The organism is Haloarcula sp. Atlit-7R (assembly GCF_003666065.1).
Lineage (GTDB): Archaea > Halobacteriota > Halobacteria > Halobacteriales > Haloarculaceae > Haloarcula > Haloarcula taiwanensis.
Window position 1 is genome coordinate 113,711 of sequence record NZ_QXIK01000007.1, and the last position, 56,535, is coordinate 170,245.

The 56,535-nt window shown below is 60.5% G+C and carries 54 protein-coding genes, 1 rRNA gene and 1 pseudogene (1 of these 56 running past the window's edge); 28 read left to right on the top strand and 28 right to left on the bottom strand.

Annotation, left to right across the window (positions count from 1 at the left end):
* Both D3D01_RS25015 and D3D01_RS15025 read right to left on the bottom strand, forming a co-directional pair.
* A pseudogene (locus D3D01_RS25015) lies at positions 1-18 on the bottom strand (SWIM zinc finger domain-containing protein) (it extends 784 nt beyond the left edge of the window).
* A 22-nt stretch (positions 19-40) separates the two neighbouring features.
* A complete protein-coding gene (locus tag D3D01_RS15025) occupies positions 41-2,401 on the bottom strand; it encodes a DEAD/DEAH box helicase (protein ID WP_121512729.1) in 2,361 nt (786 codons plus the stop codon).
* A gap of 84 nt (positions 2,402-2,485) precedes the next feature.
* Here D3D01_RS15025 and D3D01_RS15030 point away from each other — a divergent pair, with 84 nt between their 5' ends.
* Together D3D01_RS15030 and D3D01_RS15040 are read left to right on the top strand one after the other, a co-directional pair.
* Positions 2,486-3,457 carry a DUF2800 domain-containing protein gene (locus D3D01_RS15030; protein ID WP_121512730.1) on the top strand — a complete coding sequence of 324 codons (972 nt, stop codon included), beginning with the start codon at positions 2,486-2,488 and terminating at the stop codon, positions 3,455-3,457.
* A 963-nt stretch (positions 3,458-4,420) separates the two neighbouring features.
* Positions 4,421-4,864 carry a MaoC family dehydratase gene (locus D3D01_RS15040; RefSeq protein WP_101351867.1) on the top strand — a complete coding sequence of 148 codons (444 nt, stop codon included), beginning with the start codon at positions 4,421-4,423 and terminating at the stop codon, positions 4,862-4,864.
* Here D3D01_RS15040 and D3D01_RS15045 read toward each other — a convergent pair.
* From D3D01_RS15045 to D3D01_RS15065, 5 genes are all read right to left on the bottom strand, one after another.
* Entirely contained in the window at positions 4,815-5,753 is a 939-nt protein-coding gene (locus D3D01_RS15045) for a class I SAM-dependent methyltransferase (RefSeq protein ID WP_121512731.1), read from the bottom strand. The genes D3D01_RS15040 and D3D01_RS15045 overlap by 50 nt on opposite strands.
* Positions 5,750-6,817, bottom strand: coding sequence for a glycosyltransferase family 4 protein (locus D3D01_RS15050; protein ID WP_121512732.1), 1,068 nt, complete (start codon positions 6,815-6,817; stop codon positions 5,750-5,752). The genes D3D01_RS15045 and D3D01_RS15050 overlap by 4 nt, the downstream gene beginning before the upstream one ends.
* Positions 6,814-7,191: a 6-carboxytetrahydropterin synthase gene (locus D3D01_RS15055; protein WP_101351864.1), complete on the bottom strand. Its 378-nt coding sequence runs from the start codon at positions 7,189-7,191 to the stop codon at positions 6,814-6,816. Before D3D01_RS15055 ends, D3D01_RS15050 begins: the two co-directional genes overlap by 4 nt.
* 39 nt (positions 7,192-7,230) lie before the next feature.
* The gene (locus tag D3D01_RS15060) at positions 7,231-8,211 is read right to left on the bottom strand and encodes a zinc-binding alcohol dehydrogenase (protein WP_101351863.1); all 981 of its coding nucleotides are present in this window, start codon (positions 8,209-8,211) and stop codon (positions 7,231-7,233) included.
* 131 nt (positions 8,212-8,342) lie between these two features.
* A complete protein-coding gene (locus D3D01_RS15065; RefSeq protein WP_121512794.1) occupies positions 8,343-9,212 on the bottom strand; it encodes a hypothetical protein in 870 nt (289 codons plus the stop codon).
* A gap of 89 nt (positions 9,213-9,301) precedes the next feature.
* Here D3D01_RS15065 and D3D01_RS15070 point away from each other — a divergent pair, with 89 nt between their 5' ends.
* From D3D01_RS15070 to D3D01_RS15085, 4 genes are read left to right on the top strand one after another with little or no spacing between them, the layout of a single operon-like run.
* On the top strand, positions 9,302-11,272 hold the full coding sequence (locus tag D3D01_RS15070) for an aldo/keto reductase (protein WP_121512733.1): 1,971 nt from the start codon (positions 9,302-9,304) through the stop codon (positions 11,270-11,272).
* 49 nt (positions 11,273-11,321) lie between these two features.
* A complete protein-coding gene (locus tag D3D01_RS15075; protein ID WP_121512734.1) occupies positions 11,322-11,705 on the top strand; it encodes a hypothetical protein in 384 nt (127 codons plus the stop codon).
* A 45-nt stretch (positions 11,706-11,750) separates the two neighbouring features.
* Complete coding sequence (locus D3D01_RS15080) at positions 11,751-12,524, top strand: CDP-alcohol phosphatidyltransferase family protein (RefSeq protein ID WP_121512735.1); 774 nt, start codon at positions 11,751-11,753, stop codon at positions 12,522-12,524.
* 25 nt (positions 12,525-12,549) lie between these two features.
* The gene (locus D3D01_RS15085; protein ID WP_101351859.1) at positions 12,550-13,029 is read left to right on the top strand and encodes a metal-dependent hydrolase; all 480 of its coding nucleotides are present in this window, start codon (positions 12,550-12,552) and stop codon (positions 13,027-13,029) included.
* 479 nt (positions 13,030-13,508) lie between these two features.
* Here the strand turns inward: D3D01_RS15085 and D3D01_RS15090 are convergent, their stop codons facing one another.
* Complete coding sequence (locus D3D01_RS15090; protein ID WP_121512736.1) at positions 13,509-13,961, bottom strand: pyridoxamine 5'-phosphate oxidase family protein; 453 nt, start codon at positions 13,959-13,961, stop codon at positions 13,509-13,511.
* Positions 13,962-14,153: 192 nt separating this feature from the next.
* Between D3D01_RS15090 and D3D01_RS15095 the strand changes: the two genes are divergently transcribed.
* The gene (locus D3D01_RS15095; RefSeq protein ID WP_101351939.1) at positions 14,154-14,378 is read left to right on the top strand and encodes a hypothetical protein; all 225 of its coding nucleotides are present in this window, start codon (positions 14,154-14,156) and stop codon (positions 14,376-14,378) included.
* Between the two features lie 35 nt (positions 14,379-14,413).
* On the opposite strand, the gene D3D01_RS15100 is transcribed toward D3D01_RS15095, so the two are convergent.
* Entirely contained in the window at positions 14,414-14,845 is a 432-nt protein-coding gene (locus tag D3D01_RS15100) for a DCC1-like thiol-disulfide oxidoreductase family protein (RefSeq protein WP_101351857.1), read from the bottom strand.
* Between the two features lie 209 nt (positions 14,846-15,054).
* Here D3D01_RS15100 and D3D01_RS15105 point away from each other — a divergent pair, with 209 nt between their 5' ends.
* Positions 15,055-16,353, top strand: coding sequence for a DUF6498-containing protein (locus D3D01_RS15105; protein ID WP_121512737.1), 1,299 nt, complete (start codon positions 15,055-15,057; stop codon positions 16,351-16,353).
* Positions 16,354-16,381: 28 nt separating this feature from the next.
* Here the strand turns inward: D3D01_RS15105 and D3D01_RS24565 are convergent, their stop codons facing one another.
* Together D3D01_RS24565 and D3D01_RS15115 are read right to left on the bottom strand one after the other, a co-directional pair.
* Entirely contained in the window at positions 16,382-17,008 is a 627-nt protein-coding gene (locus tag D3D01_RS24565; protein ID WP_233563398.1) for a hypothetical protein, read from the bottom strand.
* Positions 17,009-17,014: 6 nt separating this feature from the next.
* Positions 17,015-18,205, bottom strand: a complete 1,191-nt coding sequence (locus tag D3D01_RS15115) for a PQQ-binding-like beta-propeller repeat protein (protein WP_121512796.1) — start codon at positions 18,203-18,205, stop codon at positions 17,015-17,017.
* A gap of 230 nt (positions 18,206-18,435) precedes the next feature.
* Between D3D01_RS15115 and D3D01_RS15120 the strand changes: the two genes are divergently transcribed.
* Both D3D01_RS15120 and D3D01_RS15125 read left to right on the top strand, forming a co-directional pair.
* Positions 18,436-18,648 (top strand): hypothetical protein, encoded by a 213-nt coding sequence (locus D3D01_RS15120; protein ID WP_121512738.1) that lies wholly within the window; start codon positions 18,436-18,438, stop codon positions 18,646-18,648.
* Positions 18,649-18,711: 63 nt separating this feature from the next.
* Positions 18,712-18,975: an MTH865 family protein gene (locus tag D3D01_RS15125; RefSeq protein WP_101351854.1), complete on the top strand. Its 264-nt coding sequence runs from the start codon at positions 18,712-18,714 to the stop codon at positions 18,973-18,975.
* Between the two features lie 108 nt (positions 18,976-19,083).
* Here the strand turns inward: D3D01_RS15125 and D3D01_RS15130 are convergent, their stop codons facing one another.
* The gene (locus tag D3D01_RS15130) at positions 19,084-19,281 is read right to left on the bottom strand and encodes a heavy-metal-associated domain-containing protein (RefSeq protein ID WP_121512739.1); all 198 of its coding nucleotides are present in this window, start codon (positions 19,279-19,281) and stop codon (positions 19,084-19,086) included.
* 189 nt (positions 19,282-19,470) lie between these two features.
* On the opposite strand from D3D01_RS15130, the gene D3D01_RS15135 reads away from it, so the two are divergent.
* Positions 19,471-21,384, top strand: a complete 1,914-nt coding sequence (locus D3D01_RS15135; protein ID WP_101351852.1) for a methyl-accepting chemotaxis protein — start codon at positions 19,471-19,473, stop codon at positions 21,382-21,384.
* Positions 21,385-21,458: 74 nt separating this feature from the next.
* Here D3D01_RS15135 and D3D01_RS15140 read toward each other — a convergent pair whose 3' ends face one another.
* Positions 21,459-21,893 (bottom strand): universal stress protein, encoded by a 435-nt coding sequence (locus D3D01_RS15140; RefSeq protein ID WP_101351851.1) that lies wholly within the window; start codon positions 21,891-21,893, stop codon positions 21,459-21,461.
* A 119-nt stretch (positions 21,894-22,012) separates the two neighbouring features.
* The gene (locus tag D3D01_RS15145; protein WP_121512740.1) at positions 22,013-23,368 is read right to left on the bottom strand and encodes a sulfatase; all 1,356 of its coding nucleotides are present in this window, start codon (positions 23,366-23,368) and stop codon (positions 22,013-22,015) included.
* Between the two features lie 320 nt (positions 23,369-23,688).
* Here D3D01_RS15145 and D3D01_RS15150 point away from each other — a divergent pair, with 320 nt between their 5' ends.
* Entirely contained in the window at positions 23,689-24,087 is a 399-nt protein-coding gene (locus tag D3D01_RS15150) for a transcriptional regulator (protein ID WP_101351849.1), read from the top strand.
* A gap of 58 nt (positions 24,088-24,145) precedes the next feature.
* Here D3D01_RS15150 and D3D01_RS15155 read toward each other — a convergent pair whose 3' ends face one another.
* Both D3D01_RS15155 and D3D01_RS15160 read right to left on the bottom strand, forming a co-directional pair.
* Complete coding sequence (locus D3D01_RS15155; protein WP_121512741.1) at positions 24,146-25,213, bottom strand: NAD(P)/FAD-dependent oxidoreductase; 1,068 nt, start codon at positions 25,211-25,213, stop codon at positions 24,146-24,148.
* Positions 25,214-25,331: 118 nt separating this feature from the next.
* On the bottom strand, positions 25,332-26,006 hold the full coding sequence (locus tag D3D01_RS15160; protein WP_121512742.1) for a ribonuclease HI family protein: 675 nt from the start codon (positions 26,004-26,006) through the stop codon (positions 25,332-25,334).
* Between the two features lie 158 nt (positions 26,007-26,164).
* On the opposite strand from D3D01_RS15160, the gene D3D01_RS15165 reads away from it, so the two are divergent.
* On the top strand, positions 26,165-27,373 hold the full coding sequence (locus D3D01_RS15165) for a PQQ-dependent sugar dehydrogenase (protein WP_121512743.1): 1,209 nt from the start codon (positions 26,165-26,167) through the stop codon (positions 27,371-27,373).
* A gap of 130 nt (positions 27,374-27,503) precedes the next feature.
* The gene (locus tag D3D01_RS24150) at positions 27,504-27,677 is read left to right on the top strand and encodes a hypothetical protein (RefSeq protein WP_199722341.1); all 174 of its coding nucleotides are present in this window, start codon (positions 27,504-27,506) and stop codon (positions 27,675-27,677) included.
* A gap of 100 nt (positions 27,678-27,777) precedes the next feature.
* Here the strand turns inward: D3D01_RS24150 and D3D01_RS15170 are convergent, their stop codons facing one another.
* Positions 27,778-28,476 carry an SDR family NAD(P)-dependent oxidoreductase gene (locus tag D3D01_RS15170; RefSeq protein ID WP_121512797.1) on the bottom strand — a complete coding sequence of 233 codons (699 nt, stop codon included), beginning with the start codon at positions 28,474-28,476 and terminating at the stop codon, positions 27,778-27,780.
* 333 nt (positions 28,477-28,809) lie between these two features.
* Here D3D01_RS15170 and D3D01_RS15175 point away from each other — a divergent pair, with 333 nt between their 5' ends.
* Together D3D01_RS15175 and D3D01_RS15180 are read left to right on the top strand one after the other, a co-directional pair.
* Positions 28,810-30,240: an APC family permease gene (locus D3D01_RS15175; RefSeq protein WP_101351844.1), complete on the top strand. Its 1,431-nt coding sequence runs from the start codon at positions 28,810-28,812 to the stop codon at positions 30,238-30,240.
* Between the two features lie 2 nt (positions 30,241-30,242).
* Positions 30,243-30,977, top strand: a complete 735-nt coding sequence (locus tag D3D01_RS15180; RefSeq protein WP_121512744.1) for a universal stress protein — start codon at positions 30,243-30,245, stop codon at positions 30,975-30,977.
* A gap of 61 nt (positions 30,978-31,038) precedes the next feature.
* Here the strand turns inward: D3D01_RS15180 and D3D01_RS15185 are convergent, their stop codons facing one another.
* Together D3D01_RS15185 and fmdA are read right to left on the bottom strand one after the other, a co-directional pair.
* Positions 31,039-32,709, bottom strand: a complete 1,671-nt coding sequence (locus D3D01_RS15185; RefSeq protein WP_233563400.1) for a TCP-1/cpn60 chaperonin family protein — start codon at positions 32,707-32,709, stop codon at positions 31,039-31,041.
* Entirely contained in the window at positions 32,684-33,958 is a 1,275-nt protein-coding gene (fmdA, locus tag D3D01_RS15190) for a formamidase (RefSeq protein ID WP_121512746.1), read from the bottom strand. Before fmdA ends, D3D01_RS15185 begins: the two co-directional genes overlap by 26 nt.
* 441 nt (positions 33,959-34,399) lie before the next feature.
* On the opposite strand from fmdA, the gene D3D01_RS15195 reads away from it, so the two are divergent.
* The 3 genes from D3D01_RS15195 to D3D01_RS15205 are packed head-to-tail and all read left to right on the top strand — an operon-like array spanning position 34,400 to position 36,268.
* Entirely contained in the window at positions 34,400-35,077 is a 678-nt protein-coding gene (locus D3D01_RS15195; RefSeq protein ID WP_101351840.1) for an SCO family protein, read from the top strand.
* On the top strand, positions 35,074-35,601 hold the full coding sequence (locus D3D01_RS15200; RefSeq protein WP_121512747.1) for a TlpA disulfide reductase family protein: 528 nt from the start codon (positions 35,074-35,076) through the stop codon (positions 35,599-35,601). Before D3D01_RS15195 ends, D3D01_RS15200 begins: the two co-directional genes overlap by 4 nt.
* A gap of 1 nt (position 35,602) precedes the next feature.
* Positions 35,603-36,268 carry a cytochrome c biogenesis CcdA family protein gene (locus tag D3D01_RS15205; protein WP_101351838.1) on the top strand — a complete coding sequence of 222 codons (666 nt, stop codon included), beginning with the start codon at positions 35,603-35,605 and terminating at the stop codon, positions 36,266-36,268.
* Positions 36,269-36,455: 187 nt separating this feature from the next.
* Here the strand turns inward: D3D01_RS15205 and rrf are convergent.
* The 3 genes from rrf to D3D01_RS23735 form a co-directional block, all read right to left on the bottom strand.
* Positions 36,456-36,578: ribosomal RNA gene (gene rrf, locus D3D01_RS15210) — 5S ribosomal RNA — on the bottom strand.
* A 414-nt stretch (positions 36,579-36,992) separates the two neighbouring features.
* On the bottom strand, positions 36,993-38,318 hold the full coding sequence (locus D3D01_RS15215) for a hypothetical protein (RefSeq protein WP_121512748.1): 1,326 nt from the start codon (positions 38,316-38,318) through the stop codon (positions 36,993-36,995).
* Between the two features lie 215 nt (positions 38,319-38,533).
* On the bottom strand, positions 38,534-38,689 hold the full coding sequence (locus D3D01_RS23735; protein WP_158600471.1) for a hypothetical protein: 156 nt from the start codon (positions 38,687-38,689) through the stop codon (positions 38,534-38,536).
* 80 nt (positions 38,690-38,769) lie between these two features.
* On the opposite strand from D3D01_RS23735, the gene D3D01_RS15220 reads away from it, so the two are divergent.
* The 4 genes from D3D01_RS15220 to D3D01_RS15235 all read left to right on the top strand — a co-directional run bounded on the left by D3D01_RS15220 (position 38,770) and on the right by D3D01_RS15235 (position 42,676).
* Positions 38,770-39,516: an ABC transporter ATP-binding protein gene (locus D3D01_RS15220; RefSeq protein WP_121512749.1), complete on the top strand. Its 747-nt coding sequence runs from the start codon at positions 38,770-38,772 to the stop codon at positions 39,514-39,516.
* Positions 39,513-40,946 (top strand): hypothetical protein, encoded by a 1,434-nt coding sequence (locus tag D3D01_RS15225; RefSeq protein WP_121512750.1) that lies wholly within the window; start codon positions 39,513-39,515, stop codon positions 40,944-40,946. Before D3D01_RS15220 ends, D3D01_RS15225 begins: the two co-directional genes overlap by 4 nt.
* A gap of 163 nt (positions 40,947-41,109) precedes the next feature.
* Positions 41,110-41,928: a hypothetical protein gene (locus tag D3D01_RS15230; protein ID WP_121512751.1), complete on the top strand. Its 819-nt coding sequence runs from the start codon at positions 41,110-41,112 to the stop codon at positions 41,926-41,928.
* A 196-nt stretch (positions 41,929-42,124) separates the two neighbouring features.
* On the top strand, positions 42,125-42,676 hold the full coding sequence (locus D3D01_RS15235; RefSeq protein ID WP_121512752.1) for a hypothetical protein: 552 nt from the start codon (positions 42,125-42,127) through the stop codon (positions 42,674-42,676).
* Between the two features lie 6 nt (positions 42,677-42,682).
* Here the strand turns inward: D3D01_RS15235 and D3D01_RS15240 are convergent, their stop codons facing one another.
* Positions 42,683-43,186, bottom strand: a complete 504-nt coding sequence (locus tag D3D01_RS15240) for a GbsR/MarR family transcriptional regulator (protein ID WP_121512753.1) — start codon at positions 43,184-43,186, stop codon at positions 42,683-42,685.
* Between the two features lie 143 nt (positions 43,187-43,329).
* On the opposite strand from D3D01_RS15240, the gene D3D01_RS15245 reads away from it, so the two are divergent.
* Both D3D01_RS15245 and D3D01_RS15250 read left to right on the top strand, forming a co-directional pair.
* Entirely contained in the window at positions 43,330-43,683 is a 354-nt protein-coding gene (locus D3D01_RS15245; protein ID WP_101351831.1) for a transcriptional regulator, read from the top strand.
* 119 nt (positions 43,684-43,802) lie between these two features.
* The gene (locus D3D01_RS15250; RefSeq protein ID WP_121512754.1) at positions 43,803-44,678 is read left to right on the top strand and encodes a fructosamine kinase family protein; all 876 of its coding nucleotides are present in this window, start codon (positions 43,803-43,805) and stop codon (positions 44,676-44,678) included.
* A gap of 42 nt (positions 44,679-44,720) precedes the next feature.
* Here the strand turns inward: D3D01_RS15250 and D3D01_RS15255 are convergent, their stop codons facing one another.
* From D3D01_RS15255 to D3D01_RS15270, 4 genes are all read right to left on the bottom strand, one after another.
* Positions 44,721-46,100 carry a sugar porter family MFS transporter gene (locus tag D3D01_RS15255; RefSeq protein WP_101351829.1) on the bottom strand — a complete coding sequence of 460 codons (1,380 nt, stop codon included), beginning with the start codon at positions 46,098-46,100 and terminating at the stop codon, positions 44,721-44,723.
* 149 nt (positions 46,101-46,249) lie between these two features.
* The gene (locus D3D01_RS15260) at positions 46,250-47,455 is read right to left on the bottom strand and encodes an ABC transporter substrate-binding protein (RefSeq protein WP_121512755.1); all 1,206 of its coding nucleotides are present in this window, start codon (positions 47,453-47,455) and stop codon (positions 46,250-46,252) included.
* Complete coding sequence (locus D3D01_RS15265) at positions 47,452-48,633, bottom strand: ABC transporter substrate-binding protein (protein ID WP_121512756.1); 1,182 nt, start codon at positions 48,631-48,633, stop codon at positions 47,452-47,454. The genes D3D01_RS15260 and D3D01_RS15265 overlap by 4 nt, the downstream gene beginning before the upstream one ends.
* Positions 48,630-49,670, bottom strand: a complete 1,041-nt coding sequence (locus D3D01_RS15270; RefSeq protein WP_233563408.1) for an ABC transporter substrate-binding protein — start codon at positions 49,668-49,670, stop codon at positions 48,630-48,632. The genes D3D01_RS15265 and D3D01_RS15270 overlap by 4 nt, the downstream gene beginning before the upstream one ends.
* Before the next feature lie 589 nt (positions 49,671-50,259).
* Here D3D01_RS15270 and D3D01_RS15275 point away from each other — a divergent pair.
* From D3D01_RS15275 to D3D01_RS15285, 3 genes are all read left to right on the top strand, one after another.
* Complete coding sequence (locus D3D01_RS15275; protein WP_121512758.1) at positions 50,260-50,733, top strand: Lrp/AsnC family transcriptional regulator; 474 nt, start codon at positions 50,260-50,262, stop codon at positions 50,731-50,733.
* A 433-nt stretch (positions 50,734-51,166) separates the two neighbouring features.
* Positions 51,167-52,654 (top strand): proton-conducting transporter membrane subunit, encoded by a 1,488-nt coding sequence (locus D3D01_RS15280; RefSeq protein ID WP_101351826.1) that lies wholly within the window; start codon positions 51,167-51,169, stop codon positions 52,652-52,654.
* Positions 52,644-55,049, top strand: a complete 2,406-nt coding sequence (locus D3D01_RS15285; protein WP_121512759.1) for a DUF2309 domain-containing protein — start codon at positions 52,644-52,646, stop codon at positions 55,047-55,049. The genes D3D01_RS15280 and D3D01_RS15285 overlap by 11 nt, the downstream gene beginning before the upstream one ends.
* Positions 55,050-55,275: 226 nt before the next feature.
* On the opposite strand, the gene D3D01_RS15290 is transcribed toward D3D01_RS15285, so the two are convergent.
* On the bottom strand, positions 55,276-56,280 hold the full coding sequence (locus tag D3D01_RS15290; RefSeq protein WP_121512760.1) for a HEAT repeat domain-containing protein: 1,005 nt from the start codon (positions 56,278-56,280) through the stop codon (positions 55,276-55,278).
* Between the last annotated feature and the right edge of the window lie 255 nt (positions 56,281-56,535).

Genomic DNA, 56,535 nt, shown 5'->3' on the forward strand with positions numbered 1-56,535 from the left:
TTCCTCGTCGACGTTCATGTCCCATCGTTCACAGTCGGGTCTAATTTGTGTTCGGTTCGACAGTATCGTCCTGCCGGTTCGGGTCGGCAAGCGCCATCGTGAGTGTCACCGCGAGGCGTTTATCGAGTGGTTCGTTCGCCCGGCCGCAGTGGGGGGACTGGATACAGGCTGGACAGCCGTCCGCACAGCCACAGTCGGCGAGCAATCCCCACGTGTGCTGGAGGAGGTCTTCGATCTGGTCGTATCCGTTCCGTGCCAGTCCAACACCACCGTGGTAGCCGTCGTAGATGAACAGGGCACTCGTCTCGGTCTGTGGATGGTCAGTCGTCGAGACACTCCCGACGTCACGCCGGTCACACAGGATAACGAGGGGGAATGTCGCAACGAGCGCATGCTGGACGGCGTGGAGACCGCCCTCGAAGGAGCCGGACATTGTCTGCATGAGTCCTTCGAGGCCCGGCGGGAGTGTTAGGTACAGCGCACGGGTCGACAGCGTCGTCTCGGGTAAGTCGAGTGATTCGTCGCTGATAATCTCGCCCGTTCGGTGGTCACGCCGCTGGAAGCCCGTGACCTGTTTTCGGCGAGTTACGTCCGCGAAGTGGACGGTGACATCTTCGCGTGTCGCCAGTGGCTTGGTAGTGATGTCTTCCTCGATTGTCATTGACTCTTCGAACTGGACGCGGGTTTGATAGTCGCTTTCTGTCGGCGCAAGCCACGCTACATCACGGTCGAGGTCAAGCGATTGCACCTCGTAGCTCTGGCCTTGGTGATGGTAGATTGCACCCGGATGAACGTCACGAAGTGCAGCGTCGAGAGGCAATTCCCCGAGTTCGTTGGACTGGCCGCCCCGAGCCTTGAGGATGACAGTGCGGTCGGTGATCGTGCGGAGCCCTCGTTCGTAGGGATTGACCGTCCGGCCGCTGGCCGTGCGTCGCCATTCGAGTCCATCGGCTGTCTGTCGGCGAGTCAGTTCGCCGTCGTCGGTGAGCGCACTGACAATGTCGGGAAACGCCGGGCCGAAATACCGCTCATCGGCGGTTCGAAGCGGTCGTTCGATGGCTGCCGCGTGGGCGTGCAGTCGAAGGAGATGTGGGTTCGACGGGTTAGTGACGGCGCGTTCCGGGGTTCCTTCGAACAGCTCGCCGGGGTGGTTGATGACGTACTGGTCGAGTTGGTCTTCGCTGGCGACAAGGGCGACGAGACTTGGGTCGGTCCCACGCCCGGCCCGACCGGCCCGCTGGAACGTCGACATTTGCGTGCCCGGGTAGCCGTCCAACAGCACAGCGTCGAGACTCCCGATATCGACGCCTAGTTCGAGTGCACTGGTGCTCCAGACGCCTGTACATTCGTCGTTGTGAAGTGCCGTCTCGATAGCCCCACGCCGATCATCGCGTAAACCTGCATGGTACGCTGTAACACTCTCTGTGAGGTCGCCCTTGCCCCGCTCGGCGAGGGTGTCACTGCTGATAGTCGCATACCGTTCTGCAGTCTGTCTGGCGCGCGTAAACGCCACCGTCTGGTAGCCGCGCTGGACGAGATCGACGAACAAACGCATGGTTTCCCCGTGATGGGAGCGACGTTGGCCGGCCCCCATAGGAGCGTCTCCATCGTCGTATTTCGGTGGTTGCCAGAATAGCCACTGGGTCGGCCCAGTCTCACTGGTGTCCTGATCAACGAGGGCGAATGAGTCGATGGGCTGGCCAGTAATCGTCGCCGCGTGCTCTCGGGGATTGCCAATCGTCGCCGAACAACAGACGAACTGTGGGCTCCCGTCGAACCGCTCACAGAGTCGCGTGAGTCGGCGAAGCACAAGCCCGACGTGACTGCCGAAGACCCCGCGATACTCGTGGACTTCGTCAACGACCACGAGGTCAAGTGACTCAAAAAAGGACCGCCAGAGATCCTCAGCGTGACTGAGCAGGCCACAGTGGAGCATATCTGGGGTCGTCAACACGAGTGACGGGTCGTCGTCACGAGCCTGCTGACGCTCCGCCGAGGAGAGCGATCCTGTATACTGGGTGACGGCAATATCTTCGAACGGGGCGGCAAACGCAGACAGCGTCGCTTCTTGATCGTTGATCAGTGCGACCTGTGGGCCGATATACAGCGTGCGTCCATCGTGGTCGCGGGCCCGCTCTATGGCTGGAACAGTGTACGTGAGGCTCTTGCCGCTCGCTGTCGGCGTCGCCAAGACGACGTTCTGGCCCTGACGGATTGCCTCAATGGCATCGGCTTGGTGTGCGTAGAGTTCGTCGATACCTCGGTCGGCGAGCTGTGCGGTGACCTCAGGATTTATCTCACATGACCGTGTTTCGGGGTGCCGGGCAGCGACCGACCGCTGGAACTGTATCTGGTCGTGATAGTAGTCCCGACGCCGAACCCAGTCGACGAACTCGTCCACTATAGCCTACTACGTACGCAATCGCATATAGTGATATAGACTCGTGTCCTGAACACTTTACCCAAAGCCACCGTACTCCTTCCTATGCCATTCAGCGTCAGTTGGCACACGCTCATTGACGAACTCGATGACCTCTCCGAAGGGGCTGAACTCATTACGCCGCTGTCTCACGACCGATTTCGCATCACAGACGTACAGGAGCATCGTGTCATCATTACGTTCGACGAGTCCGGTGAGCGTCACCCACTCCAGCGCGAGCAGTTCGAGACACTTTACCGGCGGATTCAAGATTCGAATGGCGAGTTCGAGCTCGACCGCCTGCCGGCCGATGCCGATCCGTATCCGGCAGTCCTGAGCCTACATCCGCGCTTCGAAATCGACGGCGATAGAGGGGTCATTGTCGAAACAGAGGGCCAGACAGAGACACAACTCGTTGACGGTTCGACGCCTCCTGATGAAAGTGACCGCATCGAACCCGATGGACTGGATGTCTACTCCGATGCCTTGCTCCTCATCGACGCGCTGGAACGGCATGACGTAACCGACCTCAGTGACCTTGAGACGGACGCCTTGGTGAACATCTATACACTCTGTTCGGATGTCCAGCGGAACGCAAACGAGTTCCGGCAGGATGTGGCCGACGTGTTACTTGACCGTCTGCATCACGACCAACCGGTCCACGGCCAGTACGGGTCGGTCCAACGAACATCACGCCGGAACCGCTCGCTCAAAGACGAGGACGACGTGCTCGATTTACTGGAAGACGCTGGGATCGAACGCGAGCGCGTGATGAGCCTCGATTCGAGTAAGGTGGCTGAGGCCTTGGATGTGACTGAACTAGCTGAGTCGGATCTCTACGACGTCTCCGAAAGCGAGTACGTCCGAAAAGCCGAAGTTGATGACGATGTCAAGGAATCACGTCTCCAAGGGCTGAAAGACCGACTGGCGGCAAGTGACGATGCAGAATCAGACGACCTCCGACAGGAAATCGAAGCCCTCGAAGAGCGTATTGACGACCTCACCAGTTTCAGTACTGGAACACAGATGCAGGGATAGCTTCGATAGGTGTTTCAACCTTTGGGGCGCTGTTCGGGTGCTAGAGGGACTTTAGCGCCTAATATTGGCAATATTAACCCTAAGTAAACTATTCTAATATATAAAAACATGCCTAATATCTGGCCCTTGGCTTCCTTCCGTCCACGTGAGAGTGGCTTGCAGTTCCTCAACGGAAATCTCGTCGAGATGATGCACTGTCACTCACGACATTTTTGAGCAAAAAGTTCTAGCAGTGACAATCGTCGCTGACAGCGACCGGACGCAACTGAGAATTTGCGACAGACGGGAACTCCGAATACCGCACCGAAGTAGAGTAGCTCACTGCCCAGCAAACCCTCTCTCCGCCTGTTCGGCAGATCCACGGGCAGAGAATGCCCGCAGTAACAGGTCGTGTTTGAACGCTACTGTCCCAGCGTGGGAATCCCCGCTTCAGCGCGGGAGGCTCTCAAGCAGGACGAGACGGCACATTCGTTCAGGGACGCGATGGAGTTACTCCCTCGTCAATCGTTATCCTGTCGTTTTGAACCTGGATGAAGATGGTTTGTTCAGGCTCATCAGAGACTGTGACAGCAGCGGTGGACTCCTGCTGTCTGTCGAGAACAGCCTTGACTTTGTAGCAGCCATTCCGTAGTAAGTTGACCGAACAACCCGACTGGCCCGACAGAAGCTGATAGTGTGCTGTATGACAACATTCTCCGTCATCGTATATCTCTATGTGGACATCACGCTTGGTGTCAGAGGCATTTCTGATGTGGAGGTCTTCGTGTGCTAAGCGCCACTCTTCACTGGTCGCCGAGAGGAGTGTACGACTGCTGGAGGGCATGTCGACATTGTATCTATGTTACAACCACAATATATATCTTATCTACATGTACCTCGCGCCATCTGTTCACACGCACAAACTCGGACTTTGCTAGTGCCGTCCACGTCGGATTTTTATTTGTGCATCATCTCCATAGTCATATGCAGTTTTACGAGGATATTTCGGTCGGTGACGTGCGAGAATCGGACGGATACACAGTGTCGAAATCTGAGATTGTGGACTTCGGCGAGAAGTACGATCCACAGCCGTTCCACACTGACGAGGAGGCAGCGAAGGACTCAGTATTCGGTGGGCTAGTCGCGTCTGGGTGGCAGACTGCCGCAATCTGTATGCGTCTTAACGTCGAGACCAGCGAGGACATCGCAACACAGGCTGGCGTCGGCGTCGACAATCTCCGCTGGCATCTACCGCTCCAACCCGGTGATACGCTCCGATTACGAACCGAAATCATCGACAAGCGACCCTCCGACAGTGATCCGAGTCGAGGATATCTCACCACTCGCCACGAAGGGCGCAATCAGGACGACGAACTGGTTATTTCATACGAGGCGACGGCCACGATTCGCCGGAAGACCGACGGGTGACGGCACGGCCCAGGAAGTCCAATTGGTGTGTGTGATACAGCAACTCAGCAGCAGCGACCTGCTCACGCCGGCCGGCCAGCCAGTCGGCGAGTCCCTCGAAGTCGCGACCGGCCACCTCGCCGACTGCATCCTCGATAGTGTCGAGAATGTATCGGAGGAAGTAGGCTTCGTCGGCCGGATAACTCCCGTCGATAGGTCGGACAACCCAGTCCGACCCGGCAACAGCTGAAAGCGCTGTGCCGTCGAGGCGCTGGAGGCGACCGAGCACGTCGCTGCCGGCGCGGCTGTCACCGCCCTGCTTCCCGTCCATGTGCTCGTGATAGAGTCGTTCGACCGTCCGGTCGGCCGGATGGCTCGGCTGGAAGCGGGTTGCCCCGTCGAATGTGAGCGGGAAGTAATACAGGCCACCCGGTGCGAGCGGATCGAGCAATGTCGGCAGCTCCCGCCGGTCGAGAATATCGAGCAGGGCTGCCCCAACGAGGAGGTCGTATTCGCCGTCAGTACCCGTCGCATGCGCCACAGCATCGGCTTGCACCGCCTCAATCTCGACTCGCCGGTTTTCGCTGTCCAAGACGAGCGGCCCGTCTCTCACAGATATCTGCCGGTCAGCGGCCCAGTTCCGGATGTGGTCTGGCAAGCGAGCCACGTTCTCCGACTGTAGATCGACTGCGGTGTAGTGGACTTCGCCGGCAGGAAGCACGTCCCAGTCGAGGAAGCGGGTGAGCATCGTGCCGATACCAGCCCCGATTTCGAGGATGCGTAGCGGCCCGTCGCTGTCGGTCGCCCGGTCAGCCAACTGCTCGCGGAGCAGCTTGACCAGCCGGCGGTCCAGCGCGCGGTCGTCGACTGTCCGTTTTGCCCGGAGATATCGCTGGAACGATTTCATCATGCTGGTCCCTCCGCAGGCTGAACGATAGCAGACAGCAGGCCGCGTACCCGTCCGACCGTCTCTTCCCAGTCCGGGTGTGCCTCGTAGCTCTGTCTCGCGGCCCACCCCATCTCGGCCAGGCGGTCGCGGTCGGTGGCGAACCGCTCCAGCTCACGAGCGACGGCTGCAGAGTCGTCCGGGTCGACGAGTGCCCCCGTTTCGCCGTCGGTTACGATGTCTACCGCCCCGCCAGCCCGGGTGGCCAGCGCCGGGAGACCAAAGCTCATCCCCTCCAGATAGACGATGCCGAACCCCTCGTACCGGGATGGCACCGCCAAGACGTGGCTCGACCGGAGCGTGCGCTTTAGTTCGTCGTCCGCCAGTCGGCCCGTGAACGCTACGCGGTCATCCAGACCGTGTTCCCGGATACGGTCTCGGACTGCATCGACGTGCCCGTCGTCGACGGCCCGACCGACCACCGTGATGTCGATGTCGGCGGCAGCGTCCGCCACACCCTCGACGAGCGTATCCAACCCCTTTCGAGGCGTGATGTTTCCGACGAAAACCACTCGCAGCGGCTCGGTAGTGGCCCGCTCCGCAACCGTGGCCCGGTCGATGTCCGGGGCGAAGCGGTCGCCGGCCGGCGGTGCGACGACGGTGTCGGCGGGGTTGACGCCGAGGTCCGAAACGACACGTCGGGTCGTGACGCTGTTACAGACGACACCGTGGACCGTCCCGAGGTAGCGACGCTCTACCGCGCGATACAGCGGGGCGAGTCGGCTCGGCTCGCTTGCCCGCAGGTGGTGGACGATGCTGACAACCGGGTATGGGAGGGTGCGGTTCGTGTGAACAAGCGATGGATGAGCGAGTTCGTCCTGTAACATGATGTCGACATCTACGTCCAGTTGTCGTCGGAGCTTGCGCGACCCGTTGTCGAGCAACCCACGGTGGTAGTTCCGCCAGGGAAGCTGGATACATTCGACGGTGTCGCCGGCCGCTCGAAGTCCCTTGACGAGTTTTCTATCGTATCGAAACCCGCCCGACTGCTCGTCGAGGCTCCCGTACAGGGTCAGGCCGACTCTCATACGGCGGCGTCGTAACTCGCAGCGGCGTCTTCGTCCTCCCAGACGGTGACCGATAGTTCAGTGACCGTCTCGTCGGTGACACGCGCGATGACGCGTTCGAAGATGACACGGGCAAACCGTTCCACGCTGGGATTATACTCCTCGAACTCTGGGAGGTCGTTGAGCAGTGTGTCCTGATACCGGTCAGCGAGTGACGACAAGGCTGTCTCGGCATTGTCGATGTCGACGATGTAGTCGAACTCGTTGAGCTCGGGGCCGCGGAAACACAGTTCCACCCGGTAGTGATGTGAATGCGGGTCTCCCTCTGGGCCCGGGTCCGGGACAGTGAGGTAGTGCTGTGCCACGAACTCGGTCCGGACCGTCGTCGCGTACATGCCCGAACAGACGGCCGGGACACACCTAAATCACGGGTGTCAGTTGTACGTCAACACCACCTGCACGGCGTCGTCTGGCCGGTTCGCCAGCAGTTGATATGCCTCGCCTGCACGCTCGATGTCGATTTCGTGTGTCAACAGCGCCGAGAGGTCAGTATCGCTCAGCCACGACCGGACAACGTCCAGTCGGCGGTCCTTGTCCCAGCGGTCGGCGTGGTCCGGATCGATTCGGCTCACCTGACTGCTGCGTACGCGGATGTGGCTCCGATGGAAGTGGTGTCCGAGGTCCAGTGACACACCCTTCGAGCCGTACCACGACCCGACGATGACCTGACCCGCGTAGCCAGTGGCGTCGATAGCCCTGTCGAGGGCGGGTGGGTTTCCCGAGAGTTCGAACGTGATGTCGGCGTCAACATCACCGAGATTTCCGGGGGTGACCGAGCGGTCTGCCCCGAGCGCTTCCGAGAGCCGACGACGGCTTGCACAGGGGTCGACTGTCACAAGTGACGCCAACGGAAAATCAGCCAGAAGTCCAGTGGTCAACAGTCCGACCGGCCCCTGGCCGAAGACGACCACCCGAGCGCCGATGCGCGGTCGAGCGTCCATCACGAAGTTAACGGCCGCCTCGACGTTCGGCATGAACACCGCCTGTTCCGGGGGTAACGTCGTGGGAATGAGCGACGACGGCTCGGCGAGAAAGTGGCTCTCGTGTGGATTAAACGCGAACACACGACGGTCGAGCCAGTTGTCGTCGACTTCAGCACCGATGGCGGTGACACGGCCGACTGCGGCGTAGCCGTACTGCAGTGGATACGAAAACGTCCCATCTAAGGCGTCGATTGTCTCGTCGGTCGCAAGTTCCGAATCGACCTCACCGCGGTACACTAACAGCTCCGTTCCGGGACTGATTCCTGAGAGTTCTGTTCGGACGCGGACCTGTGATGGTCCGGGGTCAGGCACTGCCTCCTCGTCGACCCTGACTGATTCCGCGCCGGTAAAGTACAGCGTTCTGGCGGACATTACACTGTCTCTTGGAAACGTGGATGGCCGGTGCCGATGTTTCGATGCCAACTCTTCCGGACGTGGCGACGGCTCCGGGAAGACACGTCTCCTATCCAGGCCTTCTCTGACTAAAAAGTATCTCCGATTGACTACAAATACCCCAGTGACTTCAGCCGGCAGCTGTCGCTCTCGGAACCATAGACGCGCGACACTGGAAGCGGTTCGGGCGGACGCAGATCGGGCTCTCGCCCCCCGCCGTCGACGCCGTCGGTCTCGGCCCACGGCACCGCCAGTAAGGCAGGGACCGGCGTGTACATCGGATGGCCGTACAGCCCCCACTCCCCGAAGAGATTACCGTGATCGGCGGTGACGGCGAGGTGACCGTCGACGTTTTCGGCCAGTGCTTCTACTTCGCGGAGGACGTATCGGAGGTTCGCCTCGTATGCGTCCCAGACGCGGCCCGGCGAAATATCGCCACGGCGGAGCGCAACCCACGGATTTGCCGTGTTGCTGTGGTGGCCAGTGCGGGCCAGACCGCCGTCGCTGTCAAGCGGGTCGGGGACAAACGGGTGGTGTGGTTGCATGTAGTGGACGACCAGCCGCTCGGGGTTCAGCCGCCGGGCCAGTGCGATTGCCCGGTCGGTTACGGCTTCAGCCGGGACGGTGTTCAGATCCTCGTCCCACGCGTACTTCCAGACCTCGTCCAGTACGGCGAAGGCGTCGGCATCGAGGTACCTGTCGGTCCACGTATTGCCGGTGACCATGACGGTGTGAGCTGTCTCTGGATGCCCGGGGAACGTGTTTTCGAGCCACTCCGAGGACGAACTCCCGACAGAGCGGACCGTCGAAACAGCGTTGAACAACTCGGTATCGGAGGCAACCGTCTGCAACAGGTCCGCGCGACAGGCGTCGAGGACGATGAGCACGTCCCAGTTGCGTTCATAGATGGTCGTTCCGTACGGAATCCGCTGGCCCAGCGCCTGCAACGTTCGCAAGTACGCCGTGCCTAGCCGGCTCATCCCCGGTTCTGTCACGTCCGCTATTCGGTGGCGGCGACTAAAGTCCCACCGGCGGTATGATATATATGCGAGGACGCCTCCATTGGAGTGTGCAGTGTCTGTTCGTCGGTGCGGGCAGTATCGCGGCGGAGTACGCGGCCGAGCTGGCAGATAGCCCACTCTCGCTGGCGGGGGTCTGCGACCTCGACGGAGACCGGGCTGCGTCACTCGCCGGCGCGCACGGCTGTCCAGCGTTTACCGACCTCGATACCGCGCTCAGCGGCGTTGACGCGCCGCTGGTGGTGAACCTGACGAACCACGCCGCCCACGCACCGGTGACCCGAACGGCGCTGGAAGCAGGGCGACACGTTTACTCGCAGAAGCCGCTGGCGCTGGAAGAGACGGTGGCCGCGGAGCTACTGTCGCTAGCCGGTGATAAGGACTTGGCACTGGGCTGTGCCCCGGGGACGCCTGACGCGCTGTCGCAGCGTCGTGCTGGACGATTGCTCGCCGACGGTCGCATGGGGCCCGTTCAGCTGGGGTATGCCCACGCCCACGTCGGCCGTGTGACCGAATGGCACGACCGCCCCGATTCGTTTCTCTCTATCGGGCCGCTGTACGACGGCGGCGTCTACCCGCTCGCGCTGCTGGTCTCGTGGTTCGGCCCCGTCAAATCTGTTCAGTCCGCGACTGCACTCGATAGCTGGCCTGACCGGGAGCCAAAGCGGCCATCGGTCCCGAGCCATGTCGAGGCGATGCTTTCCTTTGCCGGCGGATTGACAGTCCGGCTGACCGCGAGCTTCTACGCGCCACACCGGAGCCGGGAGTTCTACGGACTCGAACTTCACGGCGACGACGGGTCAGTATACCTCCGTGGGACCGGCGCAATGGCCGACAGCCCCGAAGCCGTTCGCTACGGCCGATCTGGTCGCGAATACATCGACGCTCCCGCCCAGCACCCTACGCAACCGTACCGCTATCTCGACCCTGTGGAGTCGCTTGCGGCCAGTGTCAACCGTGGGTCTCCGTCCCGGAAGACTGGTCGCCGTGGTGCCCACATCGTCGCGGTCTGTAATGCGATTGAGACGGCTGCGGAGACGGGTGAGCCGGAAGTCGTGTCCGGACATGGGGTGTCGGCCGCCCCGCCGCCAGCGCCGACCGTCACTCCAGACAGCGCCCGAAGCAGTGGACGGGCGGGGGCGATTCGGCTACCCCCCGTCGGCTTTGGCTGTTCCCGCTACCGTGACGGAACGTACGTCGAGCGCGCGGACTCCATCGCGACGGCCCTCGACGCTGGCTATCGACTGCTCGACAGCGCCGAACTATACGGCAATGAACACCGTATCGGCCGCATTCTCGCCGCCCCGGGCGCACCCGACCGGCGTCGGGTGTTCCTGCTCGGGAAAGTCTGGCGCACGAACCACCGCCGGGAGCACATGGTGACGGCCTGTCGGGGCAGTCTCAACGAGCTCGGTGTCGACGCCTTCGACTGCTACGCGCTCCACTGGCCCGAGGCGTGGGCGCACCGCGGACCACTGGAACGCCTGGCCGAGAAACCGGTCGCGCGTCAGGAAACGTTGACCTTCCCCGAGGATGATGGGGGCGACATCGAGACGGACTCGATTCCGCTCCAGCACGCTTGGGAGAATCTGGAGGCACTCCACGAACGGGGCTGGGCGCGCACGCTCGGCCTCTGTAACGTCTCACAGACGCAACTGGAGACCGTTATCGAAACTGGGACTATCAGGCCGGCACTCGTCCAAATCGAACGCCATCCGTACCAGCCACGGACAGACATCGTCGAGTACTGCCACGAGCGCGGCATCAGAGTCGTGGCCCACTCGCCGCTGTCGGCTCCCGGATTGCTCGACGAGCCTGTCCTGACGGATATCGCAGAGGAGTACGGCCTTTCCTCGGCCGGTGTGGTGCTGGCGTGGAACGTCACACAGGGGGTCATTCCGATTCCGTCCAGTACGACACCGTCTCATATCGTCGAAAACCTCGTCGCAGCTGGGAAGCGACTCGACACAGAGACGTCTGCCCGCATCGAGGCACTCCAGCAGCCGGATTTCGAGCGGTGAGCGGTGCAATTGGCAGTATGATTATGTGACTGAAACCCGAATCCAAAACATGACCGCGACGGAAACACAGGGACGTTCACTTGACGTAGCTTCGCTGGACAGCCGACACTGGCTCGGTATCGTGGCGGCACTGGTCTCGGCGGCGGTACACCTCCTGCTCGGTATCAGGCTGGCCCCGTCCGGTCTGGGTATCAGCTTCATCCTCGCGGGGCTTGGGTTTCTGGGCGGTGTCGCGCTGGTCGGTCTGGGCATTCGCCGTCGCCTCGTCTACGCCGCCGGTGTCCCGTTCACGGCCGTCCAGATCCTGCTGTGGTACTACGTCAATTTCGCCGCCGGACCGAAATCATTCCCGGCTGATGTCGGGACACTGGGTGCGGTCGACAAGGTCGCACAGCTTGTCCTGCTGGCAGTCCTCGTTGCGCTGTTGCGATGAGCTGTGCTACTGTGACGGCAGACAGACGGTACCGGGGAGGTGTCGATGGCCGAGCAACACGGTGACGGCGTAATCCCTGTCGAACTTTCGGTGATCGGCGGGTTCGTTATCGCCGGGATTGTCGGCGTGCTGTTCCCCGCAGACGCGATGACCCACTGGCTGTTCCACCCGGCGGTCGTCGCAGGCTGTTGCTGGGCCGGACAGCTCTGGTACGTCGGCCGAACGGTCAGTGTCACGCCAGCTACCGGTAACCCCTGGCGCTACACCTTTGGGATTGCAAACACGGTAACGCTACTTCGCGGTGGGCTTTATGCTGTCGTCGCTGGCTTTCTCGTGGTGCCGATGACGACCGAACTCGTCTGGGTCCCGGCGGTCTGCTACGGCGCTGGGGTTGTGCTCGATAGGCTCGATGGCACCGTCGCCCGAACCGTCGGCGAACAGACCCAGCTGGGCACGCGGTTAGACATGGCCTTCGACACGTTCGGGTTCGTGGTTGCACCGCTTGTCGCAGTTCTCTGGGGTCAGCTCCCCGCTCTGTATCTCTCACTGTCGGCTGCTCGCTACGTCTACGTCGGCGGGATTCGCTGGCGGCGATACCGCAACCGACCCGTCTTTGAGCGGCCTGACAGCGATCTCGGGAAGTATCTCGCCGGCGTCCAAATGGTGTTTATTACCGCCTCGCTCGTCCCTACTGCGCCGACGGGACTGGTCTTCAGGCTCACGCCGGTCGTCATTGCACCGTCGCTGATGGTGTTCCTCCGTGACTTCCTCGTCGCTAGCGGTCGACTTCCCCGTGAGTGGTTCGACCGGCAGCGTTGATACGTCTCTGTCCCTACCTCTTCGTATGCTCTTCCCGACACACCTGCTCGCGGCCGCGCTTCTGGGACGACTGTCGCGGTTGTCGCCGCTGTGGCTTGTGGTCGGGACCGCACTTCCGGACGTGGTAGACAAGCCGCTAGCATCGGTCGGTGTCACGCCGCTGTATCACTCTATCGGCCACTCTGTACTGCTCGTGGTCGTGGCGCTCCCGCTGGCTTTCTCAGGCCGGACCGGACTGTCGGCGGCAGTTGGCTGGGCGCTACATCTCCTCCTCGATACTGTCCACGTCGTTCTCAACGGCCGCCCCGGCGACGCGGTCTTTCTGTTTTGGCCTGGTGTCACTCCCACGGACCCACTGGCGCTCCCACCGGGGTCGTTCTTCGTGTACTACCTCTGGAGTCCATCATTTTTCCTCGAAGTCGCGCTCTGGTTCACAACCGCTGGCCTGCTCGCCAGACACGCGATAAGAGAGGGCCGTGCTGGCTCCCAAAATCGGCTCGATTGAACCTTTCAGAGCTGTGGCGACTATAATACGGTGGCCCAGCCCCTGAAACGCTGCTCTATGGTGACTATCGACACAGTCCGACTGAATCAGTACACGATGACACACCAATTCAACTGGGCGGGTCCCGGTCGGCGGCACCCCGTCGCGTCTTAGCTTTCTACGCAGTCCGTACAGCGGCTTGCGCCGGGTAGCGAGGACCGACCACACTCTGTACACGCATCGAAGCCCGCGCTCGGGTTCTCCCGTGGGACTGAGAGCGTGTTCAGTGCTTTCCGCAATCGCTTCTTCATGTCATGACGTATTGCCATCGATTATTTTAATATTTGGGGTAAAAACGACAGAGATACTCTAGTACCTATAGAGCTGGCGATATAATTTACCGACTATGGCACATATCTGCGTATTTGTATACGTACAACTTATCCATTTCCACGCTATCTCTTGCCTGTCCAGTCAATACAGGGCCGAGTGAGACCCAGTCACTGCTGTCCGACAGCGCGGCCTGACCGTTCTCGGATTTCTAATGCCCACACATTGGGATTTTCCTGCAGTTCGTACTCTGAGAGCAGATTTGACTGATACGCGTTAGCAGCGAGTGACTCACGTGCGGTGTCCCACTCGGCGATTTCGATGCGGTTGAGCGGTCCAGCGACGATTACACTCCGCCATGCACCGGCTGGACCGATGTCGAAGGTGGTAAAGCTCGCCACATCAGTCTGCTCCGCATACGTCTCTTTTCGGAGTTCGGTGGTTGCGCCCAGAAACACGAAGTAAAGGGTGTCCTCACCGTCGTACCCGAAGGATAGCGGTACGCCGTATGGCACTCCCTCGGCAGCCATCGACAGCACACCAACTCCGCTCTCGGCTAGCACCTCATCGATGACCGAATCTTTCACCTCTCCGCCCAGTAGGGGTTGGAACTCTGACGCCATGGCCAGAATGTGTTATTGAGGCTGAATTAATGCTGGAGAGGATTCTCAGGAACTCGGAATTGGGTTTTGAGTGCCGAACACGGGGAAATCAGGAGCACGGACCACCAGCATAACAAATAACAACCAACACCGACCGCTGCCATCTGCTACCCGATTGCGAGAGTTTGTTACCCGGCAGTCCGAATGGGTGACATGGCCATTGACCCACTGACAAACGATGACGTTCTGGCGGTCCTCAAAGACTGTGACGCGACTGCGGTCCCGACAGCACACATCTCTGCCCGCCTTTCGGCCCCGAAACCGTACGTCACGACACACCTCCAGCAACTGGCTCTGAAAGGCCTGGTGGGGTTCAACACACACAGGGGAGTTCGCCGCTGGCGGCTTACGACCGCTGCGAGAACGCCACGTGAGTAAGACACAGTAGCCCCTGGTGTCTGGTCGCGACTATCTCACGCGTCGGCGCGGATGTCCCGGTCAACGGCGTCTTCCGCAAGTGTGTCGAACCAGTCCCTGGCACCGTCTGTCAGCCGGTACCGCTCGTGGACATCATCCGGTTCTCTCCCGCGCCCACTCGCCAGCCCAACGACGTGCGCGATTCTCTCATAGTTCTCTCTGACGAGCGAGCCGACGAGATCGGGAAGTCCGGCGCGACCGGCGAGCTCTTCGGCGGCTGCCCGCCCCGCGTACACCCGTCTGGTCGGCCGGTCGACCAGTACCATCGCAAACGGCGGCTCGTCAAACTGGGCCGTCAGAAACGACTGGGCTGACTCGTCGTACCACGAGATCGCGCCGATATCGTCGACCTGTTCGAGGGCTTTCGCGGCCACCGAACAGTACGGACACTCGCCGTCGTAGATGAGTACGGAGCTAAAACGGGCCATGTCTATTCTATGGGTCCTTGCCCCATATATCGTTGGATTGGGAGGGGGTGCGTAGTGTCAGCGGTCAGTTCGGACAGCGACGTGTCAGCCGTTGGTGCCAAGACCTGCCCCGACATAAGTTGATGTCGTGCACTGACTCCCGATCGTTGCTGGCGAGGGTGGCTGTGTAATCAGTTCGTTCAAACGTCAGTAGCTATCAGCACGGCATAATGCCCTCCACCAGACGGGTTCTCCGGACAGAGGATAGCCGTCGGACAGAGCTACTCGGCACCATCGCCTCGAATTCGCTCCCGATTGTTGGTGTTGCGTTCCTTGACTGGAGTGCAGCTGCACTGCTGTTTCTGTACTGGTTTGAGCTTGGCGTCGACTCGGTCTGGGCACTCGTTCGGGCAGTGTTCGCTGGCCGCCCGCCGACTATCGAGACTGGCACCCTACTTATCGGGCCACTGGCGGAACGACAGTTCGCCCTCTCTATCCCGCGAACCGATCTGCGGGTCTATCTCACGACGGTACTCGCGCTTCCAGTGACCGTTCTCGTCCTGGCAGGAGTCTGGGTATTTACTGGGGCCCTGCTCATCGGTCCACTGCCGGAGCCCAGCACAGAGACGGTATCTGGTGTACTGCTGGCAACGGTCGGTATTTTCGTTCTGACGGGTGTGACAACGGTACGGAACTACTTCTACAACGGCGCGTACCGGAAACACAACTCGACGACGGCCTTTCGTGGCCTGTTACCGCGAATGGTAACTGTCTTTTTCGGGGGCATACTCACTCTGATGCTCATAACAGCGGCCACAGAGGGGCCTGAAGCAGAACTCGGCAGTCTTGACCCGACTGTCGTCGGACTGCCGATGGTACTCATGGTCGTCTGTTTCAAATTCACATCTGACCTCTTGGGTGTCTACAGCGACCGTCTCGCCGTCTATTTCAAGTCGTACGATCAGGACTACGGCTGGCAAACGGCCCCATCGAAAGCACGATCTATCGACGAGACGCTCGCTGAGGCATCTGAACGCCTTCGCCCAGTTCGCTGGGGACGGGTCATCGGCGGCCCCCTCCGGTTCCCACATCACCCGGGAAGCGTGTTTCTCTGCGCCATAGGACTCCTCGTTGCGGTCCTGTTTGCAATTGGGGGTGCGTGGGACATCGTTGCCGTGATTGTTGTCACAAGCGTTAGCATCCCGGTTCTCCTGTTATGTCTCGATCAGCTATTGCGATACGGGGCCATCGAATACCGAATCGACGCTGACAACGGTACGCTCATGGCATACGACCATCTGTTTGGCACGGCACTCTGGCGCATCGAATCGTGGGACGAACAGCGCCTCCGCGTGGAGAAGACGCCTCTCGATTCGCTGTTCGGCACAGAGACGGTTACTATCGAACACGCTGGGGGCGAATACATACTGCCACATCTCTCTGATGCCGCCCCAGTTGTAGCGGTGTTTGACCGACAACCCGAGCGTTCAGAGCAGCTATTTCCCGGTCGGGCCAGCCTATTCGGATAAGTCGTCTGAGTGGCCTGTGAAGAGGCCGTTAGCTATCCGCTGAAGCGTTGTTGTCGGTCCACAGGTCATGGCCGACGACAAGCGCCATCCCGCTCGTCGGTACGACCAACAGCAGCCTGCCAGTGGCTGAGAAGCCAACGCCCGCCACCGACAGACCGAGGACTGCGGCGGCGAGTACTGGTGGGCCAGTGAGTGCGGCACCGAGCCGAGAGCTTTCCGCCCGGAGGTAGCCAGCCCCCCAGCCGCTGAGGCCTATGATTATGAGCGGGATTGCAAGCGCCCAAATGAGGAAGGCGGTGAGTTCACTCCCGATGTCGTTTGTGCCGGCTGTGGTGGACAACAGCGTCCCGAGCAAACAGGCCCCGGTCCCGAAGAGCGCCGCGAGTGCGAACGCGCCTTGCAGGCGTGACATTGAGCTCCTGTCACGCCTGAACAATGCGCCCAGACCGACGAACACCAGCGCGTTCGCGCTTATGATGAGTCCGGGTCTGAGCGTTCGCTGCACCCAGATTGCGCTGAACGTCGGTGGATTGAACACATACGAGTCTCCCGGCCGCGGAGTCGGCCAGAGTTCAAGCGGGACTGCGGTGATGAGCAGACAGACTGCACTCAGACCGAGGAGCGAACCAGCGATTCGATATACGCGACGCGACATAGCAGGTCACTCACCCCCAAGAGCCACGACAGTTCCATCCGGAGAGACGCCCACGACTCCGCCGTCGAGTACTGCCAGTGAGACAGCCCGGTACTCGACAGGATACTGCCACACTGCCTCACCAAAGCGCGTGGTGAACGCGGTGAGACCATTCTCGCGCTGGAACGTAAACACAGCATCAGCAGCCGCGGCAGTCACTGCGCCACCAAGGTTGATTTCCGAGCACCACCGGGGCGTCGGTGCGCCGTCATCGACGCGGTCGAAGGCGAACGTCGCACTGGAGGACTCACCGGGACGCTCAATTGCATACACGCTCTCTGGCGTCACGACCGGGAACTCAAGTGACCGCCTGTCGTCGAGCCGCCACTGCTCTGTTCCATCCGTGAGCGAACGGCCGAGCAGGTCACCGTACGTATCGCTCACATAGACCGTCCCATCGGACACAACAGGATATCCAGCAGGTCGATCTTCGTGTCGCCACTGGACCGCACCGGTTGCTGCGTCTACCGCCACTATCTGCTCACCGGCGGTAACGACGGTGCCGTCGGCCACGGCCAGCCTCGTTCCATCGACGTTTGCCGTCCACTGCCGGTGCCCGTCGTCGATAGCAAATCTCGCTACCCCAGCAGTCGTGGGAACGAACAGTCCATCATCAGTCACTGTCGGAACGCCTGCTCCCGCTGTGTCAGTGTTTCGCCACACAACAGCGCCGTCCGAAACGTCGAGCGCCGTGACACCGTCCGCCGTCGCAAGAAAGACACAGTCGTTGGCCATCACTGGCGGCGCTGCGCCGTCTCCAAAGTCGACCGCTGACGGAACTGTCGCCGGTGTGAGCGCACGCCGCCACTGTTCCGATCCGTCACGGAGCGACAGCGCGACGATGTCGGTCGAAGTCGCCAGCACGACAGTTCCGTCGGCGACGACGACCGCGCTTGCACTCGTGTCGTCACCGCCAGTAGTGGCTGCAGAAACATTTGCGTGCCATCTTACTGCCGGTGTCGTTGTTTCAAGCTGGACTGGTGCATAGCCCGTGTTTGCTGCATCGAACCGCGGTAAGGGCCACGACCCGTCGGGCAGCGTCTCGAAGCCGGGGTTGTCGATACCCGGTTCCACGGTATGCGATGGCTCTGGCACGCCGTCGTCGGGGCACGTCGACGAACAGCCAGCGACGCCGGCGACCGTTCCGGTGGCGACCACTCGGAGAAATGTCCGCCGCGATGTGGAGGGCATCAACTGCTCGTTCCGGTAGCTGCATGAAAAATGTTAATATGATATTTTTATAGACTGGTAATTTCGACCTGAATAACTATAACGGTTCACCCGTCCTCAGGCCAGTGGTCTGAGCGAAAGCGATTTTCTATGTATTCGACAGCTTATGCGGTGGGAAATCCAGCAAAGCTTAGTAAATCGTTCCCAATAGCGCTTCCATGGCGGAAACGACACTCGCTACGATAGACGAACTACTGGAGGGCACGCTGGATGACGTGGACGACCCCGACATCCGATACAAACTCAGAAGTGCGCGACAACTTCTGCAAGTCGTTCAACAGCGGCAGGATATCATGGATGAAGCTATCGACACTGCGATTGAAGATGAAGAGGTCCTGCAAAACCTCCGGGATCTCGGTTATACTGAGTAACGACACTGCACACCTGTTGGCACAGAACAAGTCTTTTGTCTCTCTCTCATCCAAGTCTCTGGCATGACAGCAGATACTGCCGAGCAACTCAGAGCTGAATTAGAGGCGGTCTTCACGAACGCAGACTATCCCGTCGAAGAACCGATGGAACTGGTGCCGGCCCTGCCGGACGGCCCGAGTACGACATTCGAGGCCGGTGACGTACGCGTCGGGGTGATGGACTTCGGCGCAGAGTACGCCGAGTATCAAGAGTATCCCTACGAGACGGCGGAGGCTCTCATCGATGACCTGATGACCGGGTTTCGGGAAGAAGGACTGTTCGACTGAGCCGGCCGTTTTTCACACCGCCTGACTGCGTGATGGGGATTTGCGACGCAGCAGTAGCAACCAAGCTGTATTGATAACAGTTGCCAGAGCGTTTGCGACGGCACTGCCTCAGACCTTTGCGTCGTACCCCGCGTCCTCCACAGCGGCGATGAGTTGCTCTGTGCTGATATCGCCGTCGACAGACACCTGTCCGGCGTCGCTGTCGGCGTCAGCGCCTTCCACTCCAGCGAGCGCTTCGATAGCCTCTTCGACGGCCTGCTCACAGTGACCGCAACTCATTCCTTCAACGGCCAACGTCGTGGACATAACGATTACAACGACGAATGCACGGAACTTTTCCGTTACGGATTGGTTAGCAAATGATCAACAGGTAGTCTCTCATGATTCACATATAATAACCAACAATAGTGAGTGTCTGTACGCTATCCGGGGTGAGACCATCAAATTTGATAATCTCATACATAGTACTATGATTTCTGAGCGTTTTCTGAGGGCATGGCTAATGGTAACTTGACAAGCATTGGGAACATCGGGGAGCAGGGCACCGCCGGCGGCGATGGTGGTTTTCTCTCGACCATCCCGGATGGGAGTTCAATTCCCGACGAGACGTGGCAGCGCCGCCACAAGTATTTCGTTCTCACAGTTCTTGCGCACATTCCGTTCCTGCTGGCGCTGGGACTTGTCGAGACGACGCAGAGTCCGATCATCGGCGCAACCATCCCCGCTGTGCCGACCGGACGGGTGTTGCTTCAGATCGGAATTATCGCTGGATTTGCTTTCGCTGCCGCTCTTCCACAACTCAGCCGCCGAGTGCGAACCGTGCTCGCGGTCACAGCCCTCGCGTTCTGTACCGGTACGCTCGTGCACTTCAGCGGCGGGTACATTGAGGCGCACTTCCACTTCTTCATCGCAATCGGGATCGCCGCGGTCTATGAAGACTGGATTCCGTTCGGCATTGGCATCGCGTACGTCGTCGCGAGTCACATCATCTTCGGCATCATCGACCCTACGTCGGTCTACAACCACACGGCAGCGCAACTGAACCCCATCGCCTGGGGCGCTGTCCACGGTGGGTTCGCCGCAATGCTGGCTCTCGCGCTGACGATTCATCTGAGTTCCATCGAGAAGTCTCGACAGAAGGCACAGACGGAGATTGAGCGCGCCCGCAAACGGGCCAACAAGATCGATAACCTCGAAGAAGAGCGGGCCGAAATCGAACAGCAGCGCGAGGAAGCGCAACGCCTCAGAGACGAAGCTGAGCAGGAGCGTGAAGAGGTCGCTGCGCTCAACAGCCATCTCGAACTGAAGGCCCAGACGTACAAGGATGCGATGGAAGAAGTAGCAGACGGCGACTTCACAACGCGCGTCGATGCAGACAGTATGAACGAGTCGATGGCTGAAATCGGCATCGCGTTCAACGGCATGGCGGACGAACTCGAAGCGACGCTCGGCGAGATTCAGTCGTTCGCAGCTGCCGTCGATAGGCAGGTCACGGAGTCTGATTCAGCACTGCAGGAGGTCGCAACGGCGAGCGATGGTGTAAGCGGTTCTATCCAACAGATAGCTGCCGGCGCTGATGAACAGCGGGGAATGGTCGAAGAGGCGAGCGCCGAGGTCTCGAACTTTTCAGCGGCGGTCGAAGAGATTGCCGCATCGGCTGATGAAGTCGCGCAGACCTCTACCGAGACCGCAACAATCGCGACTGATGGGCAGTCGCTCGCCGAAGACACGTTAACTGATGCCCAAGACGTCAAGGCCTCGATCGATGAAACGGTGAAAACAGTGACCGAACTCGACGACCAGATGACGGAGATTGCGACGATAGTGGACTTCATCTCCGACATTGCGGAACAGACGAACATGCTGGCGCTGAACGCGAACATCGAAGCGGCCCGCGCGGGGAACTCCGGCACAGGAGATGCAGGCGACGGCTTCGCTGTTGTGGCTGATGAGGTCAAGACACTGGCCGACGAGACACAGGAATCTGCAGGCGATATTCGAACCCGAATCGAAAACATCCAGGACCAGACCGGCACTGTTGTCGGTCAGGTCGAACGGGCGAGTGAGCTGGTCGAAAAAGAGATCGAAGCCGTCGAGCGGTCCGTTACCGCGTTCGAGCGGGTTGCTGAGAACGCGGCGGAAACTGATACCGGTGTCCAAGAAATCAGTGACACGACTGATAGCCAGGCGGCGACCAGTGAGGGTGTTGTGTCGATGATTGATGAGGTGGCGGAAATCAGTGTCGAGTCTGCGGATGAAACGGAATCCGTGTCCGCGACGGTCGAAGAACAAACTGCCGCTATCACCGAAGTGAGCGACCGGATGGAGTCGCTGTCTGAGCAGGCCCAACAGCTCGAAACGCTGGTCGGGTCGTTCAGCGTCAGAACTGACGCTGCTCAGGCACAGTAACCAGAGTTGACCCAACTTTCCAGTTTCCGTCTGCACCAACTACCACCGTCTGTGGTCACCGACGAAACGTGCGCTTACTCTGACTCGGAGACGTCAACGGTCAGGACTGGCACGGACGACTTTGTGACGACCTTCTGTGCGGTGCTCCCGAGCATATTCTTTTCGTATTCGTCTGCCTGCGTTCCCATCGTGATCAGGTCAATGTCGGCGTCCGCAACATACGACACAATGCGGTCCGCTGGTTTGCCCCGCTGAATCGCTGTCGAGACTTCGATTCCGTCCTGTTCCAGCGTCTCTCGGACGGCCGATGTGGCCGCCTCGCCCTCCGCTCGCATGTTCTCCAGCACTTCGTCCTGCATCTCGTCGGCCATCGACAGGAACGCCCGGTCGTCGATGACATACAGCGCGTGGACGGTAACATCCCGTCCGTCGGCAATATCTACTGTGTGTTCCAGTACCTGTTTCATTGACGCACTTCCATCCGTTGGAACGAGAATATCGCTATACATCGTTCGTACAAATCAAGTTGTCACAAACATCCCTTTCGATTCTATCCAGACGTCCGAACTACAGTCGCAGTATCGCGAGCGCTGGTGCTGTTGTTCGGCCCGGTCCCGTTTGCACCCAGTCACAGATAGCCGAGTCGCTCCAACCGTGACTTGACGTCTATGTCGTCAAAGCCATCGACGTCGTATTCGGCCATTTCGTCTTCCCCGGCAGCGAGTTCGGTGATGTCGAGTGTCTCACTGTGGTCTGCGGAGTCAGCGACAACGTCGGCCGGCGGGCTGTCGATAGGGGTCCCGTCGCTGGGCTCGGACCGCCGACCACGCACGACTGCTTCGTACTCGTCATCCCCCCACGCTGCGCGCTTGTAGACGGTGTCGCCGGGGCCGTCTTGATACACGAGCGACGCAGACTGTCGGAAGCGGTCCGGTTCGTCAGTGTACTGTTCTGCGTACTCCGCTGTCTGCCCGGTCGGTGGTGCCTGATATGCAGTCGTCTGCCCGTTGGGTGCGACGAACAAGCCGGAGTCGTCCGCTTCGCCGTCGAAGGCAGCCAGCACGGCGTCGGGAAACCGCGCCAGCGTCGCCAGAGACTCGATTCGACGCCCCTCTGTCTGCCCCGGTCCGCTGACGACCAGTGGGACGTGAAACAGTTCCTCCTGTGTGCCCATGCCGTGCATAACGGCCGGTGGCTCAGTTGCTGCCTGTGGCGGTTCTCCGAACCCATCGCCGTGGTCCGACGTGATGACGACGAGCGTATCGTCCAGAACGCCACGCGCCTCTAGATCACCGACGACCTGCTCCAGAATGGCGTCGGTCTGCCGGATCGCCCCGTCGTACAGCGGTTCAAGTAGTTGTCCGACCGCCGCCGGGAGTTGCTCCCCGTAGACGCTCCACTCCCACTTGATAGGGAGTTCGTCGTGCACTGCCCAGTAAAACTCTGTGCCCCACGTATCGTAGGCGTCACGCGTCGCGTACGGCATGTGCGCATCCATCAGATTCAGACACGCAGCCCAGGGCTCCGGTTGTTCCTCAGTCCACTCCGTCAGCCTGTCAGCGTACCAGAACCCGTCGACACCGTTGCGGGTTTCGGACGGGTCGTCAACGTCTGTCGAATCAGGGCGCTCTGTAACGACGGTCTCGAAGCTGTCGCTGAGTCCGGACGGATGAACCGTAAGATACGGGTTCTCGGTGAAGACACCGGTCTCGTAGCCTTCGTCGTGGAGGAAATCAAAGATGGTCTGGCCGGGTTCCAGCCGTTCGGTTATCCGGAGTTTGTGGCCCTCGGACGGAACACCGGTGAACAGGCTCGTATGGGCCGGCAGCGACCAGCTCGCGGTCGTCCGTGCCTGCGTGTACACCGTCGCCTCACGAGCGAACTCTTCGAGGAAGGGCGTGGTCCTGCGTCGATGACCCAACAGCGAGGTGTTCGCCGCGCGTACGCAGTCGAGAACGACGAGTAACACGTTTGGCCGACCCATTGTCAGGCTTTAGAAGGTAGCCACGGCAAAAGTATGTTCTGTAATCGGGATTCTTACTGTCGTACTGGTGAGCCGTATCGACGCGTCCGTGGCATCGGCCCGCCGTCCAGAACCGGGTGCGTCCACGCCACCCGGCGGGACTGGTTGCGTACCAGTGAGCACGTGGTTCAGTTCTTCCCGCGTCAGCAACCGTCACCGCTACTCATACTGTTCGACGGGGTTTTATCGTCAAATAGGCGACGAATAAATAATCAACAGACAGTGTCCCAGACCCCCGCGGGGGTATATTTTATATGGGTCGACAGTCTGATGAGTAATACGTGGTCAAGTCAACGGTCCGGTTCCCCGAAGCGGTGATGGACTGCGTCGAGGAGATGGTCGAAGAGGGTGTCTTCTCGAACAAGTCCGAGTTTCAGCGCTTCGCCGTCGAGTACGTCCTTTCGGAGATCGAGGACTACGAACCCGAGATGGTTGATTTCGACGAACTCCAGAAAGAGGTCTTCCAGCACCAGCCGGTTTCCAGTCGGGCCGAGATGTCGCCGGAGATCAACGAGAACTTCTACGAGAACGCAGCGCGCGTCCGCCAGTTCGCGATTCGCGGCGACATCGAGACGGCAGAGGAGTACATCGACACTGCCTACCCCGTTACTGACCCTCGCTGCTTGCTCCTCGACGACTTGCTTGAATCCTATCGACAGCACGAAACCGACGACGAATAGGGTCCGGACCTGATACTCCGTTGCCTCGCCGTATTTGATTGCGGTGTTCTCCGGAGCGTCAGTCGTCGTCAGCGCGGGCCCCCGGCGGTTTCTCCGAGCGTGGCCCGGCGGCGTGGCCCTCGTGGGCCAGCGCCGTCGCGAACAGTTCCTCGGAGACAGCAGGCACCTCTGTCTCTTCGACTGCGCCCTCGGACTCGATGTCGTCGACTGAACGCGGGTACTTCCTGAGGTCTTTGTGGATAGCGATCCCCGCATCCGCCCCCTCGCCCATTGCGACCGGGATCTGGTTGTGGCCCGGCGTCAGGTCGCCGACGGCGTAGACCCCGGAAACACTGGTCGCGCCGTGGTCGTCGACAGCGACCGTCCCGTCATCGTTTCTCTCGAGCCCCAGTTCATCGGCCAGCTCCGCGTGGTAGTCCGACCCCAGCATCGGGAAGCCACCCTTGTACTCTCGAACGCTTCCGTCTTCGAATTCGTAGGCCGATAGCCAGCCGTTGTCGTCAGTTTGCTTCCCGGACAGCTCCGTCTCAACGATCTCGACCGGATGATTGTCGAGCATCGTCTGCGTCTCGTCGCTCCACTCGGGTTCCTCGCCACGAGTCAGGATGTCCACGTCGTCGGTGTAGTTCAGCATAATCATCGCGACGTGAGCCGCGGACTCGCCGGTGCCCATGACGAACACCGGTTCGCCGACGAACATGAACGCGTCACAGTGGAGACACCAGTGCAGTCCCTTCCCGGTCCGTGGCAGCGGCGGGTCCGGCCGCTCGTCGGCGAACCCGGTCGCCAGCACGACGCGCTTGACCACCAGTTCGTCGTCGCTCGTCGTCACGGTGAAACCGTCCTCCTCAGCGAGTGCGTCTACCGACTCGACAAAGCCCCGCTGGTAGGTGCCGCCGTAGTCCTGGACCTGCTCGCGGGCCGTCTCCAGGAACTCGTTGCCCGAAACGTCCTCGGTGACGCCAATGACGTTGTGCGTGTCGGTCATCATTGCAGCGCGGCCCCCACCGCGGTTGATAACAATTGTGTCCATCCCCAGTCGGGTGGTGTATAGCGCGCTCGTCAGCCCGGCCGGGCCACCGCCGACCACGGCCACATCGTAATCGTACTGCCCGTCAGTATACATTACCACAGCGTACGTGCTCAAGCAATAAAAACAGCAGAACGGCGGCGACCGGCGCGGCAATTTACCGCTGTCGAGTCACGCCCTGAGTGACGCAACGACAAGCTCGCTGGCACCTCTCTCATCCGGGGCCGAGGGCCGCGATGTCGGCCCCGACTGTCGCCTGTGCATCAGCCGGATTCGGATCACTGTCAGCCAGATGCGTCCACTCGTGGGCAGGCAGTGCCGACAGGTGGTCAGTGATTGCGGTGCTGTACGGAGTCGCTTTCACTGTGCTTTCGCTGTTGCCCCAGATATGGTTGATGACGGTCATCGAATCGATGCGTATCTCGACGGAATCGGGGTTACACCGCGTAGCCAGCGCCTGCAGTCCGAGGTGGAGTGCGGCGTATTCGGCGACGTTGTTGTTCGTCCGGGAACCGACCGGTCGGCCGAGCCGGGCAATCGGCGTCTCGTCCGCCTGAATCACGGCACCGGCACCCGCCGGCCCGTTACTGTGCGCGCTGCCGTCCACATAGAGGACGACCTGTGACACGGCGGCACTGGCCGCCTCCCGCTGTGTCGAAGGTGGGTCGGATTCGAGGAGGTCGTCGACTACAGTCCGTATCTCGGCAGCGGATGTTTCCGGGTCGAACATGCCACCGTAGCCGGCAACGGCAGCATTGATTGCATCGATAGCGGGGGTGAGTTCGTATCGATACAGTGCAAGCAGCTTGTCGACCCGCGTCGCAAGCGGCGAGAGCGGTTCCGCCGGGAGACGCTCTCTGTCTCTCGCCGGCGCATCGTGGCGGTCCATCAGTGACACGTAGCCGCGGGCGGGTAAAAGACACTTCGCCGTGACAGGCCCAGGATAGCCAGAGGCGTACCGTGAGTACTGGCTGTTGAGCGAGTCATTTTCCCCGTGGGCCAATCAGGACCGCAGTTAACAGTACTGAGACCGTAGTCGTGACCACGATGGACAGACGGACATTCCTTGCTGCGAGCGGGCTTACGGTCGCGGGAACAGTGACTGGCTGTAGTGCCGCCAGTAACGACCAGCAAGGTGACGGCGCGACAACGACGGACTCCGGACAGAGAGACATGGAGGCGACTGGTGTGGCTGTCGAGACCGTCGCCGACGGACTCGAATCGCCATGGAGCGTCACGCCGCTGCCTGACGGCTCACGGCTGTTGGTCACAGAGCGCGTTGGTCGCGTGGTGCTGGTCGACCCGGCTGACGGAACAGTCACACCGGTCAATAACGCACCGTCGGTGTATGCACGCGGACAGGGCGGGATGCTGGATACGGCGCTCCATCCCGACTTTCCGAACCCGTCGTGGGTGTATTTGACATATTCGAAAGCCAACGACAGCGGTCAGTCGGCCACGCATCTGGGCCGTGGTCGCCTGAATGTTGCTGCTGGCCAGTTCGAGGGATTCGAACAACTGCACGTCGCAGAGCCGTTTGTCGACTCTGACGGCCATTTCGGGTCCCGCGTCGTGTTCGGCCCTGACGGACTGGTGTACCTGACTGTCGGCGACAGACAGTTCAAGGACTTCGGGCCCGACCACGTCGCACAGGACCGGACGAACGAACTCGGGACGACGCTTCGCCTGACGCCTTCGGGCGGGATTCCCAATGCGAACCCGTTCACTGCCGACCCGGAGGCAGTCGATTCGATATTCAGCTACGGCCACCGCAACGCACAGGGAATGACCGTGCATCCCGACACCGGCGCTATCTGGCAGGCCGAGTTCGGCGAACAGGACGGCGACGAAATCAACATCGTCGAACGGGGCGGCAACTACGGCTGGCCGGTCGCCGACGAGGGCTGTACCTACGGCAGCGGCGAGCCAATCGGCGTGAGCCACGCGGAGCGTGACGATGTTATTGCCCCGGTGTATTCGTGGGAGTGTGGGTCAGGTGGGTTCCCGCCCAGCGGCACGACTTTCTACACCGGCGATGCCTTCTCCGAGTGGACCGGCGACCTGCTCGTCAGTGGGCTGGCGTCGCAGTACCTCGCCCGGTTCACTGTTACTGGGCGAACGGTCGAGGAAGCGACGCCGCTCCTTGCCGACCGAGGGTGGCGAATCCGCGATGTCGCAGTCGAGCCAGATACCGGATACATTCTCGCGGCAATTGACGCACCGGACGCACCTATCGTGCGACTCCGCCCCGCCTGAATCGGGTGTGTCGGTGATAACTGGTATGGCCCGTTACCGTCTCATACCCCGAACCGAACGCTCATCCATTACACCCGGTTAGCGAGTCCCGGATCGCGCCATTTTTGCTTCTGAACCCGCTACACTGGCTGTGAATCAGACTGCGATTCTGCATGCCGCGTTCGGAGTACTGATAGTCGCCGGGTTCCTCGTTTCGGCACCACTGAGCTATGGCTTGTACGGGCTGGGTGCTGTGTGTTTCATCGCCGGCATCGTGCTCGCCCGGCAAGATAGCGATGAGCCAGAAGCCGCTGACAGCGCTTGATTTCGGAACTCCTGCGACGACCGGTCGGGACTGTAGCGATTGCCGGACTCTCGCCGCACCAATATATGCTATGAGGGGACACCGATTGGTGTCTACCCGGTCACGCTTCCTGTAGTCGACCACCGTCGACGGCCACGTTCTGGCCGGAAATGTACGCAGCCGCATCACTACAGAAGAACAGAATCGGTGCCGCGACATCCTCAAACGTGGCCGCCCGCCCACGCGGGAACTCCGAGACATCCACGACAGTGTTCTCGACCGCGAATGGCGACACGGCGTTGACCGTAATCCCGTCGTCCTGCGTATCATATGCCACTGTTCGCGTGAACTGCAGGACTGCCTTCTTTGCTGCGAAGTACGGGAAGTTCATCGGGACTGCCCTGTCATCACGGGCATCTGCCACGCCGAAGTTGATAATCCGTCCCCAGCCGGCTGCGCGCATTGATGGGAGCGCTCGCTGCGAACACAGATACGTCGAGAATAGACACCCCGCAACGGCGGTTCGCCACTCATCGAGGGACAGCTCGTCCCACCGCCCCTGTGGGAGCGGACCTACTGCGTTGACCAAGATATCGACATCACCTAGTTCCGACTCACAGTCCGAGAACAGCGAATCAACGGCGTCGGGCTCCGTTACGTCGCCTTCTACCGTGGTTGCCTCGACGCCGTGATTCCGTGCGGTGGCTGCTGTCTCCGCCGCTGCCTCTTCGCTCGTCCGGTAGTGCACGGCGACATCGGCACCGGCGGCCGCTAACTCAAGGAGCGTCTCACGACCGACCCGCTTTGCAGACCCTGTCACGAGAGCAGTACGCCCGTCTAGCTCCGGCTGAATTGCTACCACCTGTCGATGTATGGCGGGAAACATCAAAAGTATGAGGGGAAATTCGCGGAAAGATGGAGTTCACTGTGCCAGCAGCCGCTCTCGGACACTGGCTATAGTAGCCATTGAAAATCAACACACATCTGATCGCACGATGGCAGTGCGATCAGTGTGTAAATCGTTTCAATTATTACTACAGGCTTCCTTGCGTACGGAGTCCTGTGGAAACGGATTTTTCGTGACGCTATCGCCTGCGAGTCGGCCATGCATCCTGCCGGCGGTTTTATCAGATCGGTGGGAATATTCTGTCACATGCCTGAACAGCCTGTTGATGTCGGCCCAGGGGGCGAGAACGTCGCCGGTGAGGCACCCGCCGCAGAGCCAGAAGCCGTCACCGACGACGCAATCCTCCACGACGACGATGTGGAACTCGAACGGACTATCGGGCTTATCGGCGGGCTGGCAATCGGGATCGGGACGATGATCGGGGCCGGTATCTTCGTTTTTCCAGGGCTAGCGGCCGCCAACGCTGGACTGGCAGCGACGCTCTCATTCGCAATCGGTGGGCTGATCGCGCTGCTCGTGGCGCTTCCGACCTCCGAACTCGCCACCGCGATGCCACGGAGCGGTGGCGGGTACTACTTCATCTCACGGAGTATGGGGACGGCGTATGGCGCGATAGTGGGTCTCGGACTGTGGCTCGGGCTGATGTTCGCCTCGGCGTTCTATCTGGTCGGACTTGGTCACTACGCGAGCGCCGTGTTCGCTGAACTCAATATTGCGCTCCCGGCTGACCCGGTCATCGGTATCGGGCTGCTGTTTGGGGCTGTACTGACGGCACTGAGTATCGGTGGCACGGAAAATACGGCAAAGCTCCAGAACATGGTAGTGGGGGTCCTCCTCGCGGTGCTTACAGTGTTTCTCTCCTACGGTGTCCTTGACGCCGTGGGCGTGTTCGGTGGCGGCACCGTTCCGGAGCAGTTCTTCTCCAGAGGGTACTTCCCGGTGTTGACGACCGCTGCGCTCGTGTTCACGTCGTATCTGGGGTTCGCTCAGGTCGCCACTGTCGCGGGCGAAATCAAACAGCCGGGTCGGAATCTCCCACTGGCGATGGTGGGCTCAGTCCTGATCGTCACTGTGTTTTACGTTGTCACGATTTTCGTTGCGACCAGCTCGTTCGGCGCGGAACGTCTGGGGGAGTTCGGGGAGACAGCGATGGTCGAAGTCGCCCGTGACTTCCTCGGGTTGCCCGGGGCGGTCGCGATACTGGGTGCCGGACTGCTGGCGACGTTTTCCAGCGCGAACGCGTCGATTCTCAGTGCTTCGCGGGCAGTCTACGCGCTGAGCCGCGATGCATTGCTCCCCAGAAAGGCGAGCAAGGTCAACCTCAGGTACGGCACACCACACGTCGCGTTGCTCGCTGCTGGCGGACCGATACTGGTCCTTGTCGGGACTGGCCGGGTCGAACTCCTCGCGGAAGTCGCTTCGTTCCTCCATTTGATCATGTACGGGCTGATGTGCGTTGCGCTGATCGTGTTGCGCCGTCGCAATCCCGATTGGTACTCGCCCAGCTATCGAGTGCCGGCCTATCCGGTGGTTCCGGCCGTAGGTGCGCTCGCGAGTTTCGGACTGATCGCCTTTATGCAGCCCGCGTCAATCGGCATCGGCATCGTGGTCATGCTCACCTCGTACCTCTGGTACCGTTATTACGCTGGGGACGTGACGCTAAAGGGAGATCTCTGAGTATGACGGACCGACAATCGATACTCGTCCCGATTCGCGTTCTTGCGGGAGAATCGGTCCCGGAGGGCGTCCCCGAACTGCTCGCCCATTCGCACGTCGTCCTGTTGGGGTATCACGTCATCCCGGAGCAGACTGCGCCCGGACAGGCGCGGCTGCAGTTCGAAGACCGGGCCACAGAACGACTCGATGAATACGAGGAGATATTCGAGAGCGCCGGGGCCACCGTCGAACGTCGGCTGGTGTTCACTCACGACGGCCAGAAAACCATCGACCGCATGATTGCCGAGCACGACTGCATGGCCGTTCTCGTTCCGAACGCCACGGGACCAGTCAATGACGTGCTGGTCCCGGTCCGCGGGGCCGTGGGGGTCGACCGGCTTGCCCGCGTCGTCGCGAGTGTGTTCGGAGCGATGGATGCTGACGTGACGTTGTATCACGTTGCGGCTGCAGACACGACGGACGACGATGTTCGGACGCTCCTCGGTGGAATCACGGACCGTCTGGTGGAGTTCGGGATGGAGCCGTCGACTATCGAGACGCGAATCGACCGCGGTCGGGACCCCCTTGACGCAATTGTAGACGTGGCCAATTCGTTTGACACGGTCGTGATGGGGGAAACCGACCCATCCCTGACGACGTTTGTGTTCGGGATGCCAGCCAAGCAGGTCGCCAACCGGTTTCTCGGGCCGGTGTTCATCGTCCAGCGTGAACGCGCCTCAGCGGATAAAGACGGATAAATTACCCTGCTTCAGCCTCCAATCGGCTGGCTAGTTGTGTGCCTGTACTCCTGTCATGCTCTCAGTGCCCCACTGCCCACGGATAGCCACCTCTCGCTGCGTGGGTGTGGTCGTGTTCATTAGTGGTGCTGCGCCCGTCTTCGGTAGTCCGCACAATGTCGTCGACCCGGAGGGTCTGTGTCACGACAGCGACTGCCCGCTGCAGTGCACTCGTGAATACCGTTGATGGTTCCAGAACACCTGCTGCAATCATATCCCGGGGATAACCATCGGAGCCGACACCGATCGCCTCTGCGCCGGCGTCGTGTCGTTGCTTTATGCCTGTCAGTGTGTTCAGTGGGTCCGTGCCCGCGTTTGTGGCCAGCGTCCGTGGGATGGCTTCCAGTGCGGTTCCGAACCCTTCGAAGACGAGCTGTGTTCGGTCCGGTATACCACTGGACAGAGCGGCGAGGTCCATTGCCAGCGCGGTCGGCACTGCACCTCCACCCGGCACGAACGCGCCATCGTCGAGTGTGACGCGGGTGACATCGATACAGTCTGCCGCGATGCAGCGGACCTCGTCTGCAACGTGTGGCGTACCGCCACGGAGCAGTAGTGTTGCGCGTTGTTCTTCGGGACAGCCCTGTAGCGTGAGCGTCTGGGAGGTCCCGACCGTACGCTCCGTGACCGACGCAACAGTGCCAGTGGTGTCCGCAGTAAGCTCGTCGACGGCCATCACTGGCGTGCTCCCTGTCGCTCGGGCAATGACATCAAACTCGTCTCGTCGAGTTCGCTCGACGGGGAGCACGCCTCGCTGGACGAGCGCGGTCCTGACCGCTTCGTCGATGGATTTCTGACAGAACAGGACGGTCGCACCTGACTGCACCACCTGCGCTATGAGTTCTGTCCTCCGGTCCTGTTCGTGAGCCTGAAAGGCGCTCCGCTGTGTCGTGTCTTGCAGCTCCACTGACTCGATGTGGTTCGGTTCCTCGATGCCAATTTCGGCGTCGACCATCCCGATAGTCGGCTCGTCGTGCGTTTGGATGCTCGGGTGACTGAGGGCTTCGAGAGATGTCGATGATGTCTCTAGGTCGACCACCACCCCGTCGAGACAGACGGACTCACGGAGTTCGCCGCCGGGGTAGGACTTGAGCGTGAGCCGCGATGTGTCGAACTCGACCGCCTGCAACGCACTGAGGGCCAGTTCGCCGAACCGCTCGGTCGAAGTGTCGTCCCATCGTCCCGTGACGGCGGTCTTCGCAATCTGTGCCAGTCGGTCATCGTGCCGACTGTACACGCTACGTTCGTATTGCTCAAGATGGTCAAGAGCGGTCTCGGCAGCCCTGACGTAGCCGTCGATGATTGTCGTTGGATGAAGTCCGTCGGAACGAAGCGCTGCAGCCTCCTCAAGCAGTGCGCCGACCAGCACAACTGTTGTCGTCGTCCCGTCCCCGACAGCACTGTCCTGTGCAGTCGCGGCCTGTTCGACCAGCCGACCGACGGGATGCGTGATATCTATCCACTCGATGATTTTCGACCCGTCGTTCGTGACGATGACCGTCCCGTTTTCGCCGACGACCATCTTGTCCAGCCCGCTGGGCCCGAGTGTCGTTCGGATTGTGTCAGCGAGTTTACCTGCGGCGGTCAGTGCGGGGTCTGGCTCGTCAGTACCGTCGTCAGTCGTCTCTCCCAACATCAGTGTCGACAGCGGGAGCTGTCTGGGCCCCTCATTGCAGTGGGTCGTCAGTGACACAGATGTCACCGCGGTCAGCGCTATTGTGTTCGATACCCTCTGGGGACGCGTCGAACTCGAACGCGCCCGTCGGGAGCGCCAGCGTCGAGCAGGCGTTTGGCACGTCCACGACGCCGCTCTGGCGGCCCTCGACGGGGACGGTGCCGAGGATGTGCAGGGCCTGCTGGCCGGTGTAGCCGAACTGCTTGAGGTAGTCGATGGCCTGAAGACAGGCCCGCCGGTAGGCGGTGTGGGAGTCGATGTACTTCTGCTCGCCGTCCTCCGTGACTGAGTAGCCACAGAAGGTGACGTAGTCCTCGAAGTTCGGTCCGCGATGGCCCGGCTCGAAGATGGGGTGGTCGACGCCGAACTTCTCCATCCCGTCTTTCACGAGGTCGAATTCGAGATCGACGTAGGCGGCCATCTCGATAGCGCCACAGAAGGATATCTCGCCGTCGCCCTGCGAGGCGTGGAAGTCGCCGATGCCGAACTTCGCGCCATCGACGTAGACTGGGAAGTACACCGTCGAGCCGATGGAGAGGTCCTTGATGTCGTGGTTCCCGCCGTGTTCCCGGGGCGGAACGGTTCGGGCCGCGACCTCCGCCGCCTCCTCGGCATCATCGGGGTTCATCTCGCCCATGAGCGCGCCGTCGGGCGTTGGCGGGTTCGCCACGCCGGGCTCTTCCTCACCGGTCGGATGGTTCGGGATCGACTCGGGGTCCTCGGCGTGTTTGTCGATGAGTTCCTGCTCGCGTTCGTTCCACGCTTCAAGCAGTTCCTCGCTGGGTGCACAGCCTGCGAGGCCGGGATGAATCTTCCCCTCGTATTCGACATCGGGGATGTGGCGCGATGATACCGTGTAGCCGTCGATGTCCCAGATGGACTTTGCCGCCTTGGGGAAGTGGTCGGTCAGGAAGCCGCCGCCGTTCTGCTGGGAGAACGTCCCAGTGAAACCGAACTCCGAGCGGTCGTTGAGCGGCCCCATGTCGTGGAACTCGACTTTCAGCAGGTCGCCCGGCTCGGCACCGTTTACGTGGACGGGACCCGCGAGATAGTGGACCTGCGAGAGGTCCACGTCACGGACCTCGTTGGCGTCGTCATTGTCCGTTATCTGTCCGCCGGTCCAGTCTAGGGCCTCGAGTCGCATGCTCTCGCCGGGGTCCGCTTCGACGACCGCCGGGATATCCGGGTGCCACCGATTGAACGGATTCGCGCCCGGCTGTTCATCTGGCGCACTGTCGACATCTACCTCGAACTTCGTTTCTGGCATTACGGCTACAGTATCGGATAGATTACACATAAGTGTTCGGACGATTGATATTTAGAACGTACAGTTTCAGACGAGAGTCAACAGTATCCAAATACGTAGTTCCGATAGACAACCACATATCAGTAGAGAACAGTGATATAAGTGTACATAGGACAAATAAAAATTCAATCAGCCGTCCAGTTAGTTTTGGTTATATTAGATGTGGATATCCCATGATTGTTGATAATCTCACCCACCCCATCACGCAGCAGATTGGTAGTGTCCTGACCTATTAAGCACGCAGGATTATATGAACTCAGCCGGAGCTGAAAACAGCCGCAGACTGGGAACTCTGTAGCATTGCTACACACTCACAGCCAGAGTTCACACGAACGCCGGCGAACGGCTGTTTACGAGAGTCACACCAGATTCTCCAAATATTCGAGGGCACAAGCACCGTGTATGCGCCGACGGACGGTTCTCAAGTCGACGGGTGCGGTTGGAACAATTGTCGGAGTCGCCGGGTGTCTTGGCGGTAGTCGCTTCGGCGATTCGAACCCAGATGTCGTCCTCGAAGAGCCCGACCGGGAGTTCGAGAGCAGCGACGTTCCGTATCCCGCCTGGGGTGAGCAAATCCCGGACGTACGTGTCGCCACACCGACCGAGGCACGCAAGGTCCCGTTGCGAGACATTGAAACGCCGACTCTCCTCACGTTTTTTTACAGCCACTGCCAGACTGTGTGTCCAGTTCTCATCTCGACGCAGCGAAACATCCAGAGCCACGCACAGAACAACGGCTATGCGGATTCGGTCACGTTCCTCCCGATGACATTCGACCCCGTCCGTGATACCGCAAAACGACTCGCGGCGTATGCTGACAAGATGAACGTCAACGTTGATAGCGAGAACTGGCAGTTCCTTCGACCAGCGTCGAAGCAGCGAGCCAAGGCTATCATACAGGACCAGTTCGGAGTCATGTTCCAGCGGACTACACCCAAGGACATGGATATGTACATGTTCACGCACACAGCCCTGACCCTACTGGTCAACGCTGATGGGTTCGTCGAGCGTGCGTATCGCTCGAAGTCACCGGACGTAGAGAGTATTATTGCCGACCTGAAGACGGTGAGAAACGCGTGAACCGTCGGCAGGTCGTCGCGGCGATAACCGGGCTCGGCCTCTCTGGCGGGAGTCTCTGGGTTGCCCAGAATGGCCTGTCGGGTATCCAGCCGCGGCACGCGAAACAGCTTCCGGTCCGTGTGGAAACCCTCGGTGCACGCGGCTCGTCAGCAGGCGAGACACGCGTGCCGACGCCGGGAACCGTCACAGTGGTCGACCTGTTCGCCACGTGGTGTGCGCCCTGTGACGACCAGCTCAAGATTCTCGACGCGATCCGACCTGAGTACGCCGACGTGTCATTCGTCTCAGTGACGAACGAACGGCCGAGTGAAAATCTGACGAGGGCAGACATCAGCGAATGGTGGAATCGCAACGGCGGTGCCTGGACTGTCGGACTGGACCCCGGAAGCGAACTGCTGGCGGCGTTCGGGGCGGACGGACTTCCGTACATCGCGATTGTCGACGAGAACGGTATCGTCCAGTTCGGTCACAGCGGGCTTGCCGATGAAAAAACGCTTCGAGACGAACTTGACGCGCTGGTGTAAGATGGCTGGCGTTGCTGTACTCGGGACACTCGTGTTCGCCGCGAGCGCCGGCGTCGGGACGTTCTTCGCCCCGTGTGCGTTCCCACTTCTCCCGGGGTACGTCGGATATTACATGCGCGAAAGTGACGGGAATGTCGGTATGCTGCCACCCGCAACTGCCGCTGCTGGCGGAGCCTTTGTCGCGCTCACCCTCGTTGCGCTGCTCGTCCTCGCTCTCGGGCAGCCACTAAAGAACGCACTCCCGATACTCGAACCGGTGATCGGACTCGCTCTGGCCGTGTTCGGCGTTGCGATGCTCCTGAACCGCGAGCCCGAACTCCACGTCCCGCTGCCACAGCGACCAGCGTCAGTAACTGGATTCGGCGTGTTTGGGGCTGTGTATGCAATCGCCGCAGCCGGCTGTGTCGTGCCGCTGTTCTTCGGCGTAGTCACCCAGGCGCTTGCACTGCCAGTTCACGTGAGCGCTCTCGTTCTAGCGGCATACGCGCTCGGGGTCGCGCTTCCGCTTGTCGGCGTGACACTCCTTGCAGGCGTTGGCATCGGCATCTGGCGCACTTTTGGCAAGTACCTGCAACGGATACACCAGATCGCAGCCGTCGTGATGATACTCGCCGGCGGCGGGCAGATTTACCTCTCAGTGTTCGAACTGGGCGTGGTGTCGCTTTAATCGAGCGACTGTTGACCCCTGGCGGATGACGGATTGTTCGCTGTTCTTAGCATCGACAGCGACAGGGCAACGATTCGGCTGTAAATACTTCGAGATGCACCAGGGAATCTGTCTGTGAGTGCGCGATAACTCCGAGGCTGAGCTACAGCAACGTCGTCGCTCCTCGGAACGTAAGAAGCGGTATGAATGGTGGCGGCGAACCGGATTTCCCAGAGGCTCGCGCACTCCAGTACTCCCCGGAACGCTGGTGGGCTTATCTTCCGTGTTCGGGATGGGTACGGGAGGCAACCCCACCGCGGTGGCCGCCTATACTATAACTCTACCAGCTACGCTTATAAGAGTGGCTACTTGATGACGGGAGTCGTTGGATCACAATCTGACACATTGTCTCAATGGCACAGATTCAAGCAGCACGGGTTACGTCCAGCACATCCGGAATCGAAACTATGGAAATGGCGGCCGCCAAAGTGCGGGACGTGTGGGTTTCACCGTTGCTTTTCAGACCGCTGGTTCCACTGTTTGAGATAGGTGGCGGATTCGGTGTTGCTAGTGGGACCGCTGGACTCGCCGCGAGTGCACTCATACTCTGTGGAGCTATGCAGTCCCGGGGAGAACGCCGAGAGGTGCAGTCCAGTTACAGTCGCTGGTGCTAGTGCCGTTGCCCTCTTCCGAATCCACTCCCCTGAGAGCGCCACCAGTTCAATTGACCGATGTGTTCCACCGGTCAGCGGGCCGTTTGCGGAACACCGAGCGAGACTCCAGCGAGGAATATCGGGAGACCGGCGATCACAACGGCAGCGGCACTGGCCGTGACAACGGGGATGAAAAGCACGCCCAGTCCATACGGCGCAGGGAGTACCGGGAGAACCGGTAGCATCGACAGCACGAACCCGATAGCGGCCGTCTTCACTGCTAACCGACGGTTCCCGTGGCCGACTGCGTATCCGGCCGGGAAAAGGACAAACGCGGGTCCGAGAACCAGCAGCGTTGTCACCGGGGGCGTGGAACCGTCACTGACGACCATCGGAGCCGTCGCTATCGTCGCTCCCAGCGCGATGCCTGCGCCGACTACTGTGCCGACGACGACCGTCCGATAGCTCGTCTGCTCACGGATACGTCGCCGTGACAGGGCTATTCCACAGACGAACAGTGCAGTGCCACCGCCGAACAGCGGTGCTGCTGTGCCGCCCAGCCGTAACACGCCTATCGCTCCGAGAAGCGACAGGGAAGCCGATAGCGCGCCGACACCGGCGAATACAATGCCGACGGAGTCCCGTACTCCTTTGAACTCCCAGTCAAGCCAGGCAACACCCCCGGCGGCAGCGCCAATCAAGAGGGTAAATACCGCTGTGGGGAGGGTGATGTATGCGAGTGCCTTCACCGCCATCACGGGACCGAGAAGTGCTCCGAGCGCAAGGAGGCTCAACAGCGGCCCGACAGCCGTCTCACGGGGGACAAAGGTCACGATACGTCCATCGTTGAGTTCGGTCAGTGTCATCCGCTGTCCGTCGTCTGAGACGGTTGCACCGTCGATGGGCCGCTCGACTCGCATCCCGTCGGGTGCAACGACGACGAGTCGGTCAGCACCGAGGCCATCGAGGTTTCGATACCCGTAGGCCTCGGTAAACTCACCCGTTCGGACCGCCCCGCCGACGGACTGCTCGGCGAAGTCAGGCTCGCGGTAGCGCAGCGTTATGACGCCATCGCCAGAAACGTTCGCGCCCAGAAGTTCGGTATCCCACATCGCTCTGTCGGCGATAGCGGTTCGGAGACTCTCGTTTGTCCGGAGACGTGCAGCCGCCTCTGTGCCAGACAGGCGGTTGTGGACGACCCACGTTGCGGTTCCGTTGTTGTGGACGGTGACGGTGGCGTTGCTGTGAGTGACTGCGACCGAAATACCGTGTGACTCGGCTGTTGATGCAAACGAGTCACCGCAGGCGTCACATAGCGGCCGCGGCGGCGGTGCTGCGCCAGCAGGCACAGCGATACAGAGGAGCGACGTACAGACCAGACAGAGGAGAGCAAGGTGGTGGCGTCGATGCGGGGCCATGTAATATACCTATCCTGTCATATGTTAAGAGATGTCGATTACTCAAAGAATAGTTATACCAACACGGACAGCGGGCGACACTGGGACCAATACATCTCGGTTCAGTGAACTGTGCGGTACATATTTCGCCGGCTCTGCCAGCCGTGGTCTCCCATCCTCGGTGTCGGTGTAGCGGCCGAGCGAAGTGGCCGCCGCTTGGGCGTCGTCGATTGGGTCTAGCGCCCGCGCGATTGTACTTTGGGATGCGTACAGCGCGTGCTATCGAAGCCGCTGTCGCGTTCGCGGTCACTCGTCAGGAACGCGATTTCGCCGTCGGTGGAGGCGAGACCGCAGGACACAGAGTCGGCGATTTCGGTGTATGTGTCGGCCAAGCTATTGTTAGCGTATCTGGACTGCTCTTCTACAGTATAACAACTTATACCGACACAACCACGATGGTAGGCAGAACGCTGTGACAGCAATCGAGATCGAGTCGCTCCGGAAGTCTTACGGCGACATGACCGCGATAGCGAACCTCTCGCTGAGCGTCGACGAGGGCGAGTTCTTCGGACTGCTCGGGCCGAACGGGGCCGGTAAGACAACGACGATGGAGATACTCACCGGGCAGCTCAGTCCGGACAGTGGACAGACTGCGGTACTCGGTGCCGACCCGGCAACCCAGCCGACGTCGGTCCGCGAACGGGCAGGGATTCTTCCTGAAAAGGAGTCACCGCCGAGTTTCATGACGCCACGTGAGTACTTCGATTTCGTCGGTGCTATCCGGGATATGCCGGGCGACGTGGTGGCAGCGCGGACCGCGTCCTGGGCCGACCGGCTCGGCTTTACCGCGAAACTCGACACGCTGTCCTCGGACCTGTCGCGGGGCCAACAGCAGAAAGTGATGATCGCTGGCGCGTTCTTCCACGAGCCAGCTGTCGTGTTCATCGACGAACCGCTGGCGAACCTCGACCCGATCGTTCAAGAGCGGGTCAAGCGGTTCCTGCGCTCCTACCGGGACGCCGGCAATACGATTATCCTCACGACACACGACGTAGATGTCGCTGCCGAACTCTGTTCACGGGTTGGCATCATGTACGGCGGCAACCTCGTCGCTGATGTCAGGCCGGCGGAACTCGACGCTGATGTGACGCTCCTTGAGGTATTTCTGGACACCGTCGACGCAACAGTGGACCGGGAGAAGCAACCTGCTGATACATGAGTGACGGACGGGTGCGCAGGGTGTTCGTCGAGATGGTCCGCGAGGAGTGGCGACTCCACAGCCGGCTCTTCGGCGGCAGTCACTTCTCCCTGTTTCCGGTGTTCATTTGCCTGCTCGTTGGGGGCGCAGCTAAGCTGCTGTCCGTTACCGGGACCGAGCCGCGAACCGTCTTCGCCGGCCTCCACGCACTGGTATTTGTCTTCGGACTCCACAAGGGGTCGATCGGCTTTGTGGGACGTGATGCTCTCCAGAACCTTCTCGGTGACGTGACGCTGCTGATGTTCTCTGCCCGCACACTCCCGCTCTCGCAGAACACGCTGCTGGGCCTGTTCGTCGTCAAGGACAGTGTCTACTACGCGGTGCTGTTTCTGCTACCAATCTCTCTCGGAACGGTGCTTGCAGTGCGAGGGGCTGCTGGGCCTCTCCTCGTCGCCAAGACTGTCTCCCTTCTGTGGGCGACACTGGCACTGATGTTCGTCTTGGGAATGGGAACGACGATTGCAGGTCTCGGCCTCGCTGGGCGCGGCGTTCCCGGGCTGGCGCTGCTTGCGGCCCCACTCGCCGCTGTCGGTGCAGCGGCAGTCAGTGGTGTTACTATCGTTTCCTATACCCCCTACGGCCTGTTTCTGGCCCAGACACCCCTGCGGGTCGGCACGACAGCTCTCGGTATCGGCGGCGTCTTTCTGCTGGGTGCAGCCACTTTCGATGCGACCGCGCCTGACCCTGCTCAAACAGTCGAACCAGCGTTTCGCGCGTGGTGGCAACGGTTCGGTGACCCAGTTGCGACGAAGAGCCTGCTCGACATCCACCGGAGTGCGGGCGGGTTCGGGAAAGTCCTCTTTTCAGCGGCGGTGCTGTTCGGCGTTACTGCTGCACTGGTCGATTTCGCCGGACAGATCACGGGTGTACAGCCGTCGACTGGTATCTCCTTCGGTGCGATTCTCGGGCTCTCGGGATTCACGACCTACAACTGGCTCACCCAGTCCGACGACGTGAGCCTGTATTTCGCCCAGCCACTCTCTGTGAGAGCCGTTTTCGCGGGGAAATTCCGGGCGTTTCTCCTGCTCGGCCCGCTGGTCGGACTTGCGTTCTACGGGCTTGCACTCGTCTGGCGTGGCGGGCCGGCTGCTGAGGCCGCCGTCGGGGCTGTCTTGCTTGTCGGCGTCGCCTGCTACATCTTCGGCACCACCGTCTACCTCACCGGTCTCTCTCCGAACGAGTTCCTTTTCGACACGGCCCTGTTCGCTGTCTTCGGCGTAGCGATGGTCCTCCCGCTGGTCCCGGTCCTCATCGTCGGGTTCGCCGTCTCGCCGGTGTCTGGCAGCCTGCTGGCCGTGCTCGGTGGGTCTGGCGGCGTCTTGGGTGCTGTCGGTGTCGGCCTGTACCGTCGGTCGGTACCGAAGTGGTCGACGCGGTATCAACAGTCGTGAGTGGTCGTTTGCGTTCGTCCACATCGCCTCCAGCACCGACCCGGTCTTCATCGGGGTTCTCGTTGCCTGTGTAGCGTAATCCGGCTACGATTCCCCGAACGAACAGCAACGGTTGTACTGCGCTTTTCGAATAGCTTTTCTTGATCAGTAGTGGCACTGGGGTATGGACCGTCGTACCGCGAGGCTGCTCAACGGTGCGCTAGCGCTGTGCTGTCTCGTGCTTGTGCTCGCCGCTGTGTATCCGGTCACGACCGCAGAATCGCACTCGACGCAACCGGTCGATGAACGATTCACTGTGCCCGAGGTCGATGACTACCGGGCGACGGGAGCGATTGTCGCGGATGGTGAGACAGCGCTCAAATTTGAGGGCGCTGTGACTGCTGACGGCGGGCGCTACCTGTTCATCGACGAGGGTGCTGTCCGAACCGAACAGTTTCAGGCGTCGCCTGGCGCTCCGGTCTACAGTCGTCTCGTTGTCGAGGATGTCGGTAGTACTGACCGCCGACGAGAGCAGATACAGCGCGATACCGATCGGAAACTCATCAGGGAGAGCCGAACTGAGGGCGATGTCACGTTCATTATTAAGGAGAATGCAAGCGATCTGAGGACCGATGTCTCGGGAGCGGCATCTGTCGTTGTCAGGAGCTTGTACGTTGTCGGATACCAGCGGGACATCGATCCCTCTCAGGAAGCGACTGTCTACAAGCCAGAAAACGGCTGGTACGAAGGACGCGAACCGTACCATATTACCGGGGTCACAGGGCAAGTGCGAACCGTCAGTGACACGACTGGCGTTCGCTCCGCGGAAGTTAGGTGGGACCAGACGGGATCAGCGGGGACGTATGCAGAACTCGCGCTGGTCAGACTAACGGGCGATGCGCCGACAACGTACGACATCTCCGTCGAGTTCAAGTCGGGCGAGCCGACAGTGCGTCGACCGGCGTGGGTCACCGCGGTCAAAGCCGGATCCGAGGACCGATAGTCACAGGGGAACTGTCCTGTACGAACTCTGTGGAGCCGTCACCTCTCGGCGAACTGTCTGCAAGTGACAATGACACGCTGTAGCGTCCAGCGGTGCAGGAAGCATTGTCGGAAGCTGCGTTCTCTGGGCTGATAGTGTCACGTCTGCCGCGTATACGGTCGGTTTTTATTGCTTCCCCTGTGAACGCCAGGACAGAATGGCATCCTACGACGCGTTTGACTCCGCTGTCGAAATTAATGGGCAAACGGTACTCACGATAGTTGAGGAGGCGATGGGGAAGTTCTCAGACGAGTACCGGGACCGCGCGCTGACGGCGCTCGCTTCGGAGGGAATCACCGAACCGGCGGCCGACGAGTGGTATCCCCAGCAGGCCTGGCTGAACGCGTTCGAAATAATTGCTGACGACCTGCAGCCGCACGTCCTCGACCGACTAGGCGAGCAGATCCCTCGTGTCGCCGACTGGCCCAACGACTTTGACACTGTCCCAGAGGCTCTCACGTCGATAGACGAGGCCTATCAGCGAAACCACCGTGGCGGCGACATCGGACACTACCGTTTTGAATCCGTTGGCGAGCGGACCGGCGAGGTGACGTGTGAGAATCCGTATCCGTGCCCGTTCGACCGCGGTCTCATCAGGGGCGTCGCCCAGCAGTACGCCCCGGTCGACGCGTTCGTCTTCCTCGAAGAAACGGGTGAAACGTGTCGTCGGAGCGGAGAGGATGCGTGTACCTATACGGTCTACTGGTAGCGGTGACTACCGCTCGTAGGTCGCAAGTGCTTCGCGGAGTTCGGCGGCCGAGTACTCCGACACGAGGTGTACGATCTCCTCCAGATCTTCATACGTCTCGCGGAGATTGTGAACGCGCTCTTCCTCGCGAGTATCTGCCGCTACCTGCTCTTCCGCCCGGCGGATGGTTCTGAGCGTCGTCTGGACCTCCCGCTGGACGTATTGCTGGAACACGTCCTGTAGGATGAACCAGATTTCACGTTCAGCCTCGAACCGGACTCGTCTGCCGCCTCCCGTCGACGACCGGCGGTGGATGAGCCCGAGACGCGACAGCGTCCGTGTGACGTTACTGACCGTCGATTTCGCGTAGCCCGTCTGGTCGACGAGTTCCGGGATTGAGAGCGGATCTGATGCGAAGTACAGCACGCCGTAGATGCGCCCGGCACTTCGGCTGAGACCGTACACTTCGGCTGATTGCTCCATCGATTCGATGACACGTTCCCGTGCCACCGAACTGTCAGCATCACTCATGCATCCGAGTCGGCTGCCCTGTTTGTCGCGTGTCCTGCCGTGTCATATCTCCGGCTATTGCTTTCGTAAGTATTAAATTGTTTGATTGGTTTGTTCGGATTGGGCCGAACAAACAAAAACGTCCGTCGCTACTCCAACAATCAATGGCAAGTGCTTTTCCCCACCACCCACCGGTTGACTATGCACCCCGTGAGCAGACGAGCGTCGTAGTCAACGGTACCGAACCGACTGACGTTCTTCAAATCCTCTCGTCCGAAGCCGCTCAGGAGATACTTGGGGCAGTCAGAGATGAGCCGCGGACCGCATCGGACATCGCCGACGCGGTCGACCGCTCGCTCCAGAGCGTCTCCTATCACCTCGACCGGCTCTGTGAAGCTGACCTCATCGAACCCGCCGAGACGTGGTACTCGGAGAAGGGGACAGAGATGACAGTGTACGCCCTCGCCACGGAACGGCTTGTCGTGCAGTTCGGTGATAGCGCTGACCGCTCCGTGTAGTGTCCAGCGGCTTCACGGACTGCCTGCACCCGAAGCTTGCAGTCAGACTTGGCTGGCGTTGTTTTCGCTGCAGAGACTGAGACAAACAGACCTATTGGAACGGTTCTCGTACGTCGAATATGGGCGAAGGGACGGGCACGGAACGACCGAAGGCGACAGTGCTACAGCGGGTATCGAGCGTATTGGACGCCGATGCTCACGACGTGACGGAACTCGACGGCGGAGAAGTCGGGTCGGTCTACCACGTCTCGTTTCACGACCGGCCTGACGTGGCGGTGAAAGTTGACGACTCGCCGCTTGGAATCGAAGCAGCAATGCTTCAGTATCTCACCCGTACCACATCCCTCCCCGTTCCGGAAGTCCTCCACGTCGAACCGAACCTGCTCGTACTATCGTTCATCCGTGGAGACGGCCGATTCAGTGAACGGGCCGAGCGCGACCTCGCGCGCCACGTCGCGTCTCTCCACGATATCTCAGCCGATGCGTTCGGCTTTCAGTTCGACACCCTTTCTGGGCCGTTCAGGCAGCCGAATCCGTGGACCGATTCGTGGGTCGATTTCTTCCGCGAGCAACGGGTACTCCCGTTTGCGAGGGCCGCGCGGAACGACGGCACCTTGCCAGCCGCCGAGTTCGACCGGGTGCAGCAACTGGCGGACACACTCGATGCTCGGCTCGTCGAGCCGGCCTCGCCGTCGCTGTTGCACGGCGACATCCATCCCGGCAACACTGTGGTGGCAGACGGAACTGTTCGGGCCGTCCTTGATCCGGCGATATATTTCGGCCACGCCGAAGTTGACCTGGCGTACGTCGACCGACTGGATTCGATCGGTGCTGCCTTCTACGACGAATACCGCCGCCACCGTGATATCTCTGCGGAGTATTTCGAAAAGCGACGCGACGTGTACGTCGCCTTCCACGCGCTGGAGAACGTCCGGTTTTTCGGCGACGACGGACTCCCGAGGCTCGACAGTGCGTTAGCTCGCCTCGGTCTGTAAAAGCCACAAACGGCGGCCTGGCCTCCCGTTCCGATGGCCGCTTCAGTCAGTCAGCGAGATGTTCTGCCGGAGGTCGTCTTCGATTGCCTCCAGCGTCCGCCCCTTGGTTTCGGGGACGGTGCGGTAGACAAACACCAGTCCCGCGAGGCTGCAGAGGCCGAACAGCCAGAACGTCGCTGAGGTTCCGACGCTGTCAGTCAGGACAGGGAACGTCAGCGAGACGAGGAGATTCGCACCCCAGTTGGCGACTGTAACGACGCCCATCGCCGACCCGCGAACGGAAAGCGGGTATATCTCCGATATCAGGAGCCAGAAGACCGGGCCGAGGCCAATGGCGAAAAAGGACACGAACAGCATCAGACTGATTGTGGCGATGATGCCGAGGCCCCCGCTAAGACCGGGGAGGTAGAACACGGTACCGAGGACGGCGAGAGTTGCAACCATGCCACCGACACCGACAAGGAGCAGTCGACGCCGGCCGACACGGTCGACGAGCATGATCGCCACGACAGTCATCACGACGTTTATCGTCCCGATTCCAACTGTCGCGAGGATCGATGCCACGTTTCCGAGGCCGGTAGATTCGAGAATCGTCGGAGCGTAGTAAATGACGGCGTTGATACCGGTGATCTGCTGGAACACAGCGAGTCCGAGTCCGACAACCAGCGCGGGGCGGAGCCACGATGCCAGCAGATCCCGAACGCCGGTTTCGGCCTGTGTTTCGACGGTCTCTTGGATCTCGTCGAGTTCCTGCTCGACGCCGCCGGACCGCGTTCGGTTGAGCACGGCTCTGGCTTCGTCTTCCCGCCCGTGTTCGAAGAGCCAGCGCGGGCTCTCGGGCATCTTCAGAATCCCGATAGCAAGCACAACGGCGGGGACCATTCCGGCACCGAGCATCCAGCGCCACGCGCCCGCGTCGGCGAACGCGTAATTGACGAAATACGAGAGCAGGATACCGGTCGTCACCATGAGCTGATTGAGCGAGGTGAGTCCACCGCGAATATGCGGCGGTGCAATCTCTGAGATGTAGAGCGGCCCGACGATCGACGCGAAGCCGATAGCGACGCCGTCGATAAGCCGCCCGGCGACGAGGACGGGAACGGTCGGCGCGACGGCCATCGTGAACGATCCGACGAAGAACACGATGGCCGCGATGAGGATGAGACGACGGCGACCGAGGCGGTCGGCTAACTGGCCGCCGACGGCTGCACCGGCCGCGGCCCCGGCCATCGCGCCGCTGACGATGATCCCTTCGACGAGCGGCGACATGACGAACGAGTCCTGAATGAACAGGAACGCGCCCGAGATGATCCCGGTGTCGAACCCGAACAACAGTCCGTTCAGCGCGGCTAACGCGGAGACGACGTAGACGAACCGGTCGCCGTCACCGCGGAGGACGTTCCGTATGGTAGCTGTGGACATCTATGTAAAATTGAACTCGAATCTGTGTAAAAGTCTTTTCAAGTCTATTCGCACGACGGCGGGGCCGCGGGTGCGACCTGTCTTCATCACGATACTGATATTCAACTACGCCCGACTGAGCATAGTTCCGCGATGACCGGAGAGTCCGATTACTCAGCTGGTCCCTCTGTGATAATCTCCGCGAGGTGCTCCCGGTCGAACAGGTGCGTCTCTGTAAATTCGTCAGGGAAGTAGGCCTTCGCGTACCGTTCAATCATGAATAGGTTGTGCAGCGGGCCGGTGTAGATCGGGCCGCCACGAAACACCCTGTCGTTCTGGACGGCCCGCAACTGGCTGCCCACTTCGTGGTCTTTCATGTACGCGAGAACCGAGTTCTCGAACTCCTCGCGGGTCTTCCCTTCTCGGTGATACCGCAGCAGGAGTGAGTCCGGGTCTATCTCTAACAACGCCTCGTAATCAAGCGATTCCGAGCCGGAGTACCCCTTGACTCCGGTATCGGCAAAGGCGTCGGAAATCCCGAGCGTTTGGAAGTGTTCTTTATTTGCCCCGTTTCCGTTGATTCGATACGGCGTGAACTCCTCCGGTTCCTCGCCAGCGAACACCAGAGCGGCGTTTGGCCGATCTGCTGGTGCCGGGAGCCGAGCCTGCACCGTTTCGACCATCTCGTCATGTATCGAGCGGATTGCCTCGAAACGGGCCTGCTCCTGAACCATCTCAGCTACCTTCTCGAAAGCCTCGTACAGGCTGTAGTATCGGTAGTCGTGCCAGTCGTCGGTCCGCCGGAAGATGAGGTTCCCGAGAAACGGTGCGACGTTCTCGCGAATCTCCGTGAGGTCAGACTGATCCCACGCCCCGAGCCAGTCGATAAGCGCGTTCGGATCGATGAGGTGCAGGTCTGCGTCCATCTCGTAGAACGGTTCTTTCGAGACGCCGTCGTTCCAGAGCTGTGTGAGCCCGTCGAGGTCAATAGACACTCCATCTAACTCCTCGTAGTGTAGCGTCTTGTACCGCCCACGGTACCAGATTGACTGTACTGCGTCACCGTGACCGAGCGCGACCAGCATATCGATGTAGTCGGCGGTGAACGGGGCAATCGTCTCGGGCACAGCTTCGAATTCGACGGTGCCGACCGGCTCCATCGTCACTGAATACGACCCGTCGGAAGTCGCTGGATCGGTCTCAGTAGTGCTCGCCCCGGCATCTGTGGTCATGTCGCTGGTCTCGGCCACTGAAGACTCCTGGCTACTTTCGCCCGAACATCCGGCGAGTAATCCACCGAGAGCGAGTGCCCCGCTACTTTTGACTATATCCCTCCGCGTCGGTCGTTCGAGCGTCGCTCTATCCGGATCAGTCATTCGAAATCACCCGTGACGATATCAGCGATTTGCTGCCGGTCGAAGAGTTCGGTGTCGGAGGTCACGTCGCCGAAGATATCGGGATAGAGTTGTTGGGCCGCCCGTTCGGTCAGGAAGAAATTTTGAATCGGACCCTGCCGGAGGTAGCCACCGCGATACACGCGACCGTTCTGTACCGCGGTCAGTTGACTGCCGACGCTGTGGTCCCGCATGAACTGCAGGACGGTCTCCCGGAACTCGGTCGCGGATTTTCGCTCGTGGCCGCGGACGAGGATAACGTCCGGATCAACCGCCAGAAGGGTTTCGTAATCGTACTCGCCCCGGTTGGTTGTACTGAGGTTCTCGATATCGGTTCCGGCAAGCGCGTCGGTGACGCCGAGATCACGCCACTGCTTCTTGCTCGTGCCGTTGTCGTTCAGTCGATAGGGCGAGAACGACTCCGGTTCGTCGGTGCCCTCGAACGTAAGGAGGACGTTCGGACGCTCCTCAGCTGGCGGGAGCTGACTCTGCAGGTCCGCGATGTAGTCGTCGTGTAGCTGTTTGAACGCCTCGTACCGAGCCTGTTCTTGGAAGACCTCAGCAACCTTCTCGAAGGCTTGATACAGGGTGTAGTACCGGTAGTCGTGCCACTCGTCGGAGCGACGGAAGATCAGATTCCCGATGAACGGAGCGACGTTTTCGGCGATTTCGTCGACGTCCGACTGCGCCCAGTCGAACCAGTTGACGAGCATCCCTGGGTCATAGAGGTGCACGTCGCTGTCGAGTTCGTAAAACTCCTCTTTCGTTCGGACCTCCGGATTCGCGTCAGTCGTCTCCTGGTCGACGGACACACCGGGAAGCTCATCGTAGACGTACGTGTAGTAGCGGTCCGCTCCGCCGATACCTGTGAGGCCATCGGCCTGCCCGAGTGCCACGCCCATATCGGCGTAGGTGCCACCGTAGGGAAGCCATCGCTCCGGAACCATCTGGAACGTAACTTCGCCCACCGGCTCCATAGTGACGGTATACGACTCCGTCTCGGTCGCCGTGGGTGTCTCTCTATTCTCTGTTGGGGTGGATTCTGAGACAGCATCGCCGGCACACCCGGCGAGCAAACTGCTGCCCGCAATCAGCCCGGCACCCTTGATATAGTCTCTGCGTGTCGACCGTTCACGCGGCGTTTTCCCGGTGTCAGTCACTGTTGCTCACCCGTGATTATATCTGCGACCCGCTGGCGATCAAACAGCTGTTCCTCGGCGGGGATTTCGGGGTATGGCTCGCCGTCGACATAACCCGGCCACTCACCGAACTGGTCGGGGTACAGCTGTTTCGCGGTCATCTCAGTCTGAAACAGGTTCAGGATCGGACCCTGCCGACGGGCACCCTGAGCGTATATCCGCCCTTCTTGCACGGCAGTCATTTTTTTCAGTACCTCGTCGTCTGCCAGTTGTGACCGAATGTCGTCGAGATTGTGGTACTCTGTCATCGGCCCGAGGACAAGCAACACGTCCGGATCAGCATCAAGAAGCAATTCGGAATCGAGCGTGATATTCCGCCCGTCGTCGCCGTACCCGTTACCGACGGCATCGGCTAAGGCATCGGTCGCACCGAGCGGGCGGGTGTGGGCAGCATAGTAGCCCGGATGGTTCATCTTGTAGCCCCAGATTTTCTCGCCGGAGGTGGAAAACAGGACCAGGGCCGCACTCGGCCGGTCATTCTCCGAGGGAAGGCCCGCGCTGATAGTTTGCATCATCGAATCGCGGACGGATCTGAACGCCCCATATCGCTCCCGTGCCCGAAAGACCGCCGCGAGCTTTCCGAAGACTTCCCAAAGTGTGTAGTATTCGTACGCATCGGCCCAGCCTGATGGCGGGTCCTGCTGCGTGTCGCTGAGTGTGTTCCCGAACCACGGGCCAACGTTCGAGCCGATCTCCTGGATGCTGTCGTTGTCCCACCCCTCGGCCGTCGCAACCTTCGCTGGGTCAGCTATGTGTACATCGCTGTCGAGTTCGTACAGTTTCTCCTTCGACGGTGGCCACGAAGAGTACAGACCCTCCCAGTCGGTTGAGACGCCCTCCAGTCGATGGAGGAACTTCTGATACAGCGACTGGTGGTATTCGGGCGCGTGCATCGCGTTGATTGCATCACCTCGACCGAGTGCGACCAGCATGTCTACGTGGTGGCCCAGTATCGTGAACACGTTCTGGGGAACCGCATCAAACTCGACGGTCCCCATGGGTGACATTGTAACAGAATAACCGTCGTCGCCCGTCGTCGGGTCGGCTGTTGCGGACGACTGCCCTCCTGAGTCTGTCCGTCTTGGGGGTGAGTCTGCGCCGGACTGGTCTACACAGCCCGCTAGCAAACCGCCAGCTACCGCTGCGCCGCCGTACTTCATATAGTCACGTCTCGTCGGGGATCTGTGAGCCGTCTCGTCTGTCGACATAAATATTAGGGCAGCCTAAAAATACATAACTGCTTTGGATTTTAGGCGGGCCTGAAAATCGGGGCACTGCCGTGGGTTTCACTCGATTATCTCGACGAGACATCCGATGGGGACGCCGTCAAGCATGCGCTTGTATACGAATCGACGTTGAGGTGATAGTTACTTCAGATTCGGGAGAGCGTGTGTGATCGGACCGTTCGCACTGATGTCACATCTGTTTCTCGGCGTCACAACTCTTCGCTGCTACAGCAGAATCAGGCCTGACCTATCGGCTGACAGCGCAAAAGCGATCGAAGCCTCCGCTGTATTGCTGCCAGCCACAACAGCGGTATCGGGGGAACGTACAACAGTAAAGTGTCCTTGCTCCGGACACACTAGTATGGCCGACGAGGAAATCGACGACGTGGACAGAGCAATCCTGTATGCACTACAGGAGGACGCTCGAAATATGTCGTCCGGGGACATCGCAGAGCGAACCGATACGTCCGACAGTACCGTCCGCAAGCGCATCAACCATCTGGAGTCTAGGGAGGTCATCAAGGGCTACAGCGCCGATGTCGACTATCAGCAGGCAGGCTACCCGCTCCGAATGCTGCTTTACTGCACTGCGTCGATCCCTGACCGGGGCGAGTTAATCCCAAAAATCCTCGATATAGACGGCGTGGTATCGGTACAAGAACTGGTCACCGGCGAGGAGAACCTCCTCGTGACGGCTGTCGGCGAATCGGATAGCGATATCACCCCAGTTGCGCAGGCACTTCTCGATATAGGCCTGACAGTAGCCGACGAAGTTCTCGTCCGAAGCCACGAGACCACGCCATTCGGTAAGTTCGATTCCAAGAACGAGAGCTAGCGGCGGACAGTGCTGCTTTTGTGGAGCCGTTGGTCGGACGACTGCGTGTCTAGGAGTACACGACCGGGCGAGTCATCGACGTGACTGCCTCGTCTTCTGTAAGGTCTTGTTTTCGAACGGCCACGACGAACAAACTGGTAATCTCGACACCTTCCATACTCAATTAGTCCTCAGCAGTTGATTCCGTGCGTCCGTGTGTACGGCCCTTTTTCGAAGAAACTTGTCGATTCAGGCCACGAGACGCCTGTTTCCTACCGTCATAGTGGTTTCGGCCGAGCGCCAACGAGTAAACATAATGTTCTATAATACACTTTTTCAGGAACAAATTGGTAGTATAGAAGGATTTAATAACCAGTCCGTTCGCACTATGGGTGAAGACTGCCAGAATCGGTCAATCACAGTCCGTGATTGCCGTGATTGGTAACGAACAACGATGTCAGGACACAACTCATCGAAAACGGTCGGATCACTCCCGGACACGACGGCAGACTCGCCGCTCGTGCCCGTCGCACTCACATGGCTCGTGTGGTCGATGTTTGCCGCGAGCATTGCTGTGCTTGCCGTCCGGGTCCGAACCGGGTTCGCATGGGAGATACCCGGTGCGGTCGCCATTGATGGGTTGACCGTTCTGATGTGGGTGGTCGTCACCTTCTTCAGCGGTATCGTTCACAGCTACTCGCGCCGCTATCTGGCGGGGAGTCGCGTCAAGACGCCCTTTTTCGCCACCGTGTTCGGCTTCACAGTGGTCGTGATGGGGCTGGTCGCGGCTGACCACCTCGCCCTGTTCGGAGCGCTGTGGCTTGCCATGGGGCTGTTGATGGCGAAGCTCATCGGTATCGCCAGCGGCTGGGCCCAGGCACAGGCGGCTGCCACGGTCGCGCGGAAGTACTTCGTCGCCAGCAGCGCGCTTCTCACCGTCGCGCTAACGGCACTGTGGTGGACGACCGGTGCCACATCAGTCTCTGGAATCACGGCGGCCGCCGACTCACTCGGTGGTCCGGTGTGGCTGGCCGCCGCGGGCGCACTCGTGCTCGCGGCGATGATTCAGTCCGCCCTGATTCCGTTCCACGGCTGGCTCCTCTCTTCGATGACCGCTCCGACGCCTGCTTCGGCACTGATGCATGCCGGGTTTGTCAACGCTGGCGGCATTCTATTGACTCGCTTCGCGCCGGTCATCACCGTTGACACCGCGCTCATGCTCGCAATCGTCGGTGTCGGCGGTGCCAGCGCCATCGGCGGGAAACTCCTGAAATCAGTTCAGACGGACATCAAGGGCAAGCTCGGCTGTTCGACGGTCGGCCAGATGGGCTTTATGATCATGCAGGCCGGCCTCGGCTTCTTCGGGGCTGCTATCACCCACCTCATCCTGCACGGGTTCTACAAGGCCTATCAGTTCCTCAGTGCCGGCGGACAGGTCGAACACACGAGCCCGAGCGAAGGAACGCCGCATACGCTCGGGACGACAGCGAGCATCGTTGGCGTCATCGGTACGCTGCTGACCGGACTCGCCGGCGGCGCGGTGTTTGCACTGTTAACAGGCAAAGGAATGACGGTCGACAGTGGGCTCTTGCTGACCTTCTTCGTGGTGTTCACGACGCTGCACGCGGCCCGCAACGCTGTCCAGCAGACCTCGCTTCCGACGGTGGCGCGCTACGGGGCCGTTCCGGTGGTTTTCTTCCCGGCCATCGTCGTCTACGCCGCAGTTTACACGGGCGTCTCGGGACTCATGCCTGTCAGCCCTGCAACGACGGAACTGACGCTACTACACGGCATCATTGCCGTCGTCTTCGTCGGCATTTACACCGCTATCGAGACCGGGGTCCACGAGCGCAGCCAGCGCCTCTACGTGGCGTTGCTGAACGCTGGCCAACCGGCAGCCGACACTGTGCTGACCACGACGGAGGACTACAATGAGTACTGAATCCACCATCCACGACAGTATCGACACCGCAGCAACCACCGTCGGCTCCCTCTGGCCCATCCACTCGTTCGTGACGGCAAACCCACTCGCGGGGTTCGAGGACCAGCCGTTCAGTGAGGCGGTCGCGCAAGCGTCCGAACTGCTGGGCGGCCGTGGCTACCCCAGCGCGGAGACGTTCCGTGCGGCGCTGGAGCGCGGCCAGATAGACCCGGAGATTCTCGACGCGGAACTCTCCGAAGCCGGCTACGAAAGCGACCCCGAGATACTGCTCGACCGGCTGGCAGAAGTGACCGATGCCGCGGACAGTGACTCCGACACTGCTCCGGACCGCGTCGACCAAGTGTTGACAAAATGGCTGTCGGCGTTCCTCGACGAGGGGAGCGCCCACTGGTCGATGCCGAACCGCGAAGCGGGGTTCTACACCGCCTTCCGTGGGATGGCCGAACACGACGGCGAGATTCCCGACGAGGGAATTATCACTGCCCTGCCGGAGACGCCGACCGAGACCATCGAAACGGTGCTCGCGTCGTACCCGGAGAGTCAGTGGGTGCACATCTTCGAGGAGCAACTGGCTGCCCTCCCGGGCTGGACGGGACTCATCAAGCAGCGTGCCGACGACGAGAGCGAGTGGCAGTCGGCGTGCCCGATTACGCTTGCGGGATACCTCGCGGCGCGTCTGGCGCTGCTGGATGCTGTCGGTGCTGATATCGCTCCCTCGAACGACAGCATCGACCCGGACCCGGCCGCCGAACTCGCCGGAGCGTTCCTGCGTGCCTGGGAGGCGACCTATCGCGGCGACCTCGTCGAAACCGTCGCCACGGAGAGCCAGTCACTCGCCGACAGCGACAGTTCGGGTCGTCCGGACGCCCAGCTTGTCTTCTGCATTGACACTCGCTCAGAACTCATCCGCCGTCATCTCGAGGCCGTGGGCGACTACGAAACCCACGGGTACGCTGGTTTCTTCGGTATTCCGATGGAGTACCAGGGCTACGACACTGACGTGTCGGTCGATGCCTGCCCGCCGATTCTTGACCCCCAGCACCACGTCACCGACGTTCCGACCGACAGCGAGACCCAGAAGAGCTACGACCGCTTATCCGGCATCCGTGAGACTGCCGACGAAATTGTCGAGACGCTGGAGGCCAACGCCGCCACGGCCTACGGTTTCGTCGAGACTGCCGGGAGCGGGTACGGCCTCGCACTCGCGGCTCGAACGCTTGTCCCCGGGCGCGTGCAGGACCTGTTTGACGCGGCAGAGCGCTCGGTGCCCGACGACCACGAGTTCTGCGACCCGCTCGTCCACCACCAGCACACCTACACCGGTGACTTGCCCGTCGGGCTGACCACCGATGAGAAAGTCGAGTACGCCGCCACCGCGTTCGACCTGATGGGCTGGGAGACGTTCAGTCGCCTCGTCGTCTTCACCGGCCACGCCAGTGAAACAACCAACAATCCATACGATTCGAGTCTGGACTGTGGTGCCTGCGCCGGCAACCCCGGCGGCCCGAACGCCCGCGTGCTGGCTGAAATCTGCAACGACGAGGAGGTCAGGGCCGCGCTCCGCGACCGCGGATTCGAGATCCCTGCCGATACCGTCTTCCTCGCTGGTGAACACAACACGACGACCGCTGAGGTGGACCTGTACGACAGCGATGTCCCCGAGAGCCACGCTGATGACCTCGCGCAGTTGCGTGCCGACCTCGCGACGACCCGCGAGAACGCGGCTGCCGAGCGTGCCGAATCGATGGGCGTCGACGGTGCGTCGGGAGTCAGCGAAACGGAACGCCGCGCCGCCGACTGGGCCGAGACCCGCCCCGAGTGGGGTCTGGCTGGCAATGCTGGCTTCGTTATCGGTCCCCGCGAACTGACGAGCGGTGTCGACCTCGACGGCCGCGCCTTCCTCCACTCTTATGACTGGTCGACTGACCCCGACGGTGAAGCGCTCGAAGCAATACTCACCGGTCCAATGGTCGTCACGCAGTGGATCAACACCCAGTACTACTTCTCGACGGTCGACAACGCTGTCTACGGCAGCGGGTCGAAAGTGACCCACAACCCCGTTGGCAACGTCGGTGTCTACCAGGGCAACGGCGGTGACCTGATGACCGGCCTGCCGCTACAGTCGCTCATGGCTGCTGACGACGATCCGTACCACCAGCCGCTCCGTCTCTCGACGGTCATCCACGCGCCGGTCGACCGCGTCACCGACGTGCTCGCTGACCACGCTGAGCTGGCAGACCTGGTGGACAACAACTGGCTCGCTCTCACAGTCGTCGACCCAACGCAGGCCCACCGTGCCTTCGAGTACGAGCATGACTTGGAGTGGTCGCCAGTGTCTGCCCTGCCCGAGGCCGATGTTGCGGAGTCGACCTCGCCCGCGGCCGCGGACGACTAACCCGGGTGCGAATAGGCGGCCTCCGGACGCCATAGGCCGTCGATGCTTCGAAAGCGCTACTCTCACGCTGCGTTCTCTGGTCCGGTCAGCGGCTCAAAAATCACACTCAATTTATATACAGACCGTCTATATGCTATTCGATTTGAAGTAAGTAGTAATATATCCGACTGAGATGACCGTATACAGCGGGGCCGTTCTGTGGAAACTGCAGTAATCCGACCGTCCTTCACAGCGGGGTGCCACAGCTTGGGCAGAGCGGGGGGCCGGAATCGGGGAGTGAGAGTCCGCAATGTGGGCACTCGCCATCATCTCCCGACGTGCGGATTTCTGAGACAATGTCGGCTGTTTGCGTGCGAATCGTCTCTTTCGTGGCTACTTCGTCATATGCACTGTCAAGCTCTTCCCCACGGGACTGGGATAGAGCGAGCTGCGCTCGCTCTGCGACAAACTCGTGGTCGTCGGTGAGTGCGTCGAGCCGGTCGTGTGGGAACGACGCCAGATCAGCAGTGCCGGCGAGCAAACCTAGCGCTTCGGCCGCCCGCCCACGAACGTATCTGCTTTCGTCTTCGAGACCTGATATGAGTTCTTCACTGGCGTCTGTAAGCCGTTCGGGACACTCAGTACCGATGACGACGAGTGCCGTGCTCAGGTGATATCGAACCAGTTCGTCGTCCACGTGGAGATGCTCGGCGAGTGAATCGACCTGATACCGGAGTCTGTCGGGACTACCCAGGGCGATGTAGGACAGGGCCTTCGCCAATTTCTCTCGTACCTCTGGTTCGTCGAACTCCAGACCGATACGCAGGTCTGCTACGACCTCCGGCGAGACGACGGCGTCGGGATGGTCGACGGCGACGTAGCCCAGCGCCTCCGCGCACCGTGCACGGACGTAGTAGAACTCCGATTCGTCCGCAAGTCGCTCGGCAAGCGTCGGGACGACGGGAACCACGCTGTCCGGCGCGCCCTCACTGACTGCGACGAACAACTTCGCTGTCGTGAGTCGTGTCGGCCGCTCACTGCCCTGTAAGAACTCAGTGAGCGACGGCAGGACGCCGCCGAACAGTTCGGGGTGGCCCTCGGCAGCCGCTTTGAGTGACTGCAAGCACGTCTGTTGGGTCGCTGGTTCGGCCCTCGAAAGACCCTCAAGCGCTGTTCGTGCGTCAGCTTCTTTCCCCTCTTCTAGTAATGTCGCAACCTTTGTCTCTGGAGGTACGCCGGGTGGGTTATCCATCGATCCGTTGTCGGTGTTTCTCACAGAACCCACAAAGTCCCTTGCCTCCCGGTCGTTGTTCGACACAAACACAACCGATCACTGTTGCAACTGCTATGACGAGATTGATAGACTGCCTAGTGACGGAAGTGGCAGATATACATCCATATATTCGAATTATTATCTAAGAGTGTCGAATTTGGATATAAAATCTGGAAGAAATGTAAATAATAGCAGTAAATGGAATCAGGATACCAGATATAATATAAAAACACT

Coding starts and splice junctions, on each gene's coding strand:
- D3D01_RS15180 (WP_121512744.1), top strand. CDS start 30,243: ATGACGGACCGACAATCGATACTCGTCCCGATTCGCGTTCTTGCGGGA.
- D3D01_RS15160 (WP_121512742.1), bottom strand. CDS start 26,006: ATGGACCGCCACGATGCGCCGGCGAGAGACAGAGAGCGTCTCCCGGCG.
- D3D01_RS15085 (WP_101351859.1), top strand. CDS start 12,550: ATGCTCTTCCCGACACACCTGCTCGCGGCCGCGCTTCTGGGACGACTG.
- D3D01_RS15255 (WP_101351829.1), bottom strand. CDS start 46,100: ATGTCCACAGCTACCATACGGAACGTCCTCCGCGGTGACGGCGACCGG.
- D3D01_RS15045 (WP_121512731.1), bottom strand. CDS start 5,753: ATGATGAAATCGTTCCAGCGATATCTCCGGGCAAAACGGACAGTCGAC.
- D3D01_RS15130 (WP_121512739.1), bottom strand. CDS start 19,281: ATGTCCACGACGTTGGCCGTTGAAGGAATGAGTTGCGGTCACTGTGAG.
- fmdA (WP_121512746.1), bottom strand. CDS start 33,958: ATGCCAGAAACGAAGTTCGAGGTAGATGTCGACAGTGCGCCAGATGAA.
- D3D01_RS15140 (WP_101351851.1), bottom strand. CDS start 21,893: ATGTATAGCGATATTCTCGTTCCAACGGATGGAAGTGCGTCAATGAAA.
- D3D01_RS15065 (WP_121512794.1), bottom strand. CDS start 9,212: ATGAGCCGGCTAGGCACGGCGTACTTGCGAACGTTGCAGGCGCTGGGC.
- D3D01_RS15050 (WP_121512732.1), bottom strand. CDS start 6,817: ATGAGAGTCGGCCTGACCCTGTACGGGAGCCTCGACGAGCAGTCGGGC.
- D3D01_RS15095 (WP_101351939.1), top strand. CDS start 14,154: ATGGCCATTGACCCACTGACAAACGATGACGTTCTGGCGGTCCTCAAA.
- D3D01_RS15030 (WP_121512730.1), top strand. CDS start 2,486: ATGCCATTCAGCGTCAGTTGGCACACGCTCATTGACGAACTCGATGAC.
- D3D01_RS15075 (WP_121512734.1), top strand. CDS start 11,322: ATGACCGCGACGGAAACACAGGGACGTTCACTTGACGTAGCTTCGCTG.
- D3D01_RS15275 (WP_121512758.1), top strand. CDS start 50,260: ATGGCCGACGAGGAAATCGACGACGTGGACAGAGCAATCCTGTATGCA.
- D3D01_RS15155 (WP_121512741.1), bottom strand. CDS start 25,213: ATGTATACTGACGGGCAGTACGATTACGATGTGGCCGTGGTCGGCGGT.
- D3D01_RS24565 (WP_233563398.1), bottom strand. CDS start 17,008: ATGTCGCGTCGCGTATATCGAATCGCTGGTTCGCTCCTCGGTCTGAGT.
- D3D01_RS15055 (WP_101351864.1), bottom strand. CDS start 7,191: ATGTACGCGACGACGGTCCGGACCGAGTTCGTGGCACAGCACTACCTC.
- D3D01_RS15235 (WP_121512752.1), top strand. CDS start 42,125: ATGGCATCCTACGACGCGTTTGACTCCGCTGTCGAAATTAATGGGCAA.
- D3D01_RS15250 (WP_121512754.1), top strand. CDS start 43,803: ATGGGCGAAGGGACGGGCACGGAACGACCGAAGGCGACAGTGCTACAG.
- D3D01_RS15215 (WP_121512748.1), bottom strand. CDS start 38,318: ATGGCCCCGCATCGACGCCACCACCTTGCTCTCCTCTGTCTGGTCTGT.
- D3D01_RS15285 (WP_121512759.1), top strand. CDS start 52,644: ATGAGTACTGAATCCACCATCCACGACAGTATCGACACCGCAGCAACC.
- D3D01_RS15165 (WP_121512743.1), top strand. CDS start 26,165: ATGGACAGACGGACATTCCTTGCTGCGAGCGGGCTTACGGTCGCGGGA.
- D3D01_RS15290 (WP_121512760.1), bottom strand. CDS start 56,280: ATGGATAACCCACCCGGCGTACCTCCAGAGACAAAGGTTGCGACATTA.
- D3D01_RS15060 (WP_101351863.1), bottom strand. CDS start 8,211: ATGTCCGCCAGAACGCTGTACTTTACCGGCGCGGAATCAGTCAGGGTC.
- D3D01_RS15135 (WP_101351852.1), top strand. CDS start 19,471: ATGGCTAATGGTAACTTGACAAGCATTGGGAACATCGGGGAGCAGGGC.
- D3D01_RS15090 (WP_121512736.1), bottom strand. CDS start 13,961: ATGGCGTCAGAGTTCCAACCCCTACTGGGCGGAGAGGTGAAAGATTCG.
- D3D01_RS15145 (WP_121512740.1), bottom strand. CDS start 23,368: ATGGGTCGGCCAAACGTGTTACTCGTCGTTCTCGACTGCGTACGCGCG.
- D3D01_RS15040 (WP_101351867.1), top strand. CDS start 4,421: ATGCAGTTTTACGAGGATATTTCGGTCGGTGACGTGCGAGAATCGGAC.
- D3D01_RS15270 (WP_233563408.1), bottom strand. CDS start 49,670: ATGGGGACCGTCGAGTTTGATGCGGTTCCCCAGAACGTGTTCACGATA.
- D3D01_RS15230 (WP_121512751.1), top strand. CDS start 41,110: ATGGACCGTCGTACCGCGAGGCTGCTCAACGGTGCGCTAGCGCTGTGC.
- D3D01_RS15205 (WP_101351838.1), top strand. CDS start 35,603: ATGGCTGGCGTTGCTGTACTCGGGACACTCGTGTTCGCCGCGAGCGCC.
- D3D01_RS15240 (WP_121512753.1), bottom strand. CDS start 43,186: ATGAGTGATGCTGACAGTTCGGTGGCACGGGAACGTGTCATCGAATCG.
- D3D01_RS15175 (WP_101351844.1), top strand. CDS start 28,810: ATGCCTGAACAGCCTGTTGATGTCGGCCCAGGGGGCGAGAACGTCGCC.
- D3D01_RS15080 (WP_121512735.1), top strand. CDS start 11,751: ATGGCCGAGCAACACGGTGACGGCGTAATCCCTGTCGAACTTTCGGTG.
- D3D01_RS15195 (WP_101351840.1), top strand. CDS start 34,400: ATGCGCCGACGGACGGTTCTCAAGTCGACGGGTGCGGTTGGAACAATT.
- D3D01_RS15120 (WP_121512738.1), top strand. CDS start 18,436: ATGGCGGAAACGACACTCGCTACGATAGACGAACTACTGGAGGGCACG.
- D3D01_RS15245 (WP_101351831.1), top strand. CDS start 43,330: ATGGCAAGTGCTTTTCCCCACCACCCACCGGTTGACTATGCACCCCGT.
- D3D01_RS15125 (WP_101351854.1), top strand. CDS start 18,712: ATGACAGCAGATACTGCCGAGCAACTCAGAGCTGAATTAGAGGCGGTC.
- D3D01_RS15105 (WP_121512737.1), top strand. CDS start 15,055: ATGCCCTCCACCAGACGGGTTCTCCGGACAGAGGATAGCCGTCGGACA.
- D3D01_RS15280 (WP_101351826.1), top strand. CDS start 51,167: ATGTCAGGACACAACTCATCGAAAACGGTCGGATCACTCCCGGACACG.
- D3D01_RS15100 (WP_101351857.1), bottom strand. CDS start 14,845: ATGGCCCGTTTTAGCTCCGTACTCATCTACGACGGCGAGTGTCCGTAC.
- D3D01_RS15260 (WP_121512755.1), bottom strand. CDS start 47,455: ATGACTGATCCGGATAGAGCGACGCTCGAACGACCGACGCGGAGGGAT.
- D3D01_RS15225 (WP_121512750.1), top strand. CDS start 39,513: ATGAGTGACGGACGGGTGCGCAGGGTGTTCGTCGAGATGGTCCGCGAG.